General features: G+C 39.4%; 51 protein-coding genes, 1 pseudogene and 1 riboswitch (2 of these 53 only partly in view). Of the genes and pseudogenes, 32 read left to right on the top strand and 20 right to left on the bottom strand.

The features are described 5' to 3' along the window. The 3 genes from NSQ61_RS07655 to NSQ61_RS07645 form a co-directional block, all read left to right on the top strand. Positions 1–48, top strand: partial view of a cobyric acid synthase gene (locus NSQ61_RS07655; RefSeq protein WP_340806611.1) — the final stretch only. It extends 1,467 nt beyond the left edge of the window; 48 of the gene's 1,515 nt are visible here — the last part of the coding sequence; the start codon falls outside the window, past its left edge; the stop codon is at positions 46–48. Between the two features lie 115 nt (positions 49–163). After that, positions 164–460 (top strand): 4a-hydroxytetrahydrobiopterin dehydratase, encoded by a 297-nt coding sequence (locus tag NSQ61_RS07650; protein WP_311067203.1) that lies wholly within the window; start codon positions 164–166, stop codon positions 458–460. Between the two features lie 428 nt (positions 461–888). Then, positions 889–1,074: a helix-turn-helix domain-containing protein gene (locus NSQ61_RS07645; RefSeq protein WP_063388251.1), complete on the top strand. Its 186-nt coding sequence runs from the start codon at positions 889–891 to the stop codon at positions 1,072–1,074. A gap of 270 nt (positions 1,075–1,344) precedes the next feature. On the opposite strand, the gene ade is transcribed toward NSQ61_RS07645, so the two are convergent. The 4 genes from ade to NSQ61_RS07625 form a co-directional block, all read right to left on the bottom strand. Next, complete coding sequence (gene ade, locus NSQ61_RS07640; protein WP_339229099.1) at positions 1,345–3,087, bottom strand: adenine deaminase; 1,743 nt, start codon at positions 3,085–3,087, stop codon at positions 1,345–1,347. A gap of 49 nt (positions 3,088–3,136) precedes the next feature. Further along, positions 3,137–3,238: riboswitch (purine riboswitch) on the bottom strand. 128 nt (positions 3,239–3,366) lie between these two features. After that, positions 3,367–3,906 (bottom strand): chromate transporter, encoded by a 540-nt coding sequence (locus NSQ61_RS07635; RefSeq protein ID WP_063388249.1) that lies wholly within the window; start codon positions 3,904–3,906, stop codon positions 3,367–3,369. Next, complete coding sequence (locus tag NSQ61_RS07630) at positions 3,903–4,469, bottom strand: chromate transporter (RefSeq protein ID WP_063388248.1); 567 nt, start codon at positions 4,467–4,469, stop codon at positions 3,903–3,905. Before NSQ61_RS07630 ends, NSQ61_RS07635 begins: the two co-directional genes overlap by 4 nt. An 18-nt stretch (positions 4,470–4,487) precedes the next feature. Next, entirely contained in the window at positions 4,488–4,964 is a 477-nt protein-coding gene (locus NSQ61_RS07625; protein ID WP_063388247.1) for an Lrp/AsnC family transcriptional regulator, read from the bottom strand. Between the two features lie 66 nt (positions 4,965–5,030). On the opposite strand from NSQ61_RS07625, the gene NSQ61_RS07620 reads away from it, so the two are divergent. Further along, complete coding sequence (locus NSQ61_RS07620) at positions 5,031–6,419, top strand: MFS transporter (protein WP_340806603.1); 1,389 nt, start codon at positions 5,031–5,033, stop codon at positions 6,417–6,419. After that, positions 6,416–7,996, top strand: coding sequence for a gamma-glutamyltransferase (ggt, locus tag NSQ61_RS07615; RefSeq protein ID WP_340806601.1), 1,581 nt, complete (start codon positions 6,416–6,418; stop codon positions 7,994–7,996). The genes NSQ61_RS07620 and ggt overlap by 4 nt, the downstream gene beginning before the upstream one ends. A 621-nt stretch (positions 7,997–8,617) precedes the next feature. On the opposite strand, the gene NSQ61_RS07610 is transcribed toward ggt, so the two are convergent. Further along, complete coding sequence (locus tag NSQ61_RS07610) at positions 8,618–9,733, bottom strand: IS4 family transposase (protein WP_340806227.1); 1,116 nt, start codon at positions 9,731–9,733, stop codon at positions 8,618–8,620. A 957-nt stretch (positions 9,734–10,690) separates the two neighbouring features. On the opposite strand from NSQ61_RS07610, the gene NSQ61_RS07605 reads away from it, so the two are divergent. Further along, entirely contained in the window at positions 10,691–11,494 is an 804-nt protein-coding gene (locus tag NSQ61_RS07605; RefSeq protein ID WP_327856205.1) for a DNA-methyltransferase, read from the top strand. 89 nt (positions 11,495–11,583) lie between these two features. Here NSQ61_RS07605 and NSQ61_RS07600 read toward each other — a convergent pair whose 3' ends face one another. After that, the gene (locus tag NSQ61_RS07600) at positions 11,584–12,810 is read right to left on the bottom strand and encodes an ABC transporter permease (protein WP_339195327.1); all 1,227 of its coding nucleotides are present in this window, start codon (positions 12,808–12,810) and stop codon (positions 11,584–11,586) included. 258 nt (positions 12,811–13,068) lie between these two features. On the opposite strand from NSQ61_RS07600, the gene NSQ61_RS07595 reads away from it, so the two are divergent. Then, a complete protein-coding gene (locus NSQ61_RS07595; protein WP_445659459.1) occupies positions 13,069–14,850 on the top strand; it encodes an IS1182 family transposase in 1,782 nt (593 codons plus the stop codon). Here NSQ61_RS07595 and NSQ61_RS07590 read toward each other — a convergent pair. Genes NSQ61_RS07590 through NSQ61_RS07575 form a run of 4 tightly spaced genes read right to left on the bottom strand, consistent with a single transcriptional unit; the run spans position 14,784 to position 17,658 of the window. Beyond that, positions 14,784–15,641, bottom strand: coding sequence for an ABC transporter ATP-binding protein (locus NSQ61_RS07590; RefSeq protein ID WP_340806597.1), 858 nt, complete (start codon positions 15,639–15,641; stop codon positions 14,784–14,786). The genes NSQ61_RS07595 and NSQ61_RS07590 overlap by 67 nt on opposite strands. 17 nt (positions 15,642–15,658) lie before the next feature. Then, positions 15,659–16,519: an ABC transporter ATP-binding protein gene (locus NSQ61_RS07585; RefSeq protein WP_066248495.1), complete on the bottom strand. Its 861-nt coding sequence runs from the start codon at positions 16,517–16,519 to the stop codon at positions 15,659–15,661. Continuing rightward, positions 16,519–16,917 (bottom strand): GntR family transcriptional regulator, encoded by a 399-nt coding sequence (locus NSQ61_RS07580; protein ID WP_066248497.1) that lies wholly within the window; start codon positions 16,915–16,917, stop codon positions 16,519–16,521. The genes NSQ61_RS07585 and NSQ61_RS07580 overlap by 1 nt, the downstream gene beginning before the upstream one ends. A gap of 15 nt (positions 16,918–16,932) precedes the next feature. Beyond that, entirely contained in the window at positions 16,933–17,658 is a 726-nt protein-coding gene (locus NSQ61_RS07575) for a hypothetical protein (RefSeq protein WP_311067211.1), read from the bottom strand. Between the two features lie 432 nt (positions 17,659–18,090). Here NSQ61_RS07575 and NSQ61_RS07570 point away from each other — a divergent pair, with 432 nt between their 5' ends. Both NSQ61_RS07570 and NSQ61_RS07565 read left to right on the top strand, forming a co-directional pair. Continuing rightward, the gene (locus tag NSQ61_RS07570; RefSeq protein WP_311067212.1) at positions 18,091–19,278 is read left to right on the top strand and encodes a glycosyl hydrolase family 18 protein; all 1,188 of its coding nucleotides are present in this window, start codon (positions 18,091–18,093) and stop codon (positions 19,276–19,278) included. A 400-nt stretch (positions 19,279–19,678) separates the two neighbouring features. Beyond that, the gene (locus NSQ61_RS07565) at positions 19,679–20,551 is read left to right on the top strand and encodes an AraC family transcriptional regulator (RefSeq protein WP_066248502.1); all 873 of its coding nucleotides are present in this window, start codon (positions 19,679–19,681) and stop codon (positions 20,549–20,551) included. A 148-nt stretch (positions 20,552–20,699) separates the two neighbouring features. On the opposite strand, the pseudogene NSQ61_RS07560 reads toward NSQ61_RS07565, so the two are convergent. Beyond that, positions 20,700–21,479, bottom strand: a pseudogene (locus NSQ61_RS07560) (IS3 family transposase); the annotation flags it as partial. Between the two features lie 200 nt (positions 21,480–21,679). Between NSQ61_RS07560 and NSQ61_RS07555 the strand changes: the two are divergent. From NSQ61_RS07555 to NSQ61_RS07520, 8 genes are all read left to right on the top strand, one after another. Beyond that, a complete protein-coding gene (locus NSQ61_RS07555) occupies positions 21,680–23,740 on the top strand; it encodes a thioredoxin domain-containing protein (RefSeq protein WP_327873336.1) in 2,061 nt (686 codons plus the stop codon). 667 nt (positions 23,741–24,407) lie between these two features. Then, on the top strand, positions 24,408–25,913 hold the full coding sequence (locus tag NSQ61_RS07550; RefSeq protein ID WP_340806584.1) for a 4-hydroxyphenylacetate 3-hydroxylase family protein: 1,506 nt from the start codon (positions 24,408–24,410) through the stop codon (positions 25,911–25,913). 20 nt (positions 25,914–25,933) lie between these two features. After that, positions 25,934–26,419, top strand: a complete 486-nt coding sequence (locus NSQ61_RS07545; RefSeq protein ID WP_063389616.1) for a flavin reductase family protein — start codon at positions 25,934–25,936, stop codon at positions 26,417–26,419. 17 nt (positions 26,420–26,436) lie between these two features. Further along, the gene (locus NSQ61_RS07540; RefSeq protein ID WP_327873339.1) at positions 26,437–27,297 is read left to right on the top strand and encodes an FAD synthetase family protein; all 861 of its coding nucleotides are present in this window, start codon (positions 26,437–26,439) and stop codon (positions 27,295–27,297) included. Between the two features lie 29 nt (positions 27,298–27,326). Then, positions 27,327–27,752, top strand: coding sequence for a GlcG/HbpS family heme-binding protein (locus tag NSQ61_RS07535; RefSeq protein ID WP_063389618.1), 426 nt, complete (start codon positions 27,327–27,329; stop codon positions 27,750–27,752). A 61-nt stretch (positions 27,753–27,813) separates the two neighbouring features. Next, on the top strand, positions 27,814–28,728 hold the full coding sequence (locus NSQ61_RS07530; protein ID WP_063389734.1) for a catechol 2,3-dioxygenase: 915 nt from the start codon (positions 27,814–27,816) through the stop codon (positions 28,726–28,728). 498 nt (positions 28,729–29,226) lie between these two features. Continuing rightward, positions 29,227–30,084, top strand: coding sequence for an alpha/beta fold hydrolase (locus NSQ61_RS07525; RefSeq protein WP_144598356.1), 858 nt, complete (start codon positions 29,227–29,229; stop codon positions 30,082–30,084). A gap of 459 nt (positions 30,085–30,543) precedes the next feature. Then, complete coding sequence (locus NSQ61_RS07520; RefSeq protein ID WP_277874811.1) at positions 30,544–30,789, top strand: 4-oxalocrotonate tautomerase; 246 nt, start codon at positions 30,544–30,546, stop codon at positions 30,787–30,789. A gap of 385 nt (positions 30,790–31,174) precedes the next feature. Here the strand turns inward: NSQ61_RS07520 and NSQ61_RS07515 are convergent, their stop codons facing one another. Beyond that, positions 31,175–32,551 carry an ISLre2 family transposase gene (locus NSQ61_RS07515; protein WP_340806573.1) on the bottom strand — a complete coding sequence of 459 codons (1,377 nt, stop codon included), beginning with the start codon at positions 32,549–32,551 and terminating at the stop codon, positions 31,175–31,177. 281 nt (positions 32,552–32,832) lie between these two features. On the opposite strand from NSQ61_RS07515, the gene NSQ61_RS07510 reads away from it, so the two are divergent. Both NSQ61_RS07510 and NSQ61_RS07505 read left to right on the top strand, forming a co-directional pair. Next, entirely contained in the window at positions 32,833–33,102 is a 270-nt protein-coding gene (locus NSQ61_RS07510) for a 2Fe-2S iron-sulfur cluster-binding protein (RefSeq protein WP_063389622.1), read from the top strand. A 17-nt stretch (positions 33,103–33,119) separates the two neighbouring features. After that, entirely contained in the window at positions 33,120–35,012 is a 1,893-nt protein-coding gene (locus tag NSQ61_RS07505) for a XylR N-terminal domain-containing protein (protein ID WP_340806571.1), read from the top strand. Positions 35,013–35,549: 537 nt separating this feature from the next. On the opposite strand, the gene NSQ61_RS07500 is transcribed toward NSQ61_RS07505, so the two are convergent. Beyond that, positions 35,550–36,251 carry a Crp/Fnr family transcriptional regulator gene (locus NSQ61_RS07500; RefSeq protein ID WP_130157966.1) on the bottom strand — a complete coding sequence of 234 codons (702 nt, stop codon included), beginning with the start codon at positions 36,249–36,251 and terminating at the stop codon, positions 35,550–35,552. A gap of 174 nt (positions 36,252–36,425) precedes the next feature. Here NSQ61_RS07500 and NSQ61_RS07495 point away from each other — a divergent pair, with 174 nt between their 5' ends. The 5 genes from NSQ61_RS07495 to NSQ61_RS07475 all read left to right on the top strand — a co-directional run bounded on the left by NSQ61_RS07495 (position 36,426) and on the right by NSQ61_RS07475 (position 41,143). Next, on the top strand, positions 36,426–37,211 hold the full coding sequence (locus NSQ61_RS07495; RefSeq protein WP_340806568.1) for a hypothetical protein: 786 nt from the start codon (positions 36,426–36,428) through the stop codon (positions 37,209–37,211). 231 nt (positions 37,212–37,442) lie between these two features. Beyond that, positions 37,443–38,132 (top strand): Yip1 family protein, encoded by a 690-nt coding sequence (locus NSQ61_RS07490; protein WP_063389624.1) that lies wholly within the window; start codon positions 37,443–37,445, stop codon positions 38,130–38,132. Positions 38,133–38,139: 7 nt separating this feature from the next. Then, a complete protein-coding gene (locus NSQ61_RS07485; protein ID WP_063389625.1) occupies positions 38,140–39,267 on the top strand; it encodes an efflux RND transporter periplasmic adaptor subunit in 1,128 nt (375 codons plus the stop codon). Further along, positions 39,264–39,953 (top strand): ABC transporter ATP-binding protein, encoded by a 690-nt coding sequence (locus tag NSQ61_RS07480; RefSeq protein ID WP_063389626.1) that lies wholly within the window; start codon positions 39,264–39,266, stop codon positions 39,951–39,953. Before NSQ61_RS07485 ends, NSQ61_RS07480 begins: the two co-directional genes overlap by 4 nt. After that, complete coding sequence (locus NSQ61_RS07475) at positions 39,950–41,143, top strand: ABC transporter permease (protein ID WP_340806565.1); 1,194 nt, start codon at positions 39,950–39,952, stop codon at positions 41,141–41,143. Before NSQ61_RS07480 ends, NSQ61_RS07475 begins: the two co-directional genes overlap by 4 nt. Positions 41,144–41,246: 103 nt before the next feature. On the opposite strand, the gene NSQ61_RS07470 is transcribed toward NSQ61_RS07475, so the two are convergent. Further along, on the bottom strand, positions 41,247–42,416 hold the full coding sequence (locus NSQ61_RS07470) for an FtsW/RodA/SpoVE family cell cycle protein (RefSeq protein WP_339195358.1): 1,170 nt from the start codon (positions 42,414–42,416) through the stop codon (positions 41,247–41,249). A gap of 213 nt (positions 42,417–42,629) precedes the next feature. Between NSQ61_RS07470 and NSQ61_RS07465 the strand changes: the two genes are divergently transcribed. Beyond that, positions 42,630–43,484 (top strand): DUF4349 domain-containing protein, encoded by an 855-nt coding sequence (locus tag NSQ61_RS07465; RefSeq protein ID WP_327848547.1) that lies wholly within the window; start codon positions 42,630–42,632, stop codon positions 43,482–43,484. Positions 43,485–44,346: 862 nt separating this feature from the next. On the opposite strand, the gene NSQ61_RS07460 is transcribed toward NSQ61_RS07465, so the two are convergent. Next, positions 44,347–44,973: a LysE family translocator gene (locus tag NSQ61_RS07460; RefSeq protein WP_340806558.1), complete on the bottom strand. Its 627-nt coding sequence runs from the start codon at positions 44,971–44,973 to the stop codon at positions 44,347–44,349. 296 nt (positions 44,974–45,269) lie between these two features. Continuing rightward, positions 45,270–46,502, bottom strand: coding sequence for an aminopeptidase (locus NSQ61_RS07455; RefSeq protein ID WP_094245626.1), 1,233 nt, complete (start codon positions 46,500–46,502; stop codon positions 45,270–45,272). Between the two features lie 147 nt (positions 46,503–46,649). On the opposite strand from NSQ61_RS07455, the gene NSQ61_RS07450 reads away from it, so the two are divergent. Continuing rightward, the gene (locus tag NSQ61_RS07450; RefSeq protein WP_094245627.1) at positions 46,650–47,816 is read left to right on the top strand and encodes an acyl-CoA dehydrogenase family protein; all 1,167 of its coding nucleotides are present in this window, start codon (positions 46,650–46,652) and stop codon (positions 47,814–47,816) included. A gap of 231 nt (positions 47,817–48,047) precedes the next feature. Here NSQ61_RS07450 and NSQ61_RS07445 read toward each other — a convergent pair whose 3' ends face one another. Both NSQ61_RS07445 and NSQ61_RS07440 read right to left on the bottom strand, forming a co-directional pair. Further along, positions 48,048–49,265: an MFS transporter gene (locus NSQ61_RS07445; RefSeq protein ID WP_066251268.1), complete on the bottom strand. Its 1,218-nt coding sequence runs from the start codon at positions 49,263–49,265 to the stop codon at positions 48,048–48,050. A gap of 264 nt (positions 49,266–49,529) precedes the next feature. Next, positions 49,530–50,567 carry a metal ABC transporter substrate-binding protein gene (locus NSQ61_RS07440; protein WP_340806555.1) on the bottom strand — a complete coding sequence of 346 codons (1,038 nt, stop codon included), beginning with the start codon at positions 50,565–50,567 and terminating at the stop codon, positions 49,530–49,532. A 224-nt stretch (positions 50,568–50,791) separates the two neighbouring features. On the opposite strand from NSQ61_RS07440, the gene NSQ61_RS07435 reads away from it, so the two are divergent. From NSQ61_RS07435 to NSQ61_RS07415, 5 genes are read left to right on the top strand one after another with little or no spacing between them, the layout of a single operon-like run. After that, complete coding sequence (locus tag NSQ61_RS07435; RefSeq protein ID WP_094245630.1) at positions 50,792–51,565, top strand: sulfite exporter TauE/SafE family protein; 774 nt, start codon at positions 50,792–50,794, stop codon at positions 51,563–51,565. Positions 51,566–51,587: 22 nt separating this feature from the next. Continuing rightward, a complete protein-coding gene (locus NSQ61_RS07430) occupies positions 51,588–52,487 on the top strand; it encodes a LysR family transcriptional regulator (protein WP_339229077.1) in 900 nt (299 codons plus the stop codon). Positions 52,488–52,527: 40 nt separating this feature from the next. After that, positions 52,528–53,253 carry an NAD-dependent protein deacylase gene (locus NSQ61_RS07425; RefSeq protein WP_144596953.1) on the top strand — a complete coding sequence of 242 codons (726 nt, stop codon included), beginning with the start codon at positions 52,528–52,530 and terminating at the stop codon, positions 53,251–53,253. An 8-nt stretch (positions 53,254–53,261) separates the two neighbouring features. Beyond that, the gene (locus NSQ61_RS07420; RefSeq protein WP_130157983.1) at positions 53,262–53,723 is read left to right on the top strand and encodes a DUF6884 domain-containing protein; all 462 of its coding nucleotides are present in this window, start codon (positions 53,262–53,264) and stop codon (positions 53,721–53,723) included. Positions 53,724–53,750: 27 nt separating this feature from the next. Further along, positions 53,751–54,416 (top strand): potassium channel family protein, encoded by a 666-nt coding sequence (locus tag NSQ61_RS07415; RefSeq protein ID WP_269467019.1) that lies wholly within the window; start codon positions 53,751–53,753, stop codon positions 54,414–54,416. Positions 54,417–55,150: 734 nt separating this feature from the next. On the opposite strand, the gene rnjA is transcribed toward NSQ61_RS07415, so the two are convergent. After that, positions 55,151–56,818, bottom strand: coding sequence for a ribonuclease J1 (gene rnjA, locus NSQ61_RS07410; protein ID WP_063389638.1), 1,668 nt, complete (start codon positions 56,816–56,818; stop codon positions 55,151–55,153). Between the two features lie 9 nt (positions 56,819–56,827). Then, the gene (locus tag NSQ61_RS07405) at positions 56,828–57,034 is read right to left on the bottom strand and encodes a DNA-dependent RNA polymerase subunit epsilon (RefSeq protein WP_340806551.1); all 207 of its coding nucleotides are present in this window, start codon (positions 57,032–57,034) and stop codon (positions 56,828–56,830) included. A 375-nt stretch (positions 57,035–57,409) separates the two neighbouring features. Between NSQ61_RS07405 and NSQ61_RS07400 the strand changes: the two genes are divergently transcribed. Beyond that, positions 57,410–57,671, top strand: the start of a protein-coding gene (locus NSQ61_RS07400) for a Cof-type HAD-IIB family hydrolase (protein ID WP_340806549.1). 509 nt of this gene lie beyond the right edge of the window; only the first 262 of its 771 coding nucleotides appear in the window; its start codon is at positions 57,410–57,412; its stop codon lies beyond the right edge, outside the window.

Here is a 57,671-nt window from a genome sequence, read left to right as displayed (position 1 = left end):
TGTATTTATCGGGAAATGGAACGGTTTCAAAGCAAATCTTTTTTCTAAGAAAATAAACGGAAATCTGATATGTTTGTTCGCCTCTTTATATTCATATGGCAATCTTTTTTGCACTGTGATTTTAGCTGTCTGTTTTTTTATAAAAATCCGGGAGGAAACGGTCATGCGGTTAACAGATGAAGAAGTGCAATCTCTTTTACAAGAGATGGAAGATTGGAAGCTTCTTGAAGAGCGATGGATTGCAAGAAAGTACCTCTTTCAAGATGATTTGCAAGAAATCGAATTCGTGCGGAAAATTTCGGACATTTCTGAAGAAGTAAACCATCATCCCTTCATTTCTATTGACTATAAGTTCATCACGGTAAAAATTTCGTCTCAGAGAGCGAAAGGACTCACAAAGCTTGATTTCGAACTGGCGAAAAAATATGATGAAGCTTATGAAAAAATAAAAGCAGGGTAAGAACGGAAAAAAGTGGATTATATGTGAAGCAGATGACGTGAAGAAAGCCGCATTTTCCGCCGCACCATAAGTTACGATATAAGGGACTTCTTTCTTCTTGAGAAGGAGAGCGGTTTTCAAAAAAATGATGCGATTTAAAAGGCATCCTGTTTTTCTCGAATAGATGGGCAGCTGAAATGATGCGGAGCTGCAAGAAGCGTGTATATGGTCTTTTTGGGGAAAATCTGCATTTATGGATAAAAAAACATGACGAAATTTTGCACACACAAAGCAGGCAACAAGGATGTTAGTTGATGTTGGTGAAGGAAAACTTTTAAGTGATCGGATCATGTCATAGCACCATTCAAAATATCAATTGACAATGTTGAAGGAAAACAACCTGCCGAATTTAATCGTATTACCATGACCGAAGCGCTGCAAAAATCCTTTTGATTTACCGCGAAGCTTCGAAAGAATTATTTATACACCGCAGCACACTTGAATATCGCATTGAACGTGTTGAAGAAATACTCAATGTTGATTTAAATCATGCAGATATGCGCTTTGAGCTCATGATGGCATACAAGCTGTATAATTTGTTTGATTTTGACCGAAGCGAGCTGGCAAAAAGGTGAATTCTATTGATCGAGCAAAGGATTTTGGAACGGGATAAAGTCCGGCGGAAAAAACGGTTAAGCTATCGGGCAAGCGTGTAAAAAACATCTCCTGCGAATTTATGAATGAATCATTTCTGACACGTATTGGAAAGCTTTAGCAGGCTTAAAGAATTTAAACTCTAAGCGAAAAAAGGCAAATGAAACTCCGGCAGATGAGCCAATCTCCCTTGCCGGAGTTTTCTTTTTTTATGTGTTTTGCTGCCCATACAATCATTTTCTACACGATTTTTAAATGCCGTGCTCGGCTGCAACTTCTATGTGCTGAAACGTTGTGACGTCAAATAATCCTAAATCTGTAATTTTGAGCTCTGGAATGACAGGCAAACTTAAAAAAGAGAGCGTGAGGAAGAGATTGAAATGCCGATGTTTGCTCACTTTTTGCAAGCTGCTGTTCAATTCATCGAGTTGATGGGCGACGATTGGATATGCTTGATCTGACATCAATCCGCCGATCACAAGCGGCAAAGAGGCGAGCGTTTTTCCATCATTCACAACTACTAGCCCACCGCCGATTCTCTTTATCTCTTGAATGGAGCAGATCATATCCTCATCGTTTGTGCCGGCAACGATCACATTATGGGAATCGTGGGCGACGGTTGTGGCGACTGCACCGCCGATTAAGCCTAATCCTTTTACAATGGCAAGGCCAATGTTTCCAGTATTTTTATGGCGTTCGAGTACAGCCAGTTTTGCCAAATCTTTTTCAATGGAAGGGATGAAGCAAACACCGTCGCTCGGAACTTCCATCATTCTTTTAACCGTTTCAATTTGATTCGGAATAATTTCTATGACATGCGCTTTTTGGTTATTTTTTACGTGAATGGCCAACCGTTCTTTTGTAACCTCGTTTATGTTTAGATTGACAGAATTTCTTGATAAAACGGAAGGTTTTGGTTGATCTATAGATCCTATATATTGACCGTTTTCCGCTATCACTTTTCCGGCTTTCAAAACTTTTTCAATCGTAAAAGCTTTGAAGTTATCTACTATGACAAGATCTGCTCTATATCCAGGTGCGATCGCTCCTTTTTGCGATAGTCCGAAACATTGGGCGGCATTAATCGTCGCCATTTGAATCGCTATGAGAGGATCAAGTCCATGCTCGACGGCAAGACGAATATTGTAGTCAATGCTTCCCTCGGCAATTAAGTCGTCTAAATGCTTGTCATCCGTACAAAATAGACAGCGGTGGCTATTTTTTTCATTGACCACGCCGATTAGTTCTGGCAAATTTTTTGCAGCAGATCCTTGACGGATCATGACGTACATTCCGCGAGCAAGGCGGTCTTTTGCTTGCTCTTTTGTCACACATTCATGATCTGTTTGAATGCCGGCCGCTCTGTAAACATTGACTCCTTCAATGCCAAGACCTGCGCCGTGTCCGTCGATCTTATATGCTGATGCCGTTAAAAGCTTGTCAATGATGCGGTCATCTAAATTTTGAACACCTGGGAAATCCATCACTTCCGCAAGCCCGAGCACCCGAGGATGCTTGTAAAAAGGTGCAAGTTCATCATCATTTAACACAGCGCCGGCATTTTCAAACGAAGTCGCCGGAACGCAGGAAGGCAGCATGCAATACACATCTAAATCTAAGCCTTCTGAATCCTCCAGCATAAAAGATATACCTTTCGTCCCGGCGACATTCGCAATTTCATGCGGATCTATAATAACGGTTGTCACACCGTGGGGCAGAACTGCTTTGGAGAACTCCTTCGGTGTCACCATCGAAGATTCAATATGGACATGAGAGTCGATGAAACCTGGTACGATGAATTTATTCTCGGCATCAATGATGTTTACCCCATCATATTCTCCGATTCCAGCAATCACTCCGTCCGCAATGGCGATGTCTCCATGCAAAATTTCTAAATTGAAAACATCGGCAATTTTTCCGTTTTTAATCACAATGTCTGCCGGAATTTGTTTGCTAGCCACTTGGATTCTTTTCTTTAAAATGTTTTTGTCCATTCTCACTTTTCCCTTCTGTAGTAAACTCGCGCGTTGAGTTTGACAGGGAGAGTTGTGTATCGTCTCTCGTAGTCAAACTATTTACGGTAGTTTGGTAGAAACGTTTGGACCGTATTTCCAAACTTATACGAGAAAATCATTCGTATTTTTAAAAAGAGATTATACGACTCTAATTGAAACAAAGCAAGATAGTTGGCGCATTTCTTGACAGAAAAATTTTCTCAGGTATTGCGAAAAGCTGAGAATCACAGTTTCTCTGGTGCTCCAAACAGACCGGTTTTAAAAATTGGGCAGAACAACTCCTCCATAAACAAAGGAAATCATAATGAGAATGGCAGGGTGAACCTTCCATTTTTCTAAGGCAAAGTACGATACAGCAGCAATGATGAGCGATTGGATAATTCCGAGCGAATGGACAGAGTCTTCTATCATTTCCCAAGTTAAAAGCAGCATCATGACAGCAATAACAGGCTGTACAAGCAAGGTCATTCCTTTCACAACTAAAGATTCCCGGTGGCGTTGAATCAGTTTTAACAACAGAATCAAAGCGAAAGCTGACGGAAATACAGTCGCAAACAAGGCGATGAAGGCCCCCCACCATCCGTACACATCATAACCGACATAGGCGGCGATCTTTGTCGCAATAGGGCCCGGCAAAGAATTTCCCAGTGCGAGCATATTGGAAAATTCTGCATTTGTCAGCCATTTGTAATGATTGACAATCTCCTCATACATAAGCGGAATGGAAGCGGGTCCTCCTCCATAACCGAGTATGTTGGCCAAAAAGAAACCGATGAATAAGCTGATCCAGATTTTCATGCAGACATCTCCTTACTTCTGCTCTTCCGTTTTAAATGGAAAGCTCCATATGTTAAAAACATTAGAATTACAATAGCTGGATGAATCGAAATCACTTGCAGCAGGCAAAACGAAACAATCATCAGCAGGACGCCAAGCCATTTTCCCAATCCTTTCACGGCCTTTGCGGAAAATTCGTAAGCCAACTGCCCAAGCATGGCGGCGATCACCGGCATAACAGCAGAAATCATACCGTGGATAACAGGTGAATCGCTTAAAGCTGTGACCATTTTGAATAATAGAATCATGGCCAAACATGTAGGCAAAATATGAGCTGCTACGCAAATAAAAGCGCCTAATGCCCCTTTTTGTTTATATCCTAAGTAAGCGGCCATTTTTGTCGCGATCGGACCGGGCAGGGTATTGGCAATCGCCAATATTTCTGCAAATTCTTCATCTTTTACCCAACGGTATCTGGAAACTGCTTCATAACGGAACAGCGGTATGACGGAAGGACCGCCTCCGAATCCAAAAATTCCGGTTCTCAGCATAGCCATGATAAGACTTTTATAAGAAGTTTGCATATTTCTCCCCCTCATCCTTTATAATTTCATGCCCATGCGGCTCTTGTATCGTTTAATGAGAATTTGACAGTCAACGCTGACGACACCGCGCATCGGATACAATTTTTTTGTTAAAAAATTTTCCATTTCTTGATTATTTTTAAAGATTCCATGCATATGGAGCTTGCTTGGTCCAGTCATATGGTACAAGCTTGTAACGGCATGCTCCTCCGCCAATTGTTCTGCCACTTCCTCTAAATATTGCGGTTCCACTTCAACGTTGAAAAAGGCGGAAACATGAATGCCGATTTTCGTCGGATTGATAACCGTCGTAAATTTCTCGATAATTCCTTTTTCAATTAAGTTGTTTATTCTCGCCTGAACGGCAACTCGAGACAAACCGATTTCTTTTCCGAGATCGGTATACGATATCCGGCTGTTTTCATGCAGCTTCTCTAAAATTTGTTTATCAATATGGTCTATGTCTAAATTCGGAATGTTGTATTCGAATGCCATTCATACCACCCTTTATTTCGTTATGTAGTTAATTTTCTAATTATAATTTCCTTTAGTATACAAAATATGTTTTATGATTTCTATAAAAAAATAAAAATATTTATTTGTTTACGAAACGAAAAAACTTTGTTAAAAAAATTTACAAATTCAAGGAACTTTCCTCAGCAGCTTTCTATAATGAAATCAAATTTTTTAAAAAAGTTGAGAGGGGTGAAGAAAATGAAACGCACACATCCAGCCATCGCTATTTTCTTGTTTTTTCTAGGATGGGTATTTATGTATGCGGATCGAAATATTTTGTCGCCAGTGATGGGAGAAATAGGAGAGCAGTGGAATTTAAACAATAGTCAATTAGGTTTGATGTCCACTGTATTTTTTATTGCCTATTCGATCATGCAAATTCCAACAGGATTTTTGGCTGATCGGTTTGGAAGAGTGAAAGTTTTAGTAATTGGTTATATATTATTTGGCATTACCACTTTTTTGAGCGGATTGGCATCTTCATTTGCATTGTTTTTGCTGATGCGCGCTTTAACAGGTATTGGAGAAGGTACTTATTACGGTTCGCAATACGGAATTTCTTCCAACATTACCCCTAAAAAATACAGAGGGATCGTTTCTGCAGTGATCAATAGCGGAATGGCTTTCGGCATTTCTCTTGGTTTTATTGCTGCTAGCTATTTCACATATACCTTAAACAAAGGATGGCAATTTTCATTTTATCTATTTGCCATTCCAACTATTATTGTTGCCATTTTGATAGGAATATGTGTACGAGATCAATCTAGCCATGAAAAAAAACAAGAAGTTCCTCATATGAAAGATAGACAAAACTTAAAACGGCTGTTTACAAAAAATCATCTTTTCGTTTACATTCTCATCTTCTGCTCTTTATATGGATTCTTCGGAATGCTTACTTGGTTGCCTTATTATTTGCAGACGGTAAAAGGGGTAGAAGGCTCGCAAACAGGGATCATATCTTCTTTAGTGCCTTGGGCTTCGATTCCGGGGGCTATTTTCTTTGGCTATGTTTCAGATAAAGTAAAAAATAAAAAGCCGCTGATCATCTTTTTAGCTTTTGCTGGAGCTGTTTGCCAATTTGTCATCCCTTATGCGGAAAATTTTTCTTTGCTGATAGCAGGATTAGTTTTTTACGGACTGCTAGGAAAATTGGCGCTCGATCCCGTATTAATATCTTATATGGCTGAAATTACGCCGTCATCCATGTACTCCAAAGTGTATGGTTTTTTCAATTTCAGTGGGATGCTTTCTTCAATTTTTGCACCTTATATTACGGGCTGTTTTGCCGATATCACCGGCAAGCTTGAAATCGGCTTTTATTTGTCAGGTGTTTTGCTAATCATCGGCGCTGTTTTATTTCTATTTACGGAAAGTTCAAATCGCATGACCCATTTCGTTCAATACTACAAACCGGGGGAGGAACAAGTAAAATGAGCCAATCAATGATCGGAACGAAAAGTATGGTTGTCAGTCCGCATTATTTAGCATCGGCAGCCGGTTGCCGCATACTGCAAAAAGGGGGCAACGCCTTCGATGCAGCGGTAGCGGTCAGTGCCTGCTTAGCGGTCGTTTATCCGCACATGACAGGGATCGGAGGAGACTCTTTTTGGCTGTTTTACAGCAGAAAGGATCAAGCAGTTCGTGCGTATAACGGCAGCGGCCGGTCAGGCTATAACGCCACGCCTGAAAAATACGAAGGTTTATCCGCCATTCCGTATCGAGGCATTCAAAGTGTTATCACCGTGCCGGGTATGGTTGACAGTTGGGATGCCATCATAAAAGAATACGGAAGACTTTCATTGGCGGAGGTTTTAGAGCCTGCTATCGAATATGCGGAAAATGGATTCCCTTTTTCAAAAGATCAATATGTCAACACGCAAAAAAATGTTCAAATTCTGCGAGAATTTCCGGAAACATCATCGATTTTCCTGCCTCATCATCGAATTCCGAGCATAAATGAAAAATTTATTCAGAAGCAATTGGCGGATACATTGAAAGAGTTAGCGAACAAAGGAAGAGATCATTTTTACAAAGGCAGTTTAACAAAACGCATTGTATCAAGCCTTCGAGAAAAAGGCGGGATTTTAATAGAGGATGATTTTGCGGATCATCACGGAGATTGGGTCGAACCGCTGAGCGGAACTTACCGCGGTTATACCATGTATCAGGTTCCGCCCAATTCACAAGGCTTTGCCGGGCTAATGGCGCTAAATATTTTAGAAAACTTTGATTTTAAAACGATTCCGCACGGTTCTTTTCAGTATTATCACCTTTTGACAGAATCATTGAAAAAAAGCTTTCAAGACCGAAACAAAGTATTGACAGATCCCGAATTCTACCAGATTCCGCTTGATAAATTGTTAAGCAAAACATATGCGAAAAAGCTGGCCGAATCGATCAGTCTGACAAAAGCAAGCGAAGTGAAGACTCAGCCTGTCGGAAACGACACTGCCCATGCGGCTGTCGTGGATGAAGAGGGGAATGCGGTTTCCTTTATACAAAGTCTTTATTTTGAATTCGGTTCATGTGTTGTTGCTGGTGACACAGGGATTTTAATGCAAAACAGAGGATCGTTCTTTTCTCTTGAGCGGTCGCATGTCAATTGCTTGGCGCCAAGAAAAAGAACGTTCCACACGCTGATGCCTGCAATGGCTTTTAAAGATGGAAAGCCGTATATTTTATACGGAACACAAGGAGGAGAAGGGCAGCCGCAAACACAAACAGCTATCATTACAAGAATGATTGATTATCGAATGAGCCCTGCAGAAGCAATATATGAGCCAAGGTTTGTGTGGGGAAGAACGTGGGGAGAACAGACGGAAGAATTGAAGATGGAAGGCCGCATCTCAAAAGAAGTGATCGAATCGATGATCAAAGCTGGCCATCTTGTGAAAGTTGTTGAACCTATTGATAAAATAATGGGGCATGCCAACGCCATATTAATTGATGAACAAAGCTTTTTACATGGTGGAGTTGATCCAAGAGGAGACGGTGCGGCAATCGGTTGGTAACGGCGAATTTATAAAAAGCGGGGATTTATGCTATCCGTTGTTTCATATTTAAATATATTGGAGAAGGGTTTAAGCCACAGGGGGGCGGAAAGTATCCGGCAAGGGCAAAGCCTGCAGAATTCATTATTGGAATTCTACAGGCTTTTATCATTTGAAGAGGTTCTCACATCGGTATATTCAACCCTGGAAATAAATTAGGAGAAGTTACAGCCAAAAGAAAAGTTTTAGCTGTTTCGCGGACTAAATCTTTCATCAAACCTCCTTAACAAAACTTACGTTGATTTCCAGCTGCTGCTTTTCGTCAAAAACAAACAGCAAAATGAAATTTTATATTCCGCAATACTGGTCCATATAATTGCTAACAAATAGCCAAAAATGCCATGATGACCATTTTAATCTCCTTCACCATCTACACAGGCAATCATATTAGAACATTTTTTATGTATTTTTACTTATCAAATTTGTATTTGATTATCATTAGCATTGCATAAATATAGTCAGAATTTTCTGTTAATTAATTTTTGTGAATTTGTGCCAAAAAGACAAAACCTAAAGAAAGGTGGCACTGCCCATTTGGTAAATATATACAGTTAAACCAGAGCGACAACGACAAAAGGGAGATTATGGACTGGCTCGCCCATCAAATTTTCGCAACCAAACATAAGCTGGTTTCCACAGAGCTCTCTTTAACCAACGAGTAATTCGAAGTAGAGATTTCTTACTTTTCATCTCCAATTGAATGAGAACATGTAAGCAATACGTGATAAGGGCTAAGAAAATTTGATTTTGAATAGCTGTTTCACTCATCCCATAAAAGTGCTTAATTTCCACGTGTTGCTTGAGCCATTTGAAAAAGAGCTCAATAGCCCAGCGAGATCGGTAAATATCACTTATCTCTTCTGGTTTTAAATCAAATCGGTTGGTGATGAAACGAAGTAAGTTCCCTTTTGTGTCCGTAACTTCTAGTAGACGAAAGACATTTTCAGTACGATTTTGTGTGGTACCAATGTAGACCATTTTATCGGATAGAACGTGACAATCATCAGGAAGTGAAAATGTATAGACTTCACGAATGACTGCGTTTTTCTTCAGTCTTGAAACGAAGAAATAGCCATCATCTGTCATCCGATCAAAACGTTCATAGTCCACATAACCGCGGTCAAACACATACATGGCTTCTTGATCATCCACTAGGACTTCGAGTTGATTTCGGTCATGTTCTTTTGCTGTCGTAATCACTGCTTTTTCAGGATAGACGGTGTCTTTATCCATGAAAACGAGCCGTAAGTGTAGCTTTACACCAGCTTTTGTTTTACGGAATTTTGCCCATTTATAATGGGTCAAATTCAACGGGAGTGTACTTGAATCAATGATTTTCAGTGGCATATTCTTTCCGTTTTGATAATGGTGCCGTTGAATTTTCCAAACAAGATCCAAGAACAAATTTGCAAGAATTAGTGGGTTGATCTGATTGTTTTTTCGGGATAGCTGAGAGGCACTTATCGATTCAAATCCGAGTGCTTTTTGAAGATCTTCGTCTACAAGTGCATCACTCATTTCCTCTAAGCTCGTAAATTCGAGCAGCTGGGCTACCAATAAAAGTTTAATATAGGCTTCTGTTGTCAGCTTTTTTGTGTAATAGTCCTGTTTCAATTCTTTGACTTGTTCGCTAAGTTTTTGAATATTTATGGGTGAAACCCATTTACCAAATGATGAAATTAGTGTATTCTTGTCCATAATGGTTATCCTTTACGATTGGATTTGGACAGGAACCACCTGTACTTCCATTGTAAAGGATTTTTTTGTTTCGAAATCAATAAAAAATTGAACATTCTTAGTATTTTGAATCATCAGATTTAATTACTGCAATGCTAGTGTTTGATTATTTACAAGTAATAATAAGGAGTATAACTAATATATAAAAAGAAAATTTTTAACAGCGCTCATTACGTTTGTTATTTCTACTTTTATCATAGCGATTTTATTTCGCCAGTAGCATTTCTTTCTGACCAACAAACAGGATCTTCTTTTCACAATCTTCTCATGATATCTCATCTGTAAGCTTTGGGGTGTTCTTTTATGGACTACCCATATCGATAGCAATTGCTTTCATTACCAAAAGGTTTTTCGCATTTGCTTTACATATAATCTTCGGAATATTGCCTGCTATTGTATTATGGTTTTTGCAGTTTTTTCTTTAGCTATTTCCGTTATTTTTTTTCTTCGTTGACGAAGTCATTAAATATGGAATAAATAGGGGCTTAATGGTTGAATCCTCATGAAACAGAATGAAACACCGGGAAAGTTATTCTTCAGTTTAGGACTGTAGCCAATTGAGCAACATACATCTGAAAGTGAGTGCTGAAAATGTTTCAAAAAAACCGGAGAGCTTTGGAGTGCATGATAAATACCTTGGCTGTAGTATGGAAAACTTTGATTGGACGAGCAAACTGGACAGAGATCAAGAAGGAAATAACGTCCCCAGAGGATTATGCGGAGAAGGTCATAAGCATAATCAGATAATCTGCACGCGATAATGCCCAAATACGAAAATTAAAATAAATAGGCAAGACAACAATCCACTGAAAGTTGCTGCGCCAAATGCTAGATACGAGCTAAATCGGTTGAGAATATACGTTCTTCTATAGTATGATAAAATAGTTATCTCGTTTATTTTTAAAAGGGTGTTTGGATATGGACACAGAAACTGCATCTGTGAGAACGTTTAAATATGGAAACAATCTCGAAGTAAAAATTGAACTAAATGATTGCATATCCTTTTTAAAGTCTTTAAAAGATGAAAGCATCGACTTGATTGTAACAGACCCTGCTTATTCTGGAATGAATAACAAGCTGAAGCTCGGGAAGGGCAGAATCGTCGGTGAATATAAGCAAAAGGGAACGGAAAATGGGAAATGGTTTGCGGAATTTGAAGACAGTGAAGAAAACTATCATCTCTTTTTACAAGAGTGCAAGAGGGTGCTGAAAAAAGATACAGGGCACATTTACATCATGTTTGATTCTTTTTCTTTATTAAGCTTAGGGCATTTAATGAGAGAGTACTTTGACGTAAAAAACATCATCACTTGGGATAAAATCAATATGGGAATGGGGCATTATTTTAGAAGAAGGCACGAATATATTATTTTTGCTACGAACGGAAACAACCGCAAAATTAGAAACCGGTCTTTTCCGGATGTATGGAGGTTTAAACGAATTCACCATTCGAAATATCCGACGCAAAAACCGGTTGAGCTGTTCCAAGCGATGATTTATGCAAGTGCCGAAGAGGGATTTACGGTTTGCGACCCGTTTTTAGGGAGCGGATCGTCAGCTATTGCAGCCATAAAAAACAACTGCCGCTTTTTAGGATGCGATATCGCAAGCAATGCTTTTACAGCCAATGAAGAAAGAATTCATCACTATCTTAAAACAAAAGAAGACATCTATCAGCCCAAGCCTTGCCATATCGAAGGCGAACCGGTATTTTGGGAATAAAGACCGATCATAACTACGCAGCTTGCAAATGTTATTCATCTTCACCAAACCATAAAAAAATCGGCGTTTAGCCGATTTTTTTATTTTGATCATTGTCTGATCCAAGTCCATATTTCTTTTGGCGTGGCATTTTTTCCGTACATTAAGATGCCGACTTTAAATATTTTTCCAGCTAGTTTCATAAAGATCCAAACACTTATTATTAAGATTGCAAGTGATATGACAATTTCCGCCCATGGCCATTCCTCTAATATCGACAAACGAAGAATCAAAACAGCGGGTGATGTGAATGGAAGATAGGTGCCGATTTGCGCCCATAGCCCGCTTGGATCTGTCAGCACAGGTCCGACAAAAACAAATGACAAAAATGGCAGCAGGATAACTAATCCTTGAAAGTTGCCGGCGGTATATATATCTGCCATTGTGGCGCCGATGCCGACAAAAATTGACGAAAACAGCAAGTAGCCTAAAAGGGCAATCCCGATGAAAAGAAAAAGATGAGGAACGAACAAATAGTGAAATATCGGAACATCAATTTTCCATAAAACGATTGGAATGATAAAAATGAAAAATACAACAACTTGTAACATTCCTAATAGGAAATAACCAATAATTTTACCTTGCATGAGGTCTTTTGGCGTGACCGATGAAAGAATGATTTCCGCAATTTTATCTTTCTTTTCCTGCGAGGCGCTTTGAAAAATCATCATGCCGCTAAAAACAATGGATAGTAAAATGATGCTGGCAAAGGCCCCTGGTACAATGCGTTCTAAAATTTTTTCCGTTTCTCTTCCTCCGCCTTCAGTTTTTGAGATTTCACTAACGGTCGATTGTTCAAAGACGATTCCTTTCGAAATGGCTGCTAATTGATTTTTCGATAAACCAAGCTGCTCCAACTGCAAAGCTTTTAACGGCTCTGCCAGCAGCTGAATTTGATTGGCAAACATCGGGCTAATCACATCGCTTGTGTAAACAGGGACAACGCCATCCGTTAATGACTGTTCACCGATAAACAAATAGGCTGTATTCTCTCTATTTTTTAGCAAATCTTCTATCTTATCTTCCGCGATGCCAGTTTTCTGAAGCTTGAATGGAAGGTTGTGAAGCTGTACTGCTTCCTGCAAGGCTGGCAAAATATTCAGCTTATCATTGACATAAACAGTTGTTACACTTTGATCCTCATCTGAATTGGCAAGATTTCCGAGCAGGAAAAAAGCTAAAAAGAGAATAGGCGTTATAAACAAGCTGATGATAAATGATTTGTTTTTTAAATTCCGCTTTATTTCCCATTTTGCTATTTTTATAGTATTACTCATAATTTTCACCAGCTTCCTGTAATAAATTTTGATCTGTGGCAACATCAATAAAGATTTCATGCAGGGAAATGCGGTCAAGCGGGGCTGTCCAAAAAGTCAGGGTAACTGACTTTTTGGAGCCCCTCATTTTTCACTTTTTAAAAAAAATGCACAAAAAAATCGTCCTTTCTAGTAAAATGAAGTTACCACACAACATTACAGAAAGGACGATTTTTTATGAGCAATCATATGATTACTCGTGAAAATTATAACACACAAATGACACTTCCTCTAGATGGAAAAGAAGAAAAAACTCCTGCCAAAAGAAATTTAGCCCCTACTTTCAAACCATATAACAACCGTCAAGTTCAAATGATTTATGATATTGAATCTCTCATACCCGAACATCACGTGGCACGTGTCGTGGACGAAATGGTGGAGGCGATACCAGATAAACAATTGTTTTCTCATTATAAAGGCGGCGGCAGAAGTTCCTATCATCCCAAAATGATGCTGAAAATCATTCTGTATGCTTATTCTCAAAAGGTTTATTCCTGCCGAGGAATCGAAAAACTCGTTAAAGAAAATATTCCTGCCATGTGGCTTTCAGCGATGCAACAACCAGATTTTCGCACCATTAATGAGTTCCGAGGGGAACGGATGAAAGCTTTCATGGATGAGCTCTTTGAAGTCATGATTCTCAAATTGATAAAAGAACATTACATCACGATGGAAAACTACTTTTTGGATGGCACTAAGATCGAAGCCAATGCCAATAAGTATTCTTTTGTGTGGAAAAAATCCACTTTGAAATTCGAAGAGAAATTAAAAGAAAAAATCCAAGAAACACTAAAGCACATTCATGAATTAACCCAATTAGAAGCCGGAACAGGGCAAAAGGAAAGCGATCAACATACAGAGATCACCGAACAAAACCTGGAGGAAACCGCAAAAGAAATAGAAGAAAAAGTTGAAACGCTAACGGAAGAAATCGAAAAGGAGACCGATACATCCATTCGGAAAGAGAAGCGAAAAAAACGCAGTCAATTAAAGAAATCGGTGAAACAAATTCGTGAAGATTTCCTGCCCCGAATGGCAAGATACAAGGAACAAAAGGAAATGTTCGGTGACCGTAACAGCTACTCGAAAACAGACAAAGACGCAACCTTCATGCGCATGAAAGAAGACCATATGAAAAACGGTCAGCTCAAGCCCGGATACAACGTGCAAATGGGGACAGAGAATCAGTTTATCTTGTTTTATACTATTCATCAACGACCGACCGATACACGTTGCTTTATCCCACATATGGAGAAGCTAGCCTCCACTTCATTACCGATGCCCCAAACAGTTATTGCGGATGCAGGCTATGGTAGTGAAGAAAACTATGTATATGCAGTTGGTGATGAGAAAGAGCCCCGGTTTGAGTTTCTAATTCCTTATGGGAGCTATGTAAAAGAACAAACACGTACATACAAAAAAGACATTAAAAATGCCAAAAACTGGACCTATTGTGAAGAGGATGATTGTTTTATTTGCCCGAATGGAAGGAGAGTAACGTTTAAAAAATACCAAAACAAAAAGAATCCATCTGGCTATGAACAAAGCTTCAAAATATACGAATGTGAAGATTGTACCGATTGCCCATTGAAAGCGAAATGCACAAAAGCGAAAGGAAATCGTCAAGTTCACTGGAATCCCATCTTCGAAGAAATGAAAGCAAAGGCCAAAACAGCCCTTGAATGTGAAGAGAAAGCCGCTATCTACGCTCGACGCAAAGTCGAGGCAGAAAGTGTGTTCGGTCACATCAAGGGCAATCGGTCGTTCCGCAGATTTTCTTTGCGGGGCCTCGACAAGGTACATGTCGAGTTTGGGATTGTGGCATTAGCCCACAACTTCCTGAAAGTAGCCGGCATCCGCCAGCTACTTTCAGATAAAAATCGAAAAAATATAAAAGCAAGTGGAGAGAAACGAATTGTTTTTCTCCACTTGCTTCATTTTAGGGACTTATCGGACAGCCCCATATATTCCGGAAGGTTTTTTAACCATTTGGCAGGTTGAATGTCTTTTGTTAAATAAAGAGTTGATACATCTTCATTTTGTTCTATTCGTTGAACACCAGAAATTTGTTCTAGTACGGCGCGGTCATTTTTTCCGCGGATGACACATTTGAAATTCGCATATGTTTTCTTTACTTCCTCTATCGATCCATAAACCACCTTGCGGCCGCGATGGATCATAAATAATCTGTCACACATCTCTTCTACTATATTCATTTGATGGGAAGATAGAAGAATCGCTGTGCCGTTATTAGCTAAGCTTCTTATTTCTTTTTTAAATAACTCCTGGCTCACAGGGTCTAATCCGGAAAACGGTTCGTCTAAGATGAGCAGTTCAGGCTCATGCAGGATCGAAGCGATAAACTGTACTTTTTGTCCCATTCCTTTTGATAGTTCATCAATTGATGACTGTTCTTTTCCTTCTAAGCCAAATTTTTTTAAATAGACTTTAGCCCGCTCTTTTGCTTTTTTTAATGGGTAGCTTTTTAAATCTGCTAAATAAAGGAGAATATCCATTACTTTGACATTTTTATATAAACCGCGTTCTTCCGGCAAATAGCCAATTTTATGGCGCGGGATCATATTTTTTTGGCTATTGTGGAATGTAATGCTTCCTTCATCTGGATACATAATCCCCATAATGTTGCGAATGATCGTTGATTTTCCAGCCCCGTTCGGTCCTAATACCGCCATAATTTCCCCTTTTTTCACTTCAAACGATATATTTTGGATAATCGGCTGATGTTTGAATGATTTTCCTAATTTTTCAACTGTTAAAACCGTTTCGTTCATATTTATGTTCCTTTCTGTTAAATTGGTTGATTGAGCATAATCGTGATAATTTCTTCCAACTCTAACGATTCTGCTTTGATCCAATCGTATTGATGCTCTATTAAATACTGTTCTGTATTTTCTTGTTGTTGAGTGATGACAATTTGCTTTCCTTTTCTTCCAACTTCACCCGGTATCGGTTTATTTGGCAGAGGCCGCTGCAAAAAGTAACGTTTATATCTGCTGGCTAATTCTTCTTTTTCAAATTTTCCAAGCAATTGTCCGTTTTTCAGTACAATTAGATAATCAGCAAGCTTTCGAATATCATCTGTTTGATGGCTGGCAATGATCATCAGCTTTTCGCTTCTTTCCATCCATTCTACGAGAATATCCATCAGCATTTGTTTTGAAGGGATATCCATATGAGCGGTTGGTTCATCAAGAATCAAAATGTCGGTATCGCAGGCTAAAGTTAAGGCGATGCTTAATTTCTTTTGAACACCTTGTGATAAATTTCGATATAGCTTTCTTAAAGGGATATCGAACATTTGTACAAGCTGGTCGAAATATTTCTGATCCCATGTTGAATACCAATGGGAAGTGAGCTTCATCAATTCCAATCCGTTAAAGGAATTGCATCCAATCAATGTCTGCGGCAGGTACGAGATGTGCTGCTTCCAGCTTTCATCACGATTTTGTATTGATTGACCAAATAAGCGGATCTGCCCCTCATCTTTTTTCGCAAGATTCATCAGCATTTTCATTAATGTACTTTTACCAGCTCCGTTTTTCCCAATGAGTGCATGAATCGTTCCAGGCTCAAACGAAAGATCAATTGGCCCTAATTGAAAATCATCGATCGTTTTTCTTAACTGCATGATTTCTAACCAAGGCTGCATTAAGAACCCTCCTTTTCCCGCAATTCAACCATTACTTGTTGAAAGATTTGCTCAATCTCTGCAAACGTATAGTCATGGCGGAGCGCCGTTTGTACAGCGGTTTGAATAGCTTTGTACACCGTTTCTGTCTTTACTTTTTCTTTCTTAGCATCGTCTATGTCAGCTACAAACGTTCCTTTCCCTTGTGTTGTCTGGATAAACCCTTCATATTCAAGATTTTGGTAGGCGCGTCTAGTCGTAATCACACTAATTTCAAGGTCTTTTGAAAGGGTGCGGATCGAAGGCAGCGGTGAACCAGCAGGAAGCTGACCGCTTGCAATCAGCGCTTTAATTTGTTCTTCCAATTGATAATAAATAGGCTCCGGAGAATCTTTTGCAATCTGAATAGGAAGCTCCATTCAACTTCCTCCTTCTTAAAATAAATAATCCATTTTTTCAATTTTTTTGGACATATATTTTTGCGAGTAGAGCACGCCTATAGCAGCGAAAAGAACTGACGCAATAATACTTACTAGAGGCCATTTTTCCGCCATGAGCATCGTCAAAGGCACAAAGCCGTTTCCATATAAAACGTTAAATATCGTAAAGATAAACATGAATCCAAAAAATAAAGCGAATATATAAAGGGCAAACCTCACCGTTGAAAGCCGGTAGCCGACATCACTAGCTGGAAACGAAGCTCCTAAATGAATGCCAATACCAATCCAAATCATGATAAATGCGAAATATTCCTTTAAGTCCAACGCTGCTCTAAGATCAGGGGAAAACACATAAGTAAGAATCGATACCCCTAAATAGTAAGGAACGGCAAAGGCGAAAAAAATGATAAATCTGCTTTTAATGAGCACATCCTTTTGGATCGGCAGCTGGCTAAGTGTAATAAAAAAAGGGAGGGCCCAAAAGTCGCCGCCTATTTTTTGATGATTAAATTCTTTCGGTTTGATCCATGCAGTTCCAAAACCAAATACAATAAAGAACAAAAAATCTAGCATAACGGTGCTTCTTTCCGTATTTTTCGGAATGACAGTGGCGAAAAACATCGAAAACGTGATGGCCATCAAGGCAAGCAATACAAATCCCAATTTCAATTTTTTTAATTCAAACTTTGCTAGCCAAAACGCTTCCTTCCAATCGTTCATATTGATCTCCTCCAAGTGAACTGTTTTACTGTGTATATCTATATACACACTATATAACGTTTTGTTAAATTTGACCAGTCTTTTTTGAAAAAATGTATGGATAGGCATCAACAACATTCGTTCTAAAAATTTTTAAGTAACTCCAAACGGTATGTAGAAGGACTGCAAAAAAATTTCAACTTCTGGAGCACAGGATGTAAATAAAAAAATTCGAAGCAACTGATGAAAAAAATGTACGGAGAAACACGCAGCAAAATGGAACTGTAAAAAGGTCAACAGCAGATGAAAAATTTCTATGTAATTTTGCGACAGTCTTTTTTTAAATACTTTTTCCAGCGCATATTTGCTGAATCTATGGACAGAAGTGAAAAACTCGGGAATATTCATCCTCTTGTTTAGGAAGTATAAGAAAAAACAAGAGGAGATGTTGTGATGAGAAAATTTGTCATTTTGCTCTGCCTTTCGCTCGCTCTTTCTGGATGCGGAGATGGAAATGATAAAAAGCAGGGCGCTTCTTATGATCAACAGCAAGGAACGACAACTCAGAATGAAGGAGATAGCTCGCTCATTAGGATACAGCATAGCCAATCTCCAGCAAAACGAATCCAAAAGGTAAACCCTGATCAGACGGCCCGCGACAAAAGACCTATTAACTCAATTGGATTTCTTGAGCCGATCACTCCGCAGCAATCCGTTTCTGACTTAAAAGGTGTCAGTCAGCATTTATCATATGTAGCTTTTTTCAGCTACCGAGTGAACGCCGATGGAAGTCTTGTTCCAATTGAAGACAGTGAAGCACTCGCAGCTGCTAAAAAATCCGGTGCGATTCCGATGATGGTCATCACCAATTTTACAGAAGGAAATTTTTCACCGGATATTGCTCATCGGATCTTTACAGATAAAACAGCCTCTAAAAGTTTGATCAATGGCGTTATTCAGACGATGAAAGCAAAAGGATATAAAGCTTTAAATATCGACTTTGAACATATTCGGGAAAAGGATCGTGAGCTGTATAACGGCTTTCTCGAAACGATTTTGCCACAGGTTCGCAAAGCCGGCTTTACGGTTTCAACTGCATTGGCCCCAAAAACGAGCGATGAACAAAGAGGACCATGGCACGGAGCCCATGATTATAAGAGACATGGAGAGTTAGCAGATTTTGTTATTTTGATGACGTATGAATGGGGATGGTCCGGCGGTCCGCCAATGGCGGTGTCACCGATTCCGCAAGTTCGCAAAGTACTGGATTATGCCGTTTCCGTCATTCCGCGAAACAAAATTGTGATGGGCGCCCCTTTGTATGGGTACGATTGGACTTTACCATACAAAAAAGGCGGTAAATTTGCCAAACGAATCGCTCCGGCGGAAGCAGCAGACCTAGCGGCGAAAGAAGGAGTTGAAATTCAGTATGACAACGAGGCGCAGGCACCTTGGTTTCGCTACACCGATGATCAAAACAAAACACATGAGGTCTGGTTTGAAAATGAACAAAGCATGCAGGCAAAGTTTAATCTCGTAAAAGAATACGGACTGAATGGAGTGGCATATTGGGTGCTTGGCGAGCCTTTCCCTCAAAATTGGACTTTGCTTGAAGAGGAGTTTATTATTCAAAGACACTAAGCGGAGAAAAATGGCATTAGCCCGCAACATTCTGAAAGAAGAAGGCGTCAACTGCTTGCATATCAAAATCGAAGGTATACAAAATCAGTAGAGAAAAACAGCTCGTTTTTCTCTACTTGATTTATTTTAGGGACTTGTTCGAAAACCGTTTATGAAAATTGAGCCGTTTCTTTGCTTATTTATGATAATGATCATTTCACCAAATACTAAACAAACATATTGCTTTCATTATTTACCTGATCTATTTCACTTGTTCCATCATAAAACCGTTTTTATTCATAAACTGAGCAGGTTGCGCAAAAATGCACATGATCATATCACCACCCTGCATAATTGTGCACAAAATATCGGGTAGATCCATTCAGCTCCTGCTATTCTTGTAATCAAGGGAGGTCATATAATGGATTTGCTTAAGAACATGAACAGAGCCATACAGTATATTGAAGAAAACCTTACACATGATATTGACTTTAAAGAGGTGGCAAAAATCGCTTGCTGTTCCGAATATCATTTTAAAAGGATGTTTTCTTTTCTTGCAGGTATTACACTATCAGAATACATCCGCCGCAGACGCCTGACTCTTGCAGCATTTGAACTTAAAGATAGCAGCGTAAAGGTCATCGACATTGCGATAAAATATGGGTACAACTCACCAGATTCTTTTGCAAGAGCTTTTCAAAACTTGCATGGTATAACACCGTCAGAAGCCAGAAATCGTGGTCATTTATTGAAAGCTTATCCACGAATGACCTTCCAGTTAACAATTAAGGGAGGAAATGAAATGAACTATCGAATTGTAGAAAAAGAGGCATTTCGTATTGTTGGTATTAAAAAAAGAGTTCCGATCATTTTCAAAGGAATTAATCCGGAAATTGCCTCGATGTGGAAAAGCTTAGATGATGAAAAGATCAATAAACTTAAAAAACTTTCGAATGTCGAGCCTTTAGGCCTGATTCAAGCATCCACGAACTTTTCTGAAGGCAGAATGGAGGAAAAAGGGGAGCTTGATCACTATATTGGCGTAGCAACAACTAAGGAATGTCCAGCTGAATTTACACAACTTGTAGTTCCTGCCTCAACATGGGCAGTATTCGAAGCAATCGGACCATTTCCTGATACACTGCAGGATGTATGGGGACGCATTTATTCTGAATGGTTTCCAACCTCAAACTATGAACAAATAGAAGGTCCAGAAATCTTATCAATCGGAAGCAAAGATTTAACTTCCCCGACTGTAAAATGTGAAATTTGGATTCCGGTACTGAAAAAGTAAAAAAAAAGCATTAGTTATCTCTTTTTGTAATTAATTCCTAATAATGGTATATTAATTTTCAAGTGTTTATAGTTTAAAAAATATGAAGGGGCTGTCTAATAATGAACTGCCCCCTGTCAAGTAGACAGTAGAAATAATAAAAATATACCTAAGCGGCTTTAGCTCTATATTCCATGGGGCTAAGGCCGTTTAATCTTTATGATACCTTTCATAATTATAAAAGCGGATGTACTCATCCATCGCAAGAGCTAATTCTTCAAATGTCTGTAAATAATACTTCTCGCATTTAAAGCGTTCCCCAAAAAGATTCCATTGGCCCATTATCAATACATCTGCCTACTCTTGACACACTTTGTGTCATCCCTGCTTGGTCTATCCTACGTTTAAAACCATGAGAGGTATATTGGAACCCACGGTCACTATGAATAAGTGGATGCTCTCCATTTAAAAGTGCGGTGGCTTGATCCAACGTTTTGAATACAAGATGATTATGATTGGAATGTCCTAAAACATAGCTCACAATTGATCCATCATATAGATCAAGAATAGCACTTAAATAGGCTTTCTTTGATGAACCATATTTTAATTCTGTGACATCAGCTACCCATTTTTCATTTGGCTTTTCCGCTGTGAATTCACGATTCAATATATTTTCTGCAACATGTTGAGGGGTAGATCGCTTATAAGATTTCTTCTTTTTTTGAATAACAGATTGTATACCGGCAACTTTCATCAGTCTATAAATTCGTTTGTAATTGAAGTTCTGACCAAGCTTTCGATTTATATTCAAAGTCATTCGACGGTAACCATAGATGCCGTCAACTTTCTCATAGAGAACTTTCATCTCTTTTACGATTTCTTCATTCTGAAGTTCTCGGGAGGAAGGCGAACGTTTTAACCACTTATAGAAAGCAACTCGTGAAATACCGAATCTAATAAAAGGAACTATATATTAAAGCAGGTTATATGCAACAGGAGATCGAATAGTTAATAACTGTATCCTATTTTATTAAGCAGATCGCAGACTTCCATTTCAAAAATGACATGATCCTTTAAGCGAATTTTTTTACTTGAATTTAGGGCAAGGCTATTATGAAAATAAAAATTCATGAGAAAAGAAGGTGTCGTATGTCAACGAACAATAAACCTAACCGATTAATCACTGAAAAGTCTCCGTACTTGCTTCAGCATGCTTATAACCCTGTTGACTGGTACCCGTGGGGATCAGAAGCTTTTGAAAAAGCAAAAAAAGAAAACAAACCTTTGCTTGTCAGCATCGGCTATTCAACCTGTCACTGGTGTCATGTCATGGCTCATGAAAGCTTTGAAGATGAAGAAGTTGCAAAGATATTAAATGAACGGTTTGTCGCTATAAAAGTAGATCGTGAGGAGCGACCAGATATTGATTCCATATATATGAGGGTATGCCAGATTCTCACGGGGCAAGGCGGATGGCCGCTCAATGTATTTATCACACCGGATCAAAAACCTTTTTATGCAGGCACTTATTTTCCTAAGCAAAGCCGTTTTGGACGTCCGGGATTTATCGATGTGTTGCAGCAGCTTTCGGAAATTTATCAAAAAGAGCATGAAAAAATTGAAAAGACAGCAGCACGCATAACGGAAGTTTTAAATAAAAATGCCAGTCAAAATAAGAAAGGTGAGCTGAAGCAAAGCGTTCTTCATGAAACGTTTCATCAGCTTTCAAGCAATTTTGACACAATTTATGGAGGGTTTGGTCAGGCACCGAAGTTCCCCATTCCTCACATGCTCATGTTTTTAATGAAATATTACGAATGGACTAAACATGAAAATGCTCTTTATTTTGTGAATAAAACGCTTGTGCAAATGGCAAAGGGAGGGATTTGGGATCATATTGGCTTCGGATTTGCCAGATATTCGACAGATGCCATGTGGCTCGTTCCGCATTTTGAAAAAATGCTGTACGATAATGCCCTTTTGCTTTATACATTCTCCGAGACCTATCAAGTGACCCAAAACCCTCAATTTAAAACAATTGCAGAACAAATTATTGAATTTGTCCGGCGGGATATGCGGAATGAATCAGGGTCTTTTTATTCTGCCATTGATGCAGATTCTGAGGGGGAGGAAGGGAAATTTTACGTATGGACAAAACAGGAAGTGGTAGAGATTCTCGGGCAGGAACTAGGCGAACAGTTTTGTCATATTTACGATATAACTGAAGAAGGGAACTTTGAAGGAAAAAATATCCCGAATCTCATTCATACGAATGAAGAAAAATCGGCAATTACCTATCAAATGGGGCTGGAAGAGCTAAAAGAGCAATTGGAGCAGGCGAGACAAAAGCTTTTTGAAAAACGAATTGAAAGACCGTTTCCACATGTTGATGATAAAGTGCTGACCGCGTGGAATGCTCTCATGATTGCTGCACTAGCAAAAGCAGGAGCTGTTTTTGATCAGGAAGCATATATCGAAATGGCAAAAAAGGCGCTGGATTTTATTGAAAATCATTTAATTGTAGACGGAAGGGTTATGGTGCGCTATCGCGATGGCGAAGTAAAACAACAGGCGTTCATTGATGATTATGCATACCTTCTTTGGGCCTATATCGAAATGTATGAAGCGACATTTAATTTAACTTATTTGCATAAAGGTAAACAACTTGCTGATAAAATGATTGATCTTTTTTGGGATCAAGAAAATGGCGGATTTTTCTTCACAGGTCATGACAGTGAAGCAATGCTTGTCAAGGAGAAGGAAATTTATGATGGTGCGCTCCCTTCAGGAAACAGCGTTGCGGCCTTCGCGCTTTTGAAATTGAGCAGGCTGACCGGCAATTTGGATTTACACGAAAGCGTTCAGCAAATGTATTCTATTTTTAAAGAAGAAGTGGAGCAATACCCAAGCGGTCATACGTTTTTCTTGCAAAGCCTTTTGATGGAACAGCTGCCGCAAAAAGAGGTTGTCATTATTGGTCCGAAAGATTGCAGCAAAAGGAAAAGATTATTGAATCGTATTCAACAGGCGTATACAATGGAACTTTCAGTGTTAGTTGCTGAAGATCCAAATCAATTTGCACAAATTGCGGAATTTGCGAAAAATTATCGCATGATCAATAATGAAACAACTATTTATATATGTGAAAACTTTGCCTGCCAACAGCCGACAACAGATGTAGAGGAAGTTATAAATACATTGAACTTATAATGAAAATGTACGATACTATTATCCCCAACAGGCAGGCAGTAAAAAACGATGCATTTAATACGATGTTCTGAAAGTCTGCCTCGGACTGGGGTTTTTATGTGAAAGGACAATCCTGAAAACGGGGAGTCGTTCGTTTGCAGTTTAAAGAGCACTTTCTGATCGGTGACTTGATCCGATTGCTGACGATTCGGCTCCTGGCAGCGTAGAAGAAACGCTGATCTTATCGGCGGTGCTGCAAACATGTTGGAATAAAGAGCAATGCCCAGATAGCACAAGGGATTAAGAAAGCTCACATTGCTAGGTCATTGAAAGATCAGCGGGAAATGTGATTACAACATTTCAGTACATTAGACAGGGATATGTATGAGCATTATATGATAAAAAACGCCTGGAGACTATTCACCGGAAGCGATCGAAGCCAAGATATGTATGAATATTATTTGAGAAGACTGTCTCACGCTCAAATCGCCAGCTTGTTGCCATTTTGACGCAATGCTGGTGTTTGGCAATGAGGCAGTCTTTTTTGTGTATTTTCAACAACAATTGTTTAGTTTTCAATGATTTTTAAACAAACGCTGTCATTGTCTGAAAATTCAAATCAATTATATGATAGAACCGTAGAGGAAATACCAGTTCATTATATTTTCATTTAGGAAGGTGATAAAAGATGATGAATGGTAAGGAATATTTAGAAAGTTTAAGAGATAACAGGGTTGTTTATTTAAATGGAGAAAAGATTGATGATGTTACAACACATTCTGCCTACGAAAACTCTGCTCGCTCCATAGCAAGAATGTATGATGCTCTTCATGATGAACAGATGGGAAAAATTTTAACGACGACTACTGAAGAAGGCTATCAAACTCACAAATTTTTTAAAGAACCAAAAAATGCTCAAGATCTTTTAGAAGCAAGAGATGCGATTGCACAATGGGCCAAGCTGAGCTATGGCTTTATGGGGCGCACCCCTGATTATAAAGCTTCTTTCACAGCACATTTGAAAGCGTTTGCGGATTATTACGAAGGTTTTGAGGGCAATGCTCGAAATTGGTACAAAAAAACAACAAAAGAAGTTCCGTTTATTAACCATACGATTATTAATCCGCAGGTCGACCGTTCAAAACCTCTTCATGAAAATAAAGATGTTTATGTTCGCGCTGTAAAAGAGCGGGATGACGGTATTATTGTAAACGGTGCCAAAATGGTGGGAACGGCAGCTGCACTAACTCATTATAACTTCGTCTCTAACTATGGAGCTCAAGATTTAGGAGATGGTGATCAAAGCCATGCACTCGTCTTCTTTGTACCGATGAATGCGCCTGGCGTAAAAATGATCAGCCGTCAATCGTATGAACAAATCGCAAAAACGTTAGGTTCTCCGTTTGATTATCCGCTTTCCAGCCGTTTTGATGAAAACGATGCAGTCATTGTATTAGATAATGTATTTATTCCTTGGGAGAACGTACTTGCCTACAAAAATGTAAACGTAGTAAACGGGTTTTTTGTTGAAACGGGATTTGTAAACCGCTTTACATTCCAAGGTTGTACGCGTTTTGCCGTCAAGCTTGACTTTATGGTCGGCTTATTAATGAAAGCGACAGAGGCGGCAGGTACGAAGCAGTTTCGTGGGGTTCAGGCAAATATCGGTGAGGTTATTGCCCTTCGCAATATGTTTTGGGCTCTTTCTACCGCAATGGCAGCCAATTGTGAAACGAAAAATGGCGTTGCACTTCCGAACCTTCAGTACGGCGCTGCTTACCGTGTGCTCGCTCCAATGGTATGGCCGCGTGTCAAACAAATCTTTGAACAAATCGTTGCGGGGGGCCTCATTCAATTGCCTTCCAGTGCCAGCGACTTTTTAAATCCGGAGCTGCGTCCGTATCTCGATCGTTATTATCGCGGTTCAGGCATTGATGCAAAAGAACGGGTGAAATTGATGAAAATGATTTGGGATGCGATCGGAACGGAATTTGGCGGACGTCATGAGCTTTATGAAATCAACTATGCGGGCAACCATGAGAACATCCGTCTAGAGACGTTAAAAATTGCTGATGCAACTGGAGATTCCGACCGGTTTAAAGCGTTTGTCGATTCCGCTTTGGATGATTACGATCTAAACGGTTGGCTCAATGATACTTGGGTATCTCCACAAAAAGAACTTGTTCAGAAATAAAAGGAAAGGAGATGGTGGATATGGACGATCGCTTGTTTCGCAATGCGATGGGGAAATTTGCTACAGGGGTAACGGTCATTTCAACGGAGCATAACGGAGATATTCATGGAATGACAGCAAATGCCTTTATGTCCATTTCCTTAAATCCGAAGCTTGTATTAATTTCCATTGGAGAAAAAGCGAAAATGCTGGAAAAAATTCAACAATCAAAAAAATATGCCGTTAACATCTTGTCGCACGATCAACAAGTGCTTTCGATGAATTTTGCCGGGCAGCTGGAAAAACCAGTCGATGTACAATTTGAACAGCTAGGGGGGCTGCCGGTCATTAAAGATGCTCTTGCGCAAATTTCCTGCCAAGTTGTTAATGAGGTTCAAGCAGGTGATCATGTCCTTTTCATCGGGGAAGTGACGGATATAAACATGACAGAGCAAGATCCGCTTCTGTTTTTCAGCGGAAAATACCATCAGCTTGCTCAAAGCGAACAAGCGACGGCGTCGAGCTAAAAAAAGGGGGCATTTCATTGAAAACAATCATCATTGATCATCAAAATGATCTAGATCTTATTGCCTCTTGCCCTGTCGTTGCTGCACTAGGGTTTTTTGACGGCGTTCATCTCGGACATCAAAAAGTCATTCAGACCGCTAAAAACTTGGCGGAAAAAATGGGGGTAAAAACAGCGGTTATCAGCTTTTTTCCGCACCCTAAAGACATAATCGGCAAAACGGGAAAACGTGTCCAATATTTGCTCCCGCCTGCCGAAAAAGCAAAAAAGTTTTCCCATTTAGACATTGATTACTTTTATTTAATACGATTTACATCGGAATTTGCAAGACTTGAGCCGAAGGAATTTGTCCAGAAATATTTAGTTCCGCTGCAAATCAAGCATGTAGCAGCTGGATATGACTTCACGTACGGCCGAAAAGGAAAAGGAAGTTTAGATACGATGGAGGAAGACAGCGGATACTCAATCACTGTCACGAAAGTAGAAAATGTCAAACGAAACGATGAAAAAATTAGTTCTACGTTGATTCGAAATAAGATTCAATCAGGATTGATGGAAGAACTTCCTGATTACTTGGGGGAATTTTACGAAACAAAAGGAAAAATGATCCATACTGATGCAAAAGATGAATTGATTTTGGATCGGTACTATATGCTTCCTCCAAAAGGATGCTACGACGTGGCAATTGATATAGGAAAAGGGTGGTTTGAGGGACGCGTGCTTGTTACTAAGCAGAAAAAAATCTATTGGCTTGGTCCATCCATATCTTCTGTGTGGAGTATTTCTCGAGTCAAAGTAAAATGGATTGCCAGAAGTTTCGATTTCACATTAGAGATCGAAGAAAAGGAAGAGAAAAATCTAGTATTTACAAAAGGATAGCGGTGTTGACTTTAGGAAAGGGGGAAGAAATGTTGGCGTTTTTACAGCAAAAAAGCATCAGCAGTGACTTGGCGAAACAAATGATTGACAAAGCGGTACAAAAGGCTGAAGAACTTGGAGTGAAAGTGAACATTGCTATTGTGGATCAAGGCGGAAATTTGAAATCGTTTTTCCGGATGGACGAGGCGCCTCTTTTAAGCATACAAATTGCTCAAAATAAAGCCTATACGGCAGCGGCTTTCGGGATTCCGACCCATCAATGGTATGACATGATCAAAGATGAGCCGAGCTTGCGCCTTGGGATTGTCCATACAGAAAAGCTTGTCGTTTTTGGAGGAGGGTACCCGATTTATGACGGAAACGATTTAGCTGGAGGAATCGGGGTCAGCGGCGGCTCAGAAGAAGAAGACAGATTGTGCTGCGAGGCTGCGTTATCTTTATTGGAAACGGTTTAATGGAAAGAGCTGATGATCAAATTCATTAAAATAAGATTTTTCAATGAAAGGGAGGATTCAAATGAGCGAAATTTTAAGATTAGGGAGATTGGAGCTTCGGGTGTTGGATTTAGAAGAATCTGTAAAATATTACACAAATGTCATTGGGCTTGAAGTGACGGGACGCGAGGAAAATCGAGTATATTTAAAAGCTTGGGACGAATATGACCATCACAGCATCATTTTGCAAAAATCCGATACAGCTGGAATGGATCATATGGCATTTAAGGTAAAAGATATTTACGAGCTGGAAAAATTAGAATATAAAATTGAGCAATTTGGCTGCAAACTTTCCCGAATTTCCAAAGGTACTAGATTAGCAGAAGGAGAAGCGGTTCGTTTTCAGCTTCCAACAGGCCATCATATGGAGCTGTATACGGAAATAGAACAAGTAGGGACAAAAACTGGGAATCTAAACCCAGATCCATGGCCGGATGGACTAAAAGGAATTGCTCCGCATCGATTGGATCACGCTCTTTTAACAGGCGATGATTTAAAAACAGCAACCCGCTTCTTTACGGAAGTGCTCGGTTTTAGACAAACCGAGAAAATCGTTACGGTAGATGGAGAAGATTTAGTCGGAAGCTTTATGTCAGTGACGAACAAAGGTCACGATCTTGCATTCGTGAAAGGACCGGATGCGAAATTTCATCATGCAGGATTTTATGTCGATAACTGGTATGAAGTATTAAAGGCAGCAGATATTTTAACCAAAAATAATGTTCAAGCAGAAGTGACGCCAACAAGACACGGCATTACACGAGGCCTTACCGTTTACTTTTTTGATCCATCCGGCAATAGAAATGAAGCATACACAAGCGGTTATATGAGCTATGCAGACTTTCCGACCATTACTTGGACGGAAGATAAAATTGGAACAGGTATTTTCTATCATCGAAGAGAACTCATTGAATCATTCTCTAAAGCACTAACATAAAAATACAAAGATCAAGAATATTCTTGTTAAAGGGGTTCGATCATCTCTTCTGATTCGGGAAACACGTAAGGGATGTTTGCAGCCCCTTCGCTATTTATTTTGCATTCTTAAAAAAGAAATGCTTCAGATGGCTGACCGAAAATCGCTTGAAGTCGATGTTTGGGGTCAGCTTCTTTTTATACGGACATGCGAATTCATAATTTACGGATTGTTCTTTTGATGCGGTTTCCATGCCTAATTTTTTTCAGAGATTTCTTTAATAGTACGTTTCATTTTGATACATCTAAAGGAACATGTTTTTAGGAATACAAACGTATGAAAAAGTTTGTTATTTTTTCCTTTTGTTTCTTATTATGAAACAATGGAGTTGTATAAACAATAAATACCGTTTACGATTGGGATAATTAGTATTTTCTAAAAATTGCGTCAATTAATTTCGTGTCAGGAGTACGTGTTGGAAAATGATTCGATAATAGAGTAGAGAGGGGAGGAATTGGTTTGCAAGAAGCGACAAGTGCCCGTGTCAAAACCGGAGACTATGAAACTTATTTTTACCGCACCGGCATCGGAAATAATGAAGCGATTCTTTTTATCCATGGGTCCGGTCCTGGAGCAACTGCTTGGTCTAATTGGCAATATGCGCTCCCTTTTTTCAAGGAAAAGGGATTTGATTGTATCGCGCCAGACTTAATCGGTTTTGGAATGTCGGAACATCCGTCTTCACCTCCGAAAGGCATCCGGTCATGGATGAGGTTATGGGTGGATCAGCTTAAAGACCTTTTGGATGAATTGGAAGTGAAAAACGTTCATTTAGTGGGAAATTCTTTAGGCGGGGCTGTTGCTCTTCATTTATTGGCCGAGGCGCCTGATCGAATTGATCGCGTTGTGTTGATGGGCTCGGCGGGTGCTCCGTTTCGATTGACTCCAGAACTTGACCGTGTTTGGGGGTTTTATGAGGATCCATCCGCAGAGGCAATGGCGCAGATCATTCGCTGGTTTGCATATGATGAAAGCTTTATTAAAGACAATCTTAACAGTATTAGTAAAATGCGCTTTGAGGCCGCAATGAATTCTGCCGTGCGCCGTTCCTATGAAGCAATGTTTCCTCCGCTTCGCCAGCGGATAGTAGATGATCTTGTTTTGCCAAGCGCCACTTTGCGCCGCATACAACAACAAGTTTTACTCGTTCACGGGCTGAATGATCCGATCGTTCCTGTTGAGACAAGTTATTATTTTGCCAAACATCTTCCGCGGGTAAAAATGATGATTTACGGACAATGCAGCCATTGGACGCAAGTGGAATATCGAGACAGCTTTCATTCTTTGCTTTTGCATTTTTTTCACAATGAAATATAAGAATATTTTTATGTTTTTATCAAAAACAAGGTTATGATTCGCTTTTTCAAAGCCAGACAGCATTGCGAATATGCCTAGTACAACACAACAGTTACGGTTGTTGTACATTTCAATCATTGACGCTTTATCTAGAAAGACAGCCTGCACTAAAAGCGATTTGAAATTTTTTGCAGCCGGCATCGCATTTTCTCACTTTAGCGGCTGTCTTCCCGCATCATGTTAAAAGAACGATTTACGAAAAATGTTGGATCAGATGTATGCTTCATCTTTATAGTTTTTTAAAGGAATGGTGCCATTATTTCGACGGTTGCGGTGCTAGTGTGTCAGGGTCCATTATTTGAACAATAACAAACTTTCTCGTGACCAGGAATCAGTGCAATGGTAGAAATCGTCTAAGCGAGAGTTAGCCGATGCAATAGCAAAACGTTTTCTCCATAAGCCTGAACTTCTTTCGTTCGGTTGAAGCCTTTTTATCTTTGGAAAGGAGAGTCAAAACGTATGCCTTTCATTCAAGTTCACTTGTTAGAAGGTCGTTCTCCGGAAAAGAAGGAGACACTTATCTATGAATTAACAGAGACGGTGTGCAAAGTATTGGATGCGCCGAAAGAAAATGTCCGCATCATGATTCAAGAAATGCCTCTAGAACATTGGGGAATTGCTGGAGAATCTGTGAAAAAACGAAGAGAGCATGAAAAAGAGGGATGAAATCGGCAGATACAAAAGTAGAAAGTTAATTGTTTATGAATGGGGAACATGTTGCGTGATTAAGAACTCCGTTCGACGCTTTCAAGAACTGCGGCATTGGTCGTGAAGAAGAAAACATACCTTAAGGAAAAATATTTATTATGCTTATAGGTGTCGGATAGCCATGATGTTATGTTCATCAACGATGCGATCAATGCTATGCATTTTTGTTTCTTTTCGCCAGCGCTAGTAAAAGCAGGAGTCAGTCAAGACTTTGTGGGAATTTTTTTGGTTCGCTGAAAATAGATGTAAGTCATAGGTTAGCGAACCATTTTTTTGAATTTCATCCGTAAGCGCTTTCGGACTCTCATCCCTTGCCATGACGGACGAATATGTACACCTTTTTTTACCATCCCTTGAATTCAGACAGGGCATGATAGATCGGTGTCCCGGACGATTGCTGTAAATATGGCACGTTATTCCGCGTGATCTCCGGCCAAAGACGGCGGACGCGTTGTTTCGCCTTGTTCACGATCGTCTGTTTGGTGGATGCCGTCGACGCCGTTTCCTCTGCCGGCTGCGACGATTCTTCTCCTAAACGACGTCCGAAAAGACGAATCCCATCCATCCGGGCAATCATTGCCTTGAAAAACGCCCCGAGTCCCTTGTCTGTCCAACTGCGGCGGTATTTCACCCGATACGCCAGCTGGCTCATCACGCTTTCAGCCCTCCCCATCGGATACATGCCCGTTGTGTCCACTCCTTGCTCCTTCAGCCATTCCCGGTAATCACGGATGCATCCCGGCATCGATTCGATCCGGTGGATCAAGGCAGCCAGCTGTTGTTCTTTCGCTTCGTCCCCCAGCGTGCCGAGGGCGCTGTTCAGTTCCACAAGCAGCTTCTCTTCATCCTGCTTCGCCAGCTTTTGCCGAATCGCCTGCCACCGTGGATGGCCCGAGAGGCATTGGCGCAACTCACGCGCCACGTGGAATCGATCCAATTGGAAGCAGACCCGTCCCTTGAAATACTCCCGGCACGCGGTAATCCATGGAGCGCCGTCCCCGTTGATGACAAGAAGATCCCGACACGGATCATAGGCATATTCGTTCATCAAAAATTCCTCGAAGCCTTCCCACACCTCCCCCTTGCCCTCATGGACGTAATGGCGCTGATTCACGAATTCGATCCGTGAGCCGTTGCGCTTCCACCCTTCGTGAACGGTCAGGATTTTGTCTTCCTTGGCCCGTTTTCCCTTCCCTTGGCGAGAGACAAACAGTCCATCGGCCTCCACAAACAGCACCCGTCCATATCGCTGGTCAACCGGGCAGTGCAGCGGAACTTCAGCCTCGAGCACCAACTGGCGGATCGCCTCATGGCTCATCACCGGATACCCGACCATCTGGGCAAGCGTACAAGCCGCTTTGCGATAGGAAGAGCACTCCACAGCCAATCCCACCGCCGTTTCTTCTAGACAAGGGCTGATTGACTGCGATCCATCAAACGCTAAAAAGGAATCAAGCAAAAACGTGTAACGGTTTTGTTCTCGGTCTAAATAGTAGTTTCGCTCAAAGGTAACTTCGCCAAACAAGGTTTGAATCGTGGTGCGTCGTTTGTCTTTCAAGTGGTACCGGCGCTTGTCCCGGGTTTCCGCCAATTGTCGGTCGATGTCCTCCAACAGAGCCGTAAACAGCTCAGCGAAGGCGTTTTGCAGGGCTCGAAACAAATCAAGTTCGATCTCTTTCCATGTCAACGAATTTGTGGTAAGATGTTGTTGAATATTCATGGGACTCTCTCCTCCTGTTTGTGGTGTGGTCAATGAACATCTTACCAGGGAGAGAGTCCTTTTTTCATGTTTCCTGCTTGGGATCCTACCGCGCTTTGCTTGGTGGCCCCGATGAGGGGGATTGCGAACCTACGTTCCCAACCCCCTCATCGGGGAATTCTAAGAATTTCTCCCACAAACATTTTACTCACACTAAAAGCAGGTGCAAAATGGCGCATAACGTTATGCTGTAGAGCATGCTTGAATAATAGAAAAATTATCATGTTGGGAGGGAGATAATAATGGTATATCAAATTCATATAGGCGGAGAAATTTTTTCTTGCGGAGAGAGCGTTGATTTATTAAAAGCTGCGAGATCTCATCAAGTAAAAATTCCTTATGGATGTGCAAATGGAGGTTGCGGAATGTGCAAAGTCAAAATCCAAAAGGGAGAATACAAAATTGGATTGTGTTCGAAAGGAGCTCTTTCGGATGAGGAGCGGCAACAAGGTTATGTATTGGCTTGCAAAACGTATCCGCTCAGCCACTTGATTGGTGATCTTGTTGAATAAAGCTAAGGTGGTAACAAATGAACAAAAAAAGATCGGCATTAGATCAGCTGGAATTAAATTTTGATAACGGTTACATTTATATGGGGAAGTCCCGCTCGATGATTGTGGCGACAAATGCGCTCGGATTATTGCGCAGAGATTTAATTCGCGACATGGGATTTGAACGGATGAAAGGTTTTTTGTTTCGGTATGGATGGAATCTAGGTAGACAAGACGCGAAAGAATTGCTGAATCATGCAAACTGTACAGTAGAGGAGTACATTCAAGATGGCCCAAAGCTGCATACGATGAAAGGTCATGTGAAAGCGAGATGTACTTTTTTAGAAGTCAGAAGGGAAAATGGAAAATATCAAGTCAGAATGGAAGGATATTGGTGTCATTCCTATGAAGCAGAAGAACATGTGCGCCATTTTGAGACATCATCCATCCCAGTTTGCTTTACCCTTTCTGGTTATGCCAGCGGTTTCGTTTCAGAAATTGTCGGAGAAAAGACGATTTTCAAAGAAATTGCTTGTCAAGGTATGGGAAAAGAAGAATGCCATTGGATCGGCCAAACGGTGGATCGATGGGGAGAAGAAGCGGAACAAGAGCTGTGCTATCTTGAAGAGTCCCCAATCGTAGAAGAGCTGGCGGCAACATACGAAAAACTTTTAGAAGAACGGAATAATTTAAAATTTGTGACGGATGTTCATAAGAAGCTCACTGAGGAAATCATTAAAGGAAACAATTTAGACTCCGTAGTTCGTCAAGTGTTTCAATCGACGAATATCCCAGTTTTAATTGAGAACCTGCACCTTCATCCGATGGCCTATGCTGGGATTGCTTCCAATGAATTAGAACAATATAAAAACGAACTTATTGACTATGTAGGAAAAAATCCTTTTTGCCAGCCTCAAGCCATCGTCACATCAACACAACTTCTTCATTTGCGCCATCATGATCGCCTGATGACACCAATATTTTTGCAAAACAAAATTGTAGGATATTGTTCGTTTGTTTATCGCGATTTGCATCAATATAACGCCTCAATTTCTCCTATGATTTTAGAGCGGCTGGCCTCTGTCAGCTCGGTATGCTTGCTCAATGAAAAAGCGAAGCTAGAATCGTATGAACGGATTAAAGGATTTTTTTTAGAGGAAATCATTAATGCGGGACAACAAAGCAATGATCACGACTTAATCATGAAAGCTAGTTTAATAGGAGTGGATTTATCCAAGCCTTTTTATATTTGTGTGCTGGATTGCCGGTTTCAAGAAGATGATTTATCGAAAGAGCTGGAAATGCAAAAAGAAGTTTTAAGTTTTCTTTCCGCTTACGACAAAGATCAAAAACAAAACATGTTGATTGGCCAGCGTGCAAAACATCTTATTTTGCTGGTAACAGAAGATCAAGTTGCCAAAACAGGTATACAAACATGGCTGTCAAAAATCGTTGATTTACTATCTTCACAATTCTCTACTATTAAATTTTACGGGGGAATCAGCTCCAAAGTAAACAATGTGTCAAATGCCGGGGAAGCATATAAAGAAGCACTTACAGCGGTCAGGGTATCATCGAAGCACCAACAAATCATTTCGTTTGAATCGTTAGGGGTTGTTGGTGTGCTGATTAATGAAAAGAATGAACAAGAGGTAAAAAAAATGGCCAAAGCTTGCCTTGGAAACTTAAAACTGGATGATCCAAAAAATATCGAGTTCCTGCGAACATTGTACATCTTTCTAGTCAATGGCGGTAACTTGGAACAGACAGCGGCAGATTTGGCGTTATCCATCAGCGGATTGCGTTACAGGGTGAGCAAAATCGAAAGCATTATTCAGCAGGAACTGCGAAATCCTATGATTCATCATCAACTTCTTTTATCGATCCAGTCATTAATGATGATTGGAGAGATCGATATCGGCATTAAATAATGAAGGCACTAAAGGTACGGACATTTTCCTGCATGGGAATGGCACCGGTTGTGATTTGTATTCATAATAAAAGTTTCATATGGAAATTCTAAAATTTGCAGGAATCAAGTGCAAATTTTGAGTTAAATTCCATTTGGTATCCCCTACTCAGGTAGACAAAAAAACAGATGCATTTCATATGATGTGTAAAGAGTCTGCCTGGGATGGGGGTTTTTAATGGCAAAGAAAAAACAAAACCTCAAATCAGGAACCTTTCATTTGAAGGAAAAGATTAAAGACACTTATATGAAGCACACCCCGAAACGATCGAACAGGTTCTCATTTTTTTAGCCTTAGCCGCTTTAAAAAATGCCTGTCCTGCGATCGAATCATTGTCCCGGCATAGTATTCCCTATTTTCATTGTTTTACTTGACAGAATATATGCACGAATAGATCTTTGTTAAATGAAAAATAAATAAAGAAAACTGGCGATTTGCCAGTTTAAAGTTCCGGATCCATCTCTGAAAGACAAGGCGCATATAAGATGTTTTTACAATTTAATCAATTCGGCAGTAGGAAACGGGGCAATTTTCACAATTGATTTCATCTTTTAAATATTGAAGATCGTGAATGGTGATTTTTTTATTTTGAAAAGAAATTACGCCTTTTTTCCGCAAATTGCTCAACATTCGATTGATGCTTTCTCTAGTTGCTCCGCAAAAATTCGCAAGCTCCTGATTGGTCATGTCGATATTGATGAGAATGCCATTTTCAGTTTCTACTCCATAGGTGTTCGCCATTCGTATGAGTGTGGAGTATAAGGCACCTTTCTTCCCGTTTAAAATCAAATCGCGGAATTTTGTTTGAGTAATTTGATATTGCTCGCTCATCCATTTTAGGAACGAAAGGCTAAGATTCGGATTTTCAAACAGTTTGCATTCTAATCGTTCTTTTTTTATGAAATAAATAGAACTGTTTTCCAAAACTTTTGCGTTAAATATGTGCTTCGGGTCATTTGAAAAAATAGAAAATTCACCAATAAGGTCGCCTTTTTTGCAGATCTTTAGCGCCAATTCTCTTCCATCTGAAGTTGTTTTGCTTATTTGCACCAAGCCGGATTGGATGCAATATAATTCATGAACCTCCATGCCTTCTTGAAAAAGATACGTCCCTTCCCTCACGTTTATGATTCCGTCGAAATATTCATGCAAAGCACTCAATGGATCGGTTAAGAATGGATCCGCCACTTGTTTGACCATTATAAAACCTCCTTTCAAGAAGGAAACCATCTATATACCAATATTTTACCAGAACCTAGGAATCTTGATTGTGAAAAAATGGTGAATTGTGATGTAAAGCACATTTTTTTATGAATAAAAATTAGGTGATTACAAAAAAATAAAATGAATTTAAATGATAAGGAGGGAAAAAGAGTGCCACAACGCATTCAATCGTATGTAAATCAAGCGCAGCAAGCATTGCAGCAGATTCAACAAATTGCCAAAGTACTGAAACAGCAAGAACAGCAAAACGCTAATCAAGCATTTAGCTCAAATCAATTTACAGCACAACAGACACAAGCATTTGGACAAAAGGAACAAAATGCGGTGCAAAATTTGCAGCAAATTGAAAATTTGGCTCAGTCGCTTCATAGTCAAGCACAGCAGCTGCAAAATTATCAACCGAAAAACCAGTATCAAGCAGTATACCAAGCTCAACAACCGCAAAATCAATATCAAAGTCAGCAATCATCAGGCTTCAGCTTCAATCCGTTAAGCGGACAAGCGAGCCAAACGAACATCAATGAAGTGCGCCAGCAAAATCAGCAATCAGCACAGCAAATACCGAATCAGTATCAATCGCAGCAATCATCCGGCTTCAGCTTCAATCCGTTAAGCGGACAAGCAAGCCAAACGAACGTCAATGAAGTGCGCCAGCAAAACCAGCAATCAGCACAGCAAATACCGAACCAATATCAAACGCAGCAATCATCCGGCTTCAGCTTCAATCCGTTAAGCGGACAAGCAAGCCAAACGAACGTCAATGAAGTGCGCCAGCAAAATCAACAATCAGCACAGCAAATACCGAACCAATATCAAACGCAGCAAGCATCCGGCTTCAGCTTCAATCCGTTAAGCGGACAAGCAAGCCAAACGAACGTCAATGAAGTGCGCCAGCAAAATCAACAATCAGCACAGCAAACCCAAGCTCCGTTTTAAAAAAACGCGGCAAGCAGGAGCAAATTAGAGCTAGACAACATGCGGACAAAATGATAACCAAAGAGTTAATAGCCTGTAAAAGACCGTAGAATGTATTTCTGCGGTCTTTTCATCATGTTAAGGGAAGTTTTTCAAAATATTTGTAAGAAATTCAAAAAATGTGAAACTTCATTCTTATCAATCTCGTAAAATAAATTGAAAATAATCATTATAATGGAGGAGATGACTTTAATGAGTGAGCAACTGAACATTCAGCATTCAAATGAAAAAGTGGATAAACCGTCGTTGTTAGGGATTGTGACAAGTCCGATTGAGACGCTTGAGCGGATCAAACAACAGCCAAAAGTATTGCTTCCATTAATTGTTGTCATTATTATTTCATCTTTGGCAGCTTACCTTTCAGTGTTATCAGTCGACTATAGCATCGTGGAAGAGGAATTAGGTGCAGAAGGAGCAGCTTACGTCGGCGCATTTACAACAGTCGGTGCACTTGTGTCTGGTATCATTGGCGGACTTATTACACTATTGATTTCGGCACTCATTCTTTTTGCCATTGTAAAAATTGCCGGAAAACAAATTCGTTTTAAACAAATGTTTTCAATGACCGTTTTTATTTCTCTTGTTACATCAATAGGAACACTGTTAAATGCGATTATTTTATATTTTGTCGGTGGAGGAGACATCACTAATCAAGTATTTACTAGTTTAAACAGTATTGTAGGAGCTGAAGGGGCGCTTGGATCATTTTTGTCATCTATCGAAATTTTTGGAATTTGGGGAACAATATTGACCGCTTTTGGGCTTCATCATGTAGGTCAACTGTCAAAAGGTGCATCTTGGACTATTTCAATCGTTTTATTCATTCTTGGCAGTCTGCTATTGACATTATCTGGAGCAACACAATCATTAGTGGGGGCATAGTTATAGTATGAGAAAGAAAGTTTTGATCGGTGTAGGAGTAGCAGTTATCATCGCTTTATTTGTTGGGATCAGTATTTTTCGTGCTGCATCGAAGGAAAATCCGACTGTAGAAACAGTCAAATTGGAGCAAAAAGAAATTACCGGGAATGTTATGATTCCCGGTACTCTTCAATTAATGAATGAACAAAAAATTTATTATGATGCTGAAAGAGGAAAGATCAAAAAAATCCTTGTCAAAGAAGGGGACAAAATAAAAAAAGGAGCACCTCTCGTCATTTATGAAAACGAACAATTAGAGCTTGAAAAGGAACAGGCCAAGCTTTCGATTGAACAAAGCTATATCAAACTAGATCAAATCAATGAGCAGTTGGATGATCTGAAGAAAAAAGAAGAAGAATTGAAGAAACAAGTCGGTAAAGAAGAAGCAGAAAAGCAGATAGAAAATGAAAAAAATCAACTGCAAATGGATAAGAAAATGACGAATCTTGAGCTTAAACAACAGAAGATTCAACTGGAAACAGTAGAAAAGAAGATTTTAGAACTTGAAGTGAAAAGCGAAGTTGATGGAATTGTGATTACCGTAGATGAAGACGCAGCAGTAGCAATGGGCGAAAATGTGAAGCCGCTCATACATATTGGCAGTTTGAACAAAATGAAAGTGGAAGGGGTCATTTCTGAATACGATTCTTTAAAAATTAAAGAAGGTCAGCCTGTAGTTTTAAAATCTGATGTGGTGCCTGATGCAAAATGGAAAGGAAAAGTATTGAAAATTGGCATTTTGCCTCAACAAGGCAGTGAGATGGCGGCGGAAACAGGAAACGAGGCTGTCCAGTATCCAGTGGAAGTTCTTGTCCAAGATCAGAACATCCCGGTGAAGCCTGGCTTTAAATTGATTATGGAAATTGAAACGGAAAGAAAAAAAGCGAATGTTATTCCTCTTACCGCTGTTCAACAAGATGATGATCAACAATATGTTTATGTAGTGAAAAACGGAAAAATAACAAGAAAAGAAATTAAAACCGGTACTTCAACCGATGAATATATTGAGGTGACGAGCGGTTTAACAAAAGATGATGAAATTGTTCGTGAACCATCTGATGAAATCAAAGCAGGCGTGGAAGTGACAATCAAATGATCAAGCTGGAAGATGTGACGAAATCTTATAGAAACGGTAAAGAAACAATGGATGTGCTCAAAAAAATCAATTTAGAAATCCGGCAGGGGGATTTTGTGGCCATTATGGGGCCGTCCGGTTCCGGCAAATCAACTCTCATGAATATTATTGGCTGTTTGGACCGCCCGACATCAGGTGCTTACTATTTTGAAGGGAAGGATATATCGTCCCTTGATGATCAAGAATTGGCCAAAATACGCAACAAGAAAATCGGTTTTGTTTTTCAGCAGTTTCATCTTCTGCCGCGGTTGAGCGCCTTAAAAAATGTAGAGCTGCCAATGATTTACGCCGGCATTGGAAAAAAACAGCGGGATGAACTCGCTAAGCAGGCTTTAATAAAGGTTGGACTCGGCGATAGAATTCAGCATATGCCAAACGAATTATCGGGAGGCCAAAAACAACGGGTGGCAATAGCTCGAGCCATTGTAAATAATCCAAAGCTCATTTTGGCAGATGAACCGACTGGTGCATTGGATACGAAAACAAGCGAAGCAATTATGGAACAATTTACAATGCTAAATAAAGAAGGGACAACCATCATTGTCGTAACGCATGAACATGAAGTGGCTCAATTTGCTAAGCGTACGATTGTAGTAAGAGATGGAGAAATTTTACAAGAAGATTTGGGACGGGGGAGCACATTATGAATTTGATGGAAAATTTTCGGATGGCGTTTTCCTCCATTCTTGCCCATAAGCTCCGTTCAATTCTGACAATGCTAGGAATAATTATCGGAGTCGGATCTGTTATTTTAGTTGTAGCAATCGGCCAAGGGGGCGAACAAGCCTTAAAAGCCCAAATTGCAGGCAGCAGCAATACGATAGAAGTGTATTATCAACCAAGTGAAGAAGAGTTGAAAGCAAATCCGAACGCAATGTTAGTGGATCCGTTTACCCAAGAAGATGTTGAAGCGTTGAAAGAGATCCCTGAAGTTAAACAGGTTGTTGCTTCCACGACAAGTTCTTATCAAATAAGGTATAAAGAAGAAACAATCGATGCCACGGTCTATGGGATCAATGCTGCATATATGGATGTCAATCAATTAAACATTCATAAAGGCCGACTGTTTACGGAAGCGGATTTTTTAGGCGGCAGACGTGTTGCGATTATTAGCGACCAACTAGCAGAAGATTTATTTAAAAAACATAATCCGATTGGCGAGGTCGTTTGGGTATCGAATCAGCCGTTCGAAATTATCGGCATACTTGAAAAACCGACAGGAATTTTTGCCTTTGGCATGTCGGAAATTTACACTCCATGGACGGCTTATCGAAATGCTTTCGGTCAAACGAATTATACGCAAGTAACGCTTGAAGCAGTTAGTGCAGACGAAATCAAAGCTGCAGGGGAAAAAGCTGAGCAATTGCTAAACGACATGCATCAAACAGAAGATTCGTATCAAGTGGTGAATTTTGAAGAAATTGCAGAATCCATCGGCCAAATTACCCGTATTATGACCATGATTATCGGAAGCATAGCCGGAATTTCCCTCGTAGTTGGCGGCATCGGTGTCATGAACATCATGCTCGTCTCCGTCACCGAGAGAACGAGAGAAATCGGCATCCGCAAAGCTCTTGGTGCAACAAGGAGACAAATTTTGCTGCAATTTTTAATTGAATCGATGACATTAACATTAATTGGGGGAACTTTAGGGGTTTTATTAGGTGCAGGAATTGCATCCATCATTTCCATTTTTGCCGGTTGGCCATCATTAGTATCATGGCAGGTTGTCGTCGGCGGACTTTTATTCTCAATGTTTATTGGGATTCTCTTTGGACTATTGCCGGCAAACAAGGCGGCAAGATTGGATCCAATCGAATCGTTAAGATATGAGTGATACAGAAAGCTGCTGGCTCTGCCTTCCATAGGCGAGAAAAATTCATGCTAATACAATCTATTTTTTAAACAAAACAAAAAAGGTGTCCAACTTTATTGGACACCTATTCTTTTGAAAACATAGATACACGATGGTGCCATCGGATACTGAAAATCAATCCGATCGCCATCATGCTGCCAATAAGGGAGCTTCCTCCATAGCTGATAAAAGGAAGCGGTATACCTGTGATCGGCAGAAGGCCAATCGTCATGCCGACATTTTGAAATACATGGAAGACAAACAAGCTGATGACGCCAGTACAAAGATAGCTGTTAAACGGTTCAGTTGTTTCAATTGACACTTTAATGATGTGATAGATTAATAAGAAAAATAAACTAATGACAATACTAGTGCCGATAAATCCAAATTGCTCCCCAATCACACTGAATATAAAGTCGGTGTGGTTTTCAGGGATATATACTTGTCCATGCCCAACCCCTTTTCCGAAAATTTGTCCAGATCCGATAGCTTTTAGAGAATTGAGCAAATGATAGCCTTCAGCGCTTTTATATCCTTCGGGATTTAACCATGCATAAATCCGGCCGAACTGATATTGCTTGACACCTAAATATTTGGCAAGAAATTCAGGCATTCGCAATACAAGATAAAAAATTGTTGCAGCAAAGAGGGTTACGATGAGAAACCCTAATGTAAGAATCCGCCAAGATATGCCTGAAACAAGAATAAGGCCGGCTAAAATGGCAAACATGACAAGCGCAGTCCCAAAGTCAGGCTGCAGTATAACGAACAATACCGGTACTGCTGTCGTCACACCCATTTTACATAACAAAATGAGATCGGTTTGAATGGTTCGATGCAAATACTTTTGATGATGCTTGCAAATAATATGGCTCAAAGCAATGATTAAGAAAACTTTCATGATTTCTGAAGGCTGAAACGAAAAACCGGGAAGAGTAAACCATGCTTTAGCGCCATTTATTTCTTTAGCAATTTTTGCCGGTGAAATCATTAACAAAAATAGAAGAAATATCCCAAAACCGTATAAATACCATGTCATTTTTTGAATTTGTTCTGAATCGAACAGCATGACAACTCCGGCAATAAGACAGCTGGCTGCATAGAAGGCAATTTGCTTAAAAATAAAGTTTACCGCATATTGCCCTGAAGTCATTTGCGCTCCGTAAATGGCCACGCAGCTCGCGCAAAATAGTAGAAATATAATAAATGCTAATTGATAATCAAACCGCGATTGCGCCTTTTTGTTAGAATCCATGAAGCCCACCAACTTTATGAAAATGTTTTTTTTAGAAGAGTAGAATTTCCTTATGTTAGACGAATGGTAAAAGCGAAAGGTTTCAAGCGCAAGTACGTTTATTATAGTAGCACACTTTCATTTGTTTGCACACATTTTATTCATCTATTTAAGATACCTTTGCTTCATTATTTCGTCTAATCCATAAACTGTAATTAACTGGAGATGATGAAAATGAAGAAAGTCTTGATTGGTTTGTTGCTGCTCTTCTTGGCCGCCTGCAGCAATTCAGAACAAAAATCATCCGTAGAAAGTGCTAAAATGGATCAGACCATGATAGAGAAAAAAATTGAAAAAAAAGGAGAAATGGAAACAGTTGAAGCGAAATCAGCTGCCAGCACATACTCAAACGAACGAAAAGTTATGTACACTGCGAATATAACGGCAGAAGTGGTAAGCTATGATGAAACGATTGCAAACTTAACAAAGAAGGCCGAAAGCAGAGGGGGCTATATCATTCAATCAAATGCAGTGGAACAGGATGGAAAGATCGAGGCATATGTAACGTTCCGCATTCCTCAAAATGAACTTCAACGATTTATAGAGGAAGTGAAAAAGGCAAGCAAATCAGTCAAATCGGAGCAAATGACTGGTGAAGATCAAACAGAAGAATATGTCGATTTAAACTCTCGATTGAAATCGAAGCAAGCGGTTGAAGCTCGGCTCCTTAAATTTATGGAATCGGCTGAGAAAACAGAAGACTTGTTGAAAATTTCGGAAGATTTGGCAGCTGTCCAAGAAGAAATCGAACAATTAAAGGGCAGAATAAAATATATTGAAAATAGAACAGACTATGCAACAGTTGAACTGCAATTAACAGAAATAAAATCTCATGAAAATTTTTCAAAGGATTTTAATACGTGGGAAAAAACGAAAGAACAATTTTTGACAAGCATTCATTGGATTGTTCAGGCGGCATCTTGGATTGTTGTGATCGTTGTAGGGAATTTACCAATTGTTTTATTGGCGCTTATTATATTTTTCTTCGTATATCGAACATTTAAAAAGAAACAGGAGAAAACTGAGTAATCTTTTTTACTTGTGGATCGGCTGTTAAAATGATAAAGACCGCACAATTTATTAATGAAATTGTGCGGTCTTTTTCAATTTGAATTTTTTAACTCTGACTTCAAAGAAGCTTGCGAGCCAAGGCATGTTTTTTTAGGGGATATCTATAACTCGTTTTTTCGCATAATAGAAGCCCTCATTATTGTTTTAGAAACGTTGATATATTGAGGATTTGGCTTTCCGGAAAGCCGGAAATACCGATTGCAGTGCTTTTGCTTTCGGCATCGTTTGTTTATTATAGGCAGTTTCGAACTTCATGTACTAAAAATGTGAAGTCTCTTTGTTATGAATTCGCTGTGTTTATTCTGCATTTAATTAACTAAGTAGTATAAAATATATCCGCAAATGATCGATAAAAAAAGATGCTTAAGAAACCGCTGCAAACGATGTTCAAAAAATGTTTTTATTTGTAGAGCCGGCTTAGTTTTTTCTGCGTTCACCATGTTCACCTCTCATTTGTACAAATATATGCGAATTAGAAGGTTAAAATGAATAAACACCTTCAAATGATTGGAATGAGATTATTCAGCTTGACGATTTTGTTTTTGGGAGAAGGATGATAGGAAGAATTCAGTTATGTAGGAGGACAAATAGATTAATAAACGTAGAATTATAGCAGACAAAAGAAGCTGTAAAAAGAATGAGTTTGGACGGCTTTAAAACATGTAAAAAAATTGATCTTACTGCCTTAAGAAAAGATATGTGCGGGAAAGTAATGATGTTGATTCGGACATTCATCTTCTAAACAAATGAAGTAGGGGGCAGAGTAAAAAAACTGGAGCGAAAAAAATTTCGCTCCTGACGTTCCCCCTCATTGTATCTACTAAATTTTTGTAAAAAGCAGCTTTCCGCCAAGAACTGCAAATAAAATAGATTTGCCGTAATGAATAGCAGAAACTGTTTTTTTAGATTGAAACAAAATTTTTATTTTGCCGGCTAATGCTGAAAATAAGGAAAGCAATACCAATGCTTGTACAATGAAAATAAGACCTAGTACAAACATGTCGAGCTGAACATGGACGCTGTTTGTTGATACAAACTGCGGCAATAAAGCTAAAAAGAACAATGACACCTTCGGATTTAACAGGTTCATCAAAATGCCTCTTTTATATAAAGAAAAGAGGGAAAGACTTTTTACATTTGCTATTTTACCGGAAACTGCTGATTTCCCTTCCTTATAAGATTCCCATGCTAAATATAACAGATAGATCGCACCGACAGATTTAATAGCTGTAAAAATAACAGTAGATTGATAGAGTATGGCTGACAGTCCGAGTGATGCGATTAAAGTATGTCCGATAAGTCCGGTGCAAAGTCCGAGAGAAGTGATGAACCCCGCTCGAAAGCCGTAAGACATACTTTGTGCAATGACAAATAAATTATCGGGTCCTGGTGCAACGGTTAATAAAATAGAAGCTGCAAGAAAACTTAAAATGATGGACAATTCCATTTTTTACGTTCTCCTTTTCGCATAGTGGATCATTATAAAGTTTGGCTGTTTTTTTCTTTGAATAAGAATGAAAAGGGCAAAGTCAAATGACCGCCCATTAGCATGATAAAGTACGATTCGATTCAAAGAAGACAAATACTATGATGATGTTGATGCAGCAAATAAGCAAAACGAGAAATATAGAGCTTTTACTGACTTGCCTGAAACAAACGTCAAGGATGAATGATACAGTTTCAGCTAAGTGTTGTGCAATATTTAAGCAAGGCTTTCATGAGAAACGATCAGCCGGCCCTTTTTTAAAACGCCCAATTTCCTTTTCGGAAGATTGGTTCACGTGTGCCGTCCGGAAGAATGCCGTCGATGTCCATTTCTGCACTTCCAATCATAAAATCAACATGTGTAATGCTCGTGTTGAGACCATGCTGTTTCAATTCATCCTCTGTCATCGTTTTTCCGCCTTCTAAGCAAAACGCATAGGCGCTGCCGATCGCTAAATGGTTTGAAGCATTTTCGTCAAACAACGTGTTATAAAATAAAAGATTTGACTTTGAGATCGGTGAGTTATGAGGTACTAAAGCAATTTCACCTAAATAATGAGAGCCTTCATCTGTTTCGACTAATTGCTTCAAAATTTCTTCGCCTTTTTCGGCTGTTACATTTGTAATGCGTCCTCGTTCAAATGTGATTACAAAATTTTCAATTAAATTTCCGCCGTAGCTTAACGGTTTTGTGCTAGTCACATAACCATTTACCCCATCTTTTTTCGGAGCTGTGAACACTTCTTCTGTAGGCATGTTTGCCATGAAAGAAACGCCTTTTTCATTAACGCTTCCTGCTCCCACCCATAGGTGCTTTTCAGGCAGTTCAATAGTTAAATCCGTTCCAGGAGCTTGATAATGGAGTTTTCTATATTTTTTCGCATTTAAATAATCGACTTTTTGATGAAGGTTTTCATTATGTTTTTTCCATGCAGAAACCGGATCTTCCTCATTAATGCGTGTTGCTTGAAAAATAGCATTCCATAATTTTTCAACTCGAAGCGATTTTTCTTCATTTGGAAAAACTTTCTCCGCCCATTCTTCGCTTGCGGCAGCGATAACCGTCCAGCTGACTTTATCCGATTGTATGTATCTGCGAAACGTATTTAAAGCTGTTCCAGACGCTTTCTGGAAATTAGCGATTCTCTCAGGCTGAATGCCTTTTAATAAATCAGGGCTTTGGGACACAATAGAAATAAAAGCTGCATTTCTTTCTGCTAGGGCAGTTCTTTCGAGAGACTTCCATTCAGGATATTCTAAAAACACGTCATCAGGAGCCTTTTCATATTTTAATCTTGTTAAAACATCATCTTGCCAGTCGATATGAATATTCCTTGCACCAACCTCATAAGCTTTTTCCGCAATAAATCGGACGAGTTCTTTTGCATCTATGCTTGCAGAAATGAACAATTCTTGTCCTTTTTGAACATTGACTCCGACCTTGACGGCAAGTTCTGCATATTTTTCAAGCTGCTGTTTGAAAGTTGTCATCATCATTCTCCTTTATTTCCTACATATTTTTTTCTGTATTTTACCAAAAAAATTAAAATAAAACCAATTGGATTGCTTAACGAAAATGAATAATAGAGCTACAATAGAGATAGAAAAGAAAGAAAAAGAAACAGGTGTGTGAAGAATATGAATTTTTTAGATGAAATGGTTATTGTCAACAAATCGCATCGAGAATTAAGAGAAAAAGCCGAAAAACTTGCGGAGAAGTTCGCGGAGCGAGCCGCGAAAAATGATCAGGAATCTTCGTTTCCATTTGAAAACTTTTCAGATTTAAAAACGGAAGGATTTCTGAAATTAACTGTGCCAAAAAAATATGGAGGAAATGAAATTTCTTTATATGAATTTCTGCTTGTTCAAGAAAAAATTGCAGAAGGAGATGGAGCGACAGGTTTATCGTTAGGGTGGCATAATGGAATCGTAATGGATTTATCCGAATCAAAAAAATGGGATGAACGCACGTTTGAGCGCATTTGCGAAGAAATTGTCGCTGAAGGAAAATTAATCAATAGCTGTGCATCAGAACCGGCTGCCGGAAGTCCTGCAAGAGGCGGAAAACCAAAAACAACGGCAAGAAAAGAAGGAAGCAGCTGGATTATTAATGGCCATAAATCGTTCACATCACTGGCCCCGATTCTAGATTATTTTATTGTAACCGCAACAATTGAAGAAACAGGTGAGGTTGGCGAATATTTAGTCCCAAAAGGAGCAGAGGGGCTTTCCATAAAAGAAACATGGGATACAATCGGCATGCGCGCGACAAGAAGCGACGATTTATTACTGCACAACGTAAAGGTCGAAAAAGACGCTCTCGTTTCGATCAGACAAGCTACATTCAGTCCTTCCACTCCGAAAGGATGGCTTTTACATATTCCTGCCTGCTACCTCGGGATCGCTATCGCCGCAAGAAACTTTGCTGTCAAATATGCAAAAGAGTATCAACCTGCCAGTCTTTCTCATCCAATTTCAGAACTTTCGGAAGTGCGGCGAAAAACAGCTGAAATGGATCTGGAGCTTACAAGCGCACGGCATTTTATGTACAGTGTGGCGAAAAAATGGGATGAACAGCCGCATTTACACGAACAAATGGGGCATGAGCTGGCTGCCGTAAAATATGTTGCCACAAACAGTGCGATCAAAGTCGTTGACCTAGCCATGCGAATTGCAGGCGGACAAAGCTTAAGAAAAGAATACCCATTGGAGCGCTACTATCGGGATGTCAGATGCGGTCTTCATAATCCTCCAGCAGATGATATAACGTTAAAAATTTTCGGTGACCGTGCTTTTCAAGAATAAAAGAACACAAAAGGCGTTTTCTCAGGCTGAAAAGTTGATGGACAGCCGAAAAACGCCTTTTATTATTTCTGTGTTCATTCGTTCCTTAGTACAAATAAAAGCTTTCATTTATTACATTTGAACAAAAAATTGTTCATTGGTTTTAACTTCATTCAATCTTTTTTTATTGTCAAAACAACTTTGTCTTTTGTTTCACATCAATTGAAAAGTAGCTGCTGTCTTGTAAAAATGTTAAGATGTCCATTCTTTCAGCTTTTGATCGGAAGGTAAAAGCATGGAGAGCATGCCGATAAATGGAAGAAAGCCGCACGCGATCATAACTGGCTTTAAGCCGAATAAGTCCGCGAGAGCACCGAGCACGACTGATCCTAAAGCGCCTAAACCGAAGGCAAGACCGACCATTAAGCCTGATGCAGTTCCGATTTTTCCAGGCATTAGCTCTTGTGCGTATACGACAACTACAGAAAAGCTTGACAAAATAATAAAGCCGTTAATGAGCATTATTGGAATTGCCCAAAATTCATTCACATAAGGCAAAATGACCGCCAGCGGAGCTGATCCAAGCATTGAGAAAGCAATGATATTCCGTCTTCCGAAACGATCTGAAAGCGGCCCTCCTAAAAATGTTCCGATTGCACCTGCTGCTAAAAATATAAAAATATATAGCTGTGTTTTGCTGATGGAAAGTCCATGTTCATGAATTAAATAAAAAGGGTAAAAATTAGTGATTGCTGCATGATACCATGAACGAGCAAAAACTAAGAAGATGAGCAGCATAAGTCCAATTTTCACTTGCTTTTTTCGAGCGGCAGGAACTTGCACAACGGCTTTTTTTGCGCTTGTTTTTTTTCGGCTGTCGAGCTTTTCCTTATACCAATTTGCAATGTATAGAAGGACGATGACGGCCATGCCGGCAATTAAAGTAAACCAAATCGCGCCAAATTGTCCCATAGGGACGAAAATAAGAGCTGTCATAATGGGAGCAAGAGATTGTCCGGCATTACCTCCAACTTGAAAAATGGATTGGGCGAGCCCTTTTCGTTCTCCCGCTGCTAAATGCACCACTCTTGAACCTTCCGGATGAAAAACGGCTGAACCGATTCCGACGAAAAATACCGAAACTAAAACAATCCAATAATTAGGTGCAAAAGCAAGTCCCAGCATGCCGAAAAACGTACACGTAAGCCCGATGGGCAGCAAATAAGGCATCGGCTTTTTATCTGTATAAAACCCGACAGCAGGCTGAAGCAAAGATGCCGTTAGCTGAAGGCTGAATGTAATGAATCCAAGCTGCATATATGTAAGATTCATTGATTTTTCCAATATAGGGAAAACTGCTGGAATAACAGCTTGAATCGAATCGTTTAGAAGATGAACAAATCCGATAATAAATAATATTCTGTATAATGTAATTTGACCCATATTCTGTTTTTGAACAGCTGCTTCCATTTTGGTTTCTCCTCTCATATTTATTCGTATGTCTAAATATTTTACTTGATTTTACAAAAATATGAAATAAAAAAGTTTAACAGTATACAGTAGTTTTATTATGTCAACTTAGTATATATAAAGGTCTGTCTAGAAAGTCAAATTTCCATTGAAAACAAAAAACTCATAAACATCGATATAACAACGTTTTCTAAAGCATGAAAGGGGCATCAATAAGCCAAAAAAGACTCATTGGACAGCCCCCTAAAAGCGTGCAAATAGTATTTAATTTAAAGCTTCAGATAACGTTTCAAGATTGCGTTTCATAATGCTGAAGTAGTCTTCGTTATTTTTTAAATCTGTTTCCGAAACACTTTCTAAATTATGTAGCGTTAATGATTTGGCACCAATTTCTTGTTGGATGATTTTTGCTACTTTTTCAGATACATTTTGTTCAAAGATCACATGTTTTAAATGATGTTTTTTCGATAGTTCAATGATTTTGACAAGCTGCTTTTGACTAGGCTCATCTGTTGGAGATAATCCCGATATTGGAATTTGTTCAATATCGTAGCGGTCTTCCCAATAACCATAAGCAGCATGAGCCACAAGAATATATTTTGTTTTCGATTTTTTAATTGTTTCTTGAAATGATTGATCCAGTTCTTCAAGATCTTGTTTAAGTTGAGCGAAATTTTGTTCAAAATATTCTTTTTGATCAGGAGCCGCTTCCGTTAAAGCGTTCTTGATGTTTTCCGCAAGAGTAATGGCCCTATTTGGATCAAGCCATACATGAGGGTCAACATCTCCATGTGCATGATCGTGTTCCTCTTCGTTTTGGTTCACATGTTCTTCTTCATGATCTGAATCTTCTTCATGATGTGAATGCTCTTCTTCTCTACTTTCATGGTCATGTTCATCTTCGGACGCACTTAATAATGGAATTCCTTCAGCTGCTTTTACAATTTTGACATTGCCGTCTTTCAGCGTTTTTTCTGCCTTATCGGCAAATCCTTCTATACCAGCTCCAGTATAGATAAATAAATCCGCTTTCGCAATTGCTTCCAAAGTTTTTAATGTAGGTTCATACGTGTGGGCTTCTACATTCGGTGGGTAAACACTTTCGACGTGAACGTATTTACCGCCGATTTTTTTAGTGAAATCTGTCAGTGGATAGATTGTTGTATAAATTTCAATTTCTTTTTGATTGTTTTTGTCCTCATTATGATTGTTCGTTTCGGAGGCATTGTTGTTATTTTGGCCGCAGCCGATAGGAAAGATTGCAAGCATTGCCATTAAAAATGCAAAAAAGACTTTTTTCATCGATTTGAACTCCTTTCAAAATATATGTGTACCCCGCTGTATTAAATCGTAATGATTTCGATTTAATTATATATAACATTTTCTAAATGGGCAAGGCTAGAAGCACTAAAAACAAAAATATCACAAACTATAACATTTTGTTATACCCCATGTTGAATAAGCATTTCACACCAATCCTTCTCACTGGTACCCTTTAATTAGGATATTAATAGAGGTGAACTTGAATGGTGGAAATGGTTTTGCTGCTCGCTCTTGGACTTTTGTCAGGCGCTTATGGGGTAATGGTGGGAGCAGGAGGAGGATTTGTGTTTGTTCCTGCTCTCTTATTGCTGTTGAAATTGCCTCCTGAAATTGCAGCTGGTACGGGTCTTGTTGTGGTTTTTCTCAATTCCATATCAGGGTCGATGAATTATATACGGCAAAAGCGTGTTCATTTTTCTATCAGTTGGCCGATCATCTTCGGCTCCATCCCGGGAACGTTTATCGGCACTTGGCTGTTGGGAATTATTTCACCCGACTTTTTTTATTGGATATTTGCCGCTGCTTTATTCATGCTCGGGATGTTTTTGCTTTTAAAAAAAGCTCCGGAAGAGCCGGAACATAGTATGAAAGCAGGTTTTTTCAATGAGGGCAGAAACCGTTTAAAAGCTGTTTTTTTATTCATCATCGGACTTTTGTTGGGAACTTTATCGAATTTTTTTGGAATTGGCGGCGGATGGTTGCTCGTCCCCATTTTAATTTATTTATTGAAGATTCGTCCTCACGACGCAACTGCGATTTCTCTTTTTGCATTATCGATCTATTCACTTGTTGGTGCGCTGAATCAAATTGCATTAGGGAATGTTAATTGGACGGCCTGCTTGTGGGGCGGTATAGGAGTGATGATCGGCTCTCAACTGGGAGCTATCTTATCAACAAAAGTGCCTGGAAAATGGATTTTGCAAATGTTGTCTTTTTTGCTGATAGGTGTTAGCATGAAGTTGTTTTTAAGTGTTTAAATTGTAAGGAAGTGATTCCGAATTGGATTTGGAAAGTTTAAAAATGTTTTGTCTTGTTGTTGAGGAAGGGAGCATCAGCCGTGCTGCAAAGCTTGTCTATGTGTCCCAGCCGGCTGTTACGAGAAAAATCCATCAACTAGAGGATTATTATGGAACCCCATTGTTTGACCGTTCGAACGGAAAAATGACTTTGACAAAAGCCGGCAAAATGTTATATCCGATTGCCAAAAATATTGTGGAAGAAATTCAACAATCAAAAGAAGCAGTAAAGGAAATAACCGGACACAAAGATTTTACACTAAGTGTCGGAGCGACGTTGACAATTGGGGAATATCTTTTGCCTAGTCTGCTCGGAAAATTTAAAAAAGAAGTGCCAGATGTAAAGCTTTCATTAGCGATTTCTAATACTCCGGGCATTATTGATCGGCTTGTTGACCGCAAAATTGATATCGGATTTGTAGAAGGAGTTGTAGAAAACAGCATTTTTCATGTAAAAAAGCTTGTCGATGACGAGCTTATTTTAGTATGCGGAAGAGAGCATCCTTTGAAGGAGAAAAAACAAATTGACATTGAAGAGCTGGCAAAAGAAAAAATGATCTGGAGAGAAAAAAATTCAGGAACCCGTCTCATTATCGAAAATACATTAAAAAAATATGGGGTGTTAGATAAAATAAATTATTATATGGAGCTAGGAAGCACGCAGGCTGTAAAAGCTGCTATAGAATCCGGGCTGGGAATCGGCTTTTTGCCGAGGATTACGGTGTCAAGAGAGCTGAAATACGGCTACTTATATGAATTGAAAATAAAAGATGTGGAAATTAAACGGCATTTATCGATATTGTCTCGGACTGAACGGTTCCGCAAAGAAATTGTTGACGAATTTATTGATTTCATTTATAAAAAAATGGTAAGTTCAGGTTAAAATAATTGTTTTCACAATTAATAAAAAAGGATGAAAAAAGATGGCTTTGATATCCGAAATCGCTGATCTTTTGCAACAATCTGAACATGCTGTTGTATTTACTGGCGCAGGGATGTCCACTGCCAGCGGAATTCCGGATTATCGTTCAAAAACTGGTTTGTGGCGCAAAAAGGATCCGAGTAAATTGGCAAGCATTGAAGCGATGGAGACAAACCGTGATGAATTTATTCAATTTTATAAAGAACGCCTTCAATTATATAAAAGCAAATCTCCGAATGAAGGACACTACTTGCTGGCAAAATGGGAAAAGGAAGGGAAGATTCAATCGATTATTACTCAAAACATTGATGGGTTCCATCTCTTAGCAGGAAGCAAAAACGTAATTGAACTTCATGGAACACTTCAAACGTTTCACTGCCACAATTGCGGCCAACGCTTTTTAAATGATGTATACTTGAAAAATCAATATTATTGCGGCTGCGGGGGCTTTATTCGTCCTTCCATTACACTGTTCGGAGAGCTGCTTTCGGAAGATGCTTTTAGAGATGCGGAGCTTGAATGTGAAAAAGCAGACGTTATGATCGTGCTTGGTTCATCTTTAACAGTTCGGCCAGCGAACGAAATACCGTTCTTGGCAAAAAGGATGGGAGCGGTATTAGTGATTGTCAACCAAGAACAAACAGACTTCGATGAATGGGCTGATTTTGTTTTTCATAACGATATTATACAATTTTTGAATGAATTGAATAATCGATTGAACAGGTGAAATGTTAAATGAGAAGGATTTGTGTCATACCTTGCGGAACAAAAAAAGTATGGGATAAAGAGCCCAGTGCAGGTGCTGTTTCCGCAGAAAAAGCGTATATAGGAGTTTTTCACCGCCTTTGCCAGGCGTATGCTAAAAAATTTTTCGATGAATGGGTGATTTTGTCTGCCAAGCATGGCTTTTTGCGGCCAAATGATTTTGTGCCTGGTCCTTACAATGTTTCCTTTAGCATGAAAAAGCATCCTGAATTAATTACAATCAACCAATTGAAGGAACAAGCGGTTGAAAAAAATTTGTTAGATGTAGATGATATTGTTCTTTTGGGAGGAAAGAAATTCCGTCCATATATAGAACAAGTGTTTACAAATAAGACAGCTTTTCATTATCCTCTTTCCGATTGCAAAGGAATAGGGTTTATGCAGCAAAAGTTGAAACAAGCGATTGATTTTGGCCAAGAAATACAAGAATAATGTCATTCAAGTTGTAATGGGGGAGTATTGATGAAAAAGGAGTTTGCCGTAATCGGGTTGGGGCGGTTCGGCGGAAGCATTTGCCGAACGTTATCGGAAGAAGGAGCAGAGGTGCTTGCCATTGATGTGGATGAGGATCGAGTAAACGAATTTGCCAATATTGTTTCACATGCTGTTGTAGCGGATACAACGGATGAAGCCGTATTAAAAAGCTTGGGAATCAGAAATTTTGATCATGTGATCGTAGCCATCGGCGACAATATTCAAGCGAGCATTTTGACAACCATTATGTTGAAAGAACTAGGAGTTAAGCATATAACGGTGAAGGCTCAAAACGACTATCATGAAAAGGTTTTGTCAAAAATAGGAGCAGATACAGTTGTTCACCCTGAACGGGATATGGGGCGGCGGCTTGCCCATAATCTTCTTTCGAACAATGTGTTGGACTATCTTGAGCTGTCGGAAGAGCACAGCATTGTTGAAATTGCTGCTAACCGCAACATTGCCGGTCATTCTCTCATCGAGCTCGATATTCGTGCGAAATACGGAATCAATATTGTTGCGATTAAACGAAATAACGAAATTATCGTATCGCCGCAAGCTACAGAAGTAATCAAGGCAGGAGATATTTTAATTGTCATCGGAGCTGACGTCGATATTGATCGGTTTGAAAAGAAAGTGCTAGGAGAATAATGAAAACTTATATACATTCTTTCGGAGCTTTAAATGTTTCATCCGCATGGGCAAAATCAAAATCTACTGAAGAATGAACTGAACTTATCCAGTCAAGTAAAAACAATCATTTGAAGCTTACATGGTAATTGAATGAGAAGCAGCTGTCTAGAATGCCTAAAGACAGTTCTTCTCATTCTTTTTTTGTTTGCCGGCTCAAAATCCTTGCTTATTGCAAGAATGTCGTTGTTTTTTCTGGCAATCGAATACATGTCTTCTTTAACTACAAATTGATTTCTTTATTATCTCCCTTTACTGCTGCCACTTGCAGCACCTGCTCCTGAAAAATTCTGATTATGACATTATCCAAGTCGAATTTTTTCATCAAATGTTTTTCAAATGATTGCGTATAAATTTATATGATGGCACAAACGTACATAAAATGTCTTTCTGCTCTTCTATTAAACACTTGTATATCGAAAAAATTAACCATAAAACTTTTCGGTATTTTTCATTTACATGTTTTGATCTCCGTCTTTCTTCTCTTCAAGCACTCACTTTTTCGTTTTTTATAAGAACTTTTAGCTGACGGCTGCCCGCTTTAAAACCATCTACCTAAAAAAGCAAGAGCGGCCGGATGCTGCGTGTTATGAGCCGACAAAATAACAACTGGACATTTTTGCAAAATAAATCCCTCTTATGTTAAACAGTACGTTCCACTGTCAACACAAGAGGGATCGATCACAAGTTATTACTTAAATTTCCATTATAATTGGCAAGATCATCGGTCGGCGTTTCGTTTTTTCATATAAAAACGGAGCGAGTGTATCGGCGATTTCATTTTTGATTTCCGACCACTGCGTAGTTCTTCTTTCCAATACTTTATTTAAGTGCTTAGTAATCAGTTCTTGGGCATCTTTAATTAAATCGCCGGATTCTCTCATATAAACGAAGCCGCGCGATATAATGTCAGGTCCTGCAGCAATTTTGAACTCTTTCATATTGATGCTGACGACAACGATTACGAGTCCTTCTTCAGATAAAATTTTTCGGTCTCTTAACACAATGTTTCCAATGTCGCCAATTCCGCTTCCGTCAATATAAACGGATCCGGACGGAATTTTACCGGCAATGGATGCTTCGCGGTCGTTCATCGCCAGCACATCTCCGTTATCCATAATAAAACAGTTTTCCTTTGGAACTCCGCAATCGACAGCTAGTTTCATATGCATGATCTGCATTCTATATTCTCCATGAATCGGCATAAAATATTTTGGCTTCATTAACCGCAGCATTAATTTTTGCTCTTCCTGTCCGCCGTGGCCAGATGTGTGGATGTCATTTAACGACCCGTGAATTACTTCCGCACCGGCGCGGAAAAGCAGATTGATCGTTCTTGAAACCGATAAAGTGTTCCCTGGGATGGGCGATGATGAGAAAACGACCGTATCGCCGGGAATAATTTGGATTTGCCGATGAGTTCCATTTGCAATTCGGGACAGAGCGGCCATTGGTTCGCCTTGGCTTCCTGTACATAAAATCACGACCCGATGAGCGGGCAGACGGTTTATTTCATTTGCATCAACAAACGTATCTTTCGGGCAGCGAATATACCCGAGTTCTTGACCAATTTGGATAGCTGCTTCCATACTTCTTCCAAAAACAGCTATTTTTCGATTGTTTTTAACAGCTGCTTCAGTTACTTGCTGAAGTCGATGAATATTGGATGCAAATGTTGCAAAAATGATGCGGCCGCTTACTTTTCGGAAAATGTCGTGAATGCTTTCGCCGACCCGTCTTTCAGACATTGTAAATTCAGGAATTTCGCTGTTTGTGCTGTCCGATAAAAGACAGAGCACACCTTCTTTGCCGATTTCCGCCATTTTAGTTAAATTTGCAGGTTCCCCGACTGGAGTAAAATCAAACTTAAAATCTCCTGTATGAACGATATTTCCTGCGGGAGTTTTGACAACAATTCCATATGAATCTGGAATGCTGTGAGTTGTACGGAAAAAAGTTACGGCAGTTTTTCTGAACCGAATCACATCATCCTCCTGGATGATGTTTAGTTTAGCTTGTCTTAAAAGTCCATGCTCTTCAAGCTTATTGCGAATCAGTCCGATCGCCAGTTTACCGCCGTAGATAGGTACATTAATTTCCCGCAGCAAATAAGGTATACCGCCTATATGATCTTCATGACCATGTGTGATGAACAAGCCTTTAATTTTTTCTTGGTTTTTTACTAAGTACGTATAGTCCGGAATCACATAGTCAATCCCTAGAAGTTCGTCTTCTGGAAACTTAATTCCAGCATCAATTAAAATGATTTCATCTTGAAATTGCACACCGTACGTATTTTTTCCGATTTCGCCCAATCCGCCGAGGGCGAATGCTGCTACTTGGTCTCTTTTTACAAATTTCATATACTATCATTACTCCAATACAGAAAAATTTTCGCTTTGTTTTTCAAATTCATAAAACGGGCCGCTGATCGGTTGAATATATTCTATGTTTATGGAGCGGCCTTTTAATTTTTCACGAACTTCTCTTTCTGATTCCGCTTCAACGAAAAATGTTTTCGTTCTTTCCCGAACAGGCGGTTCATTCGGGTTTTCCTGATAAAAAACTTTAAACATCATTTGCGTAATCTCTCCTTACTTTCCATGTTAAACTAGCTTTTATTATTATAGTCGATTCTGATGGCAAATCCAACCTTCATTGAAAATAACGAAAACCGGGCTAAAGCCGCCCGGTTTCTTTAAGCAATCGATTTTCTGCGAAGCAATTGCTTCCACTGTTTTTTAATTTTTTTCTTTAAACGTTTTAACATATCAACTCCTCCTTCATTAAGATGTCAAAGTCGAGTCCGATTGTATTTACTTATATTATATGCTATTTTTTTATTTTTTTTATGGCTAAACGTGGAAAAGCTCTATTGACATAAAGCGTTTGCATACTATACCGTTTTGTTTAGTGTAAATAAGGTTTTCACGAAAGAGAAAAGGAGATTGAACATGGGGAAAAAATTTATTTTTTTTGATATAGACGGTACTTTATTGGATCATGATAAACGTTTGCCGGAATCTACTCTTGACGTGGTCTCCCGTTTGAAAAAAGCCGGACATCACGTCGCCATCTCAACCGGCCGCGGTCCTTTTATGTTTAAAAAGCTAAGAGAAGAGCTCGGAATCCATTCTTATGTCAGCTATAACGGACAGTATGTTGTGCATGAAGGAGAAGTCATTTATGAAAATCCTTTGAAGGTCGATGCGTTGG

The sequence above is a fragment of the Aeribacillus sp. FSL K6-1121 genome (genome assembly GCF_038003725.1).
In the GTDB taxonomy this organism is placed as follows: Bacteria; Bacillota; Bacilli; order Bacillales; family Aeribacillaceae; genus Aeribacillus; species Aeribacillus composti.
The sequence above is the reverse complement of the archived record's forward strand: the minus strand, read 5'-3'. Positions and strand labels throughout refer to the sequence as shown.

Coding starts and splice junctions, on each gene's coding strand:
- NSQ61_RS07650 (WP_311067203.1), top strand. CDS start 164: ATGCGGTTAACAGATGAAGAAGTGCAATCTCTTTTACAAGAGATGGAA.
- ade (WP_339229099.1), bottom strand. CDS start 3,087: ATGGACAAAAACATTTTAAAGAAAAGAATCCAAGTGGCTAGCAAACAA.
- NSQ61_RS07635 (WP_063388249.1), bottom strand. CDS start 3,906: ATGAAAATCTGGATCAGCTTATTCATCGGTTTCTTTTTGGCCAACATA.
- NSQ61_RS07630 (WP_063388248.1), bottom strand. CDS start 4,469: ATGCAAACTTCTTATAAAAGTCTTATCATGGCTATGCTGAGAACCGGA.
- NSQ61_RS07625 (WP_063388247.1), bottom strand. CDS start 4,964: ATGGCATTCGAATACAACATTCCGAATTTAGACATAGACCATATTGAT.
- NSQ61_RS07620 (WP_340806603.1), top strand. CDS start 5,031: ATGTTTTATGATTTCTATAAAAAAATAAAAATATTTATTTGTTTACGA.
- ggt (WP_340806601.1), top strand. CDS start 6,416: ATGAGCCAATCAATGATCGGAACGAAAAGTATGGTTGTCAGTCCGCAT.
- NSQ61_RS07610 (WP_340806227.1), bottom strand. CDS start 9,733: ATGGACAAGAATACACTAATTTCATCATTTGGTAAATGGGTTTCACCC.
- NSQ61_RS07605 (WP_327856205.1), top strand. CDS start 10,691: ATGGACACAGAAACTGCATCTGTGAGAACGTTTAAATATGGAAACAAT.
- NSQ61_RS07600 (WP_339195327.1), bottom strand. CDS start 12,810: ATGAGTAATACTATAAAAATAGCAAAATGGGAAATAAAGCGGAATTTA.
- NSQ61_RS07595 (WP_445659459.1), top strand. CDS start 13,069: ATGACACTTCCTCTAGATGGAAAAGAAGAAAAAACTCCTGCCAAAAGA.
- NSQ61_RS07590 (WP_340806597.1), bottom strand. CDS start 15,641: ATGAACGAAACGGTTTTAACAGTTGAAAAATTAGGAAAATCATTCAAA.
- NSQ61_RS07585 (WP_066248495.1), bottom strand. CDS start 16,519: ATGCAGCCTTGGTTAGAAATCATGCAGTTAAGAAAAACGATCGATGAT.
- NSQ61_RS07580 (WP_066248497.1), bottom strand. CDS start 16,917: ATGGAGCTTCCTATTCAGATTGCAAAAGATTCTCCGGAGCCTATTTAT.
- NSQ61_RS07575 (WP_311067211.1), bottom strand. CDS start 17,658: ATGAACGATTGGAAGGAAGCGTTTTGGCTAGCAAAGTTTGAATTAAAA.
- NSQ61_RS07570 (WP_311067212.1), top strand. CDS start 18,091: ATGAGAAAATTTGTCATTTTGCTCTGCCTTTCGCTCGCTCTTTCTGGA.
- NSQ61_RS07565 (WP_066248502.1), top strand. CDS start 19,679: ATGGATTTGCTTAAGAACATGAACAGAGCCATACAGTATATTGAAGAA.
- NSQ61_RS07555 (WP_327873336.1), top strand. CDS start 21,680: ATGTCAACGAACAATAAACCTAACCGATTAATCACTGAAAAGTCTCCG.
- NSQ61_RS07550 (WP_340806584.1), top strand. CDS start 24,408: ATGATGAATGGTAAGGAATATTTAGAAAGTTTAAGAGATAACAGGGTT.
- NSQ61_RS07545 (WP_063389616.1), top strand. CDS start 25,934: ATGGACGATCGCTTGTTTCGCAATGCGATGGGGAAATTTGCTACAGGG.
- NSQ61_RS07535 (WP_063389618.1), top strand. CDS start 27,327: ATGTTGGCGTTTTTACAGCAAAAAAGCATCAGCAGTGACTTGGCGAAA.
- NSQ61_RS07530 (WP_063389734.1), top strand. CDS start 27,814: ATGAGCGAAATTTTAAGATTAGGGAGATTGGAGCTTCGGGTGTTGGAT.
- NSQ61_RS07515 (WP_340806573.1), bottom strand. CDS start 32,551: ATGAATATTCAACAACATCTTACCACAAATTCGTTGACATGGAAAGAG.
- NSQ61_RS07510 (WP_063389622.1), top strand. CDS start 32,833: ATGGTATATCAAATTCATATAGGCGGAGAAATTTTTTCTTGCGGAGAG.
- NSQ61_RS07505 (WP_340806571.1), top strand. CDS start 33,120: ATGAACAAAAAAAGATCGGCATTAGATCAGCTGGAATTAAATTTTGAT.
- NSQ61_RS07500 (WP_130157966.1), bottom strand. CDS start 36,251: ATGGTCAAACAAGTGGCGGATCCATTCTTAACCGATCCATTGAGTGCT.
- NSQ61_RS07490 (WP_063389624.1), top strand. CDS start 37,443: ATGAGTGAGCAACTGAACATTCAGCATTCAAATGAAAAAGTGGATAAA.
- NSQ61_RS07485 (WP_063389625.1), top strand. CDS start 38,140: ATGAGAAAGAAAGTTTTGATCGGTGTAGGAGTAGCAGTTATCATCGCT.
- NSQ61_RS07480 (WP_063389626.1), top strand. CDS start 39,264: ATGATCAAGCTGGAAGATGTGACGAAATCTTATAGAAACGGTAAAGAA.
- NSQ61_RS07475 (WP_340806565.1), top strand. CDS start 39,950: ATGAATTTGATGGAAAATTTTCGGATGGCGTTTTCCTCCATTCTTGCC.
- NSQ61_RS07470 (WP_339195358.1), bottom strand. CDS start 42,416: ATGGATTCTAACAAAAAGGCGCAATCGCGGTTTGATTATCAATTAGCA.
- NSQ61_RS07465 (WP_327848547.1), top strand. CDS start 42,630: ATGAAGAAAGTCTTGATTGGTTTGTTGCTGCTCTTCTTGGCCGCCTGC.
- NSQ61_RS07460 (WP_340806558.1), bottom strand. CDS start 44,973: ATGGAATTGTCCATCATTTTAAGTTTTCTTGCAGCTTCTATTTTATTA.
- NSQ61_RS07455 (WP_094245626.1), bottom strand. CDS start 46,502: ATGACAACTTTCAAACAGCAGCTTGAAAAATATGCAGAACTTGCCGTC.
- NSQ61_RS07450 (WP_094245627.1), top strand. CDS start 46,650: ATGAATTTTTTAGATGAAATGGTTATTGTCAACAAATCGCATCGAGAA.
- NSQ61_RS07445 (WP_066251268.1), bottom strand. CDS start 49,265: ATGGAAGCAGCTGTTCAAAAACAGAATATGGGTCAAATTACATTATAC.
- NSQ61_RS07440 (WP_340806555.1), bottom strand. CDS start 50,567: ATGAAAAAAGTCTTTTTTGCATTTTTAATGGCAATGCTTGCAATCTTT.
- NSQ61_RS07435 (WP_094245630.1), top strand. CDS start 50,792: ATGGTGGAAATGGTTTTGCTGCTCGCTCTTGGACTTTTGTCAGGCGCT.
- NSQ61_RS07425 (WP_144596953.1), top strand. CDS start 52,528: ATGGCTTTGATATCCGAAATCGCTGATCTTTTGCAACAATCTGAACAT.
- NSQ61_RS07420 (WP_130157983.1), top strand. CDS start 53,262: ATGAGAAGGATTTGTGTCATACCTTGCGGAACAAAAAAAGTATGGGAT.
- rnjA (WP_063389638.1), bottom strand. CDS start 56,818: ATGAAATTTGTAAAAAGAGACCAAGTAGCAGCATTCGCCCTCGGCGGA.
- NSQ61_RS07405 (WP_340806551.1), bottom strand. CDS start 57,034: ATGATGTTTAAAGTTTTTTATCAGGAAAACCCGAATGAACCGCCTGTT.